The 54,469-nt window shown below is 63.1% G+C and carries 57 protein-coding genes, 1 tRNA gene and 2 pseudogenes (2 of these 60 cut by a window edge); 22 read left to right on the top strand and 38 right to left on the bottom strand.

What is annotated here, in order from left to right; all coding sequences use genetic code 11:
* Positions 1 to 820, top strand: the 3' portion of a protein-coding gene (kynU, locus tag FJ946_RS22630; RefSeq protein ID WP_140564529.1) for a kynureninase. Its footprint begins 428 nt before the window's first position; 820 of the gene's 1,248 nt are visible here — the last part of the coding sequence; its start codon lies off the left edge, out of view; it ends in the stop codon at positions 818 to 820.
* 63 nt (positions 821 to 883) lie between these two features.
* Here the strand turns inward: kynU and kynA are convergent, their stop codons facing one another.
* Positions 884 to 1,720, bottom strand: coding sequence for a tryptophan 2,3-dioxygenase (gene kynA, locus FJ946_RS22635; RefSeq protein WP_140498668.1), 837 nt, complete (start codon positions 1,718 to 1,720; stop codon positions 884 to 886).
* Positions 1,717 to 3,342, bottom strand: a complete 1,626-nt coding sequence (locus FJ946_RS22640) for an AMP-binding protein (RefSeq protein ID WP_140564530.1) — start codon at positions 3,340 to 3,342, stop codon at positions 1,717 to 1,719. The genes kynA and FJ946_RS22640 overlap by 4 nt, the downstream gene beginning before the upstream one ends.
* Before the next feature lie 167 nt (positions 3,343 to 3,509).
* Here FJ946_RS22640 and FJ946_RS22645 point away from each other — a divergent pair, with 167 nt between their 5' ends.
* Complete coding sequence (locus FJ946_RS22645) at positions 3,510 to 4,340, top strand: alpha/beta hydrolase (protein WP_140557166.1); 831 nt, start codon at positions 3,510 to 3,512, stop codon at positions 4,338 to 4,340.
* A 15-nt stretch (positions 4,341 to 4,355) separates the two neighbouring features.
* Here the strand turns inward: FJ946_RS22645 and glp are convergent, their stop codons facing one another.
* Genes glp through FJ946_RS22670 form a run of 5 tightly spaced genes read right to left on the bottom strand, consistent with a single transcriptional unit; the run spans position 4,356 to position 9,780 of the window.
* On the bottom strand, positions 4,356 to 5,561 hold the full coding sequence (gene glp, locus FJ946_RS22650) for a gephyrin-like molybdotransferase Glp (protein WP_140515365.1): 1,206 nt from the start codon (positions 5,559 to 5,561) through the stop codon (positions 4,356 to 4,358).
* A complete protein-coding gene (gene moaC / locus FJ946_RS22655) occupies positions 5,561 to 6,061 on the bottom strand; it encodes a cyclic pyranopterin monophosphate synthase MoaC (protein ID WP_140498660.1) in 501 nt (166 codons plus the stop codon). The genes glp and moaC overlap by 1 nt, the downstream gene beginning before the upstream one ends.
* A 2-nt stretch (positions 6,062 to 6,063) precedes the next feature.
* Entirely contained in the window at positions 6,064 to 6,876 is an 813-nt protein-coding gene (gene trpC / locus FJ946_RS22660) for an indole-3-glycerol phosphate synthase TrpC (RefSeq protein ID WP_140515366.1), read from the bottom strand.
* Positions 6,877 to 6,880: 4 nt separating this feature from the next.
* Positions 6,881 to 7,891, bottom strand: a complete 1,011-nt coding sequence (gene trpD / locus FJ946_RS22665) for an anthranilate phosphoribosyltransferase (RefSeq protein ID WP_140515367.1) — start codon at positions 7,889 to 7,891, stop codon at positions 6,881 to 6,883.
* Positions 7,888 to 9,780, bottom strand: coding sequence for a SurA N-terminal domain-containing protein (locus tag FJ946_RS22670; protein ID WP_140498654.1), 1,893 nt, complete (start codon positions 9,778 to 9,780; stop codon positions 7,888 to 7,890). Before FJ946_RS22670 ends, trpD begins: the two co-directional genes overlap by 4 nt.
* Before the next feature lie 143 nt (positions 9,781 to 9,923).
* On the opposite strand from FJ946_RS22670, the gene tpiA reads away from it, so the two are divergent.
* From tpiA to FJ946_RS22695, 5 genes are all read left to right on the top strand, one after another.
* Positions 9,924 to 10,691 (top strand): triose-phosphate isomerase, encoded by a 768-nt coding sequence (tpiA, locus tag FJ946_RS22675; protein WP_140560956.1) that lies wholly within the window; start codon positions 9,924 to 9,926, stop codon positions 10,689 to 10,691.
* Between the two features lie 171 nt (positions 10,692 to 10,862).
* Positions 10,863 to 11,339 carry a preprotein translocase subunit SecG gene (gene secG / locus FJ946_RS22680; RefSeq protein WP_140564531.1) on the top strand — a complete coding sequence of 159 codons (477 nt, stop codon included), beginning with the start codon at positions 10,863 to 10,865 and terminating at the stop codon, positions 11,337 to 11,339.
* 330 nt (positions 11,340 to 11,669) lie between these two features.
* Positions 11,670 to 12,794, top strand: a complete 1,125-nt coding sequence (locus FJ946_RS22685) for a L,D-transpeptidase (RefSeq protein WP_140564532.1) — start codon at positions 11,670 to 11,672, stop codon at positions 12,792 to 12,794.
* Positions 12,795 to 13,006: 212 nt separating this feature from the next.
* Positions 13,007 to 14,644 (top strand): CTP synthase, encoded by a 1,638-nt coding sequence (locus FJ946_RS22690; RefSeq protein ID WP_140564533.1) that lies wholly within the window; start codon positions 13,007 to 13,009, stop codon positions 14,642 to 14,644.
* A gap of 26 nt (positions 14,645 to 14,670) precedes the next feature.
* The gene (locus tag FJ946_RS22695; RefSeq protein WP_140564534.1) at positions 14,671 to 15,222 is read left to right on the top strand and encodes a DUF1697 domain-containing protein; all 552 of its coding nucleotides are present in this window, start codon (positions 14,671 to 14,673) and stop codon (positions 15,220 to 15,222) included.
* Positions 15,223 to 15,288: 66 nt separating this feature from the next.
* Here the strand turns inward: FJ946_RS22695 and FJ946_RS22700 are convergent, their stop codons facing one another.
* Positions 15,289 to 16,746, bottom strand: coding sequence for an NCS1 family nucleobase:cation symporter-1 (locus tag FJ946_RS22700; RefSeq protein ID WP_140498646.1), 1,458 nt, complete (start codon positions 16,744 to 16,746; stop codon positions 15,289 to 15,291).
* 330 nt (positions 16,747 to 17,076) lie between these two features.
* Between FJ946_RS22700 and FJ946_RS22705 the strand changes: the two genes are divergently transcribed.
* Positions 17,077 to 17,379 carry a DUF982 domain-containing protein gene (locus FJ946_RS22705; protein ID WP_140564535.1) on the top strand — a complete coding sequence of 101 codons (303 nt, stop codon included), beginning with the start codon at positions 17,077 to 17,079 and terminating at the stop codon, positions 17,377 to 17,379.
* A 454-nt stretch (positions 17,380 to 17,833) separates the two neighbouring features.
* On the top strand, positions 17,834 to 18,832 hold the full coding sequence (gene dusA, locus FJ946_RS22710; RefSeq protein ID WP_140564722.1) for a tRNA dihydrouridine(20/20a) synthase DusA: 999 nt from the start codon (positions 17,834 to 17,836) through the stop codon (positions 18,830 to 18,832).
* A gap of 17 nt (positions 18,833 to 18,849) precedes the next feature.
* Here dusA and FJ946_RS22715 read toward each other — a convergent pair whose 3' ends face one another.
* A complete protein-coding gene (locus FJ946_RS22715) occupies positions 18,850 to 19,554 on the bottom strand; it encodes a TIGR02281 family clan AA aspartic protease (protein WP_140557180.1) in 705 nt (234 codons plus the stop codon).
* 13 nt (positions 19,555 to 19,567) lie between these two features.
* Positions 19,568 to 19,801, bottom strand: coding sequence for a DUF1289 domain-containing protein (locus FJ946_RS22720; protein WP_140515375.1), 234 nt, complete (start codon positions 19,799 to 19,801; stop codon positions 19,568 to 19,570).
* A 160-nt stretch (positions 19,802 to 19,961) separates the two neighbouring features.
* Here FJ946_RS22720 and FJ946_RS22725 point away from each other — a divergent pair, with 160 nt between their 5' ends.
* A complete protein-coding gene (locus FJ946_RS22725; protein ID WP_140564723.1) occupies positions 19,962 to 20,960 on the top strand; it encodes a nicotinate-nucleotide--dimethylbenzimidazole phosphoribosyltransferase in 999 nt (332 codons plus the stop codon).
* 37 nt (positions 20,961 to 20,997) lie between these two features.
* Here FJ946_RS22725 and FJ946_RS22730 read toward each other — a convergent pair whose 3' ends face one another.
* Entirely contained in the window at positions 20,998 to 22,518 is a 1,521-nt protein-coding gene (locus FJ946_RS22730) for a HAMP domain-containing sensor histidine kinase (RefSeq protein WP_140564536.1), read from the bottom strand.
* Positions 22,519 to 22,591: 73 nt separating this feature from the next.
* On the opposite strand from FJ946_RS22730, the gene FJ946_RS22735 reads away from it, so the two are divergent.
* The 4 genes from FJ946_RS22735 (at position 22,592) to FJ946_RS22750 (ending at position 25,096) form a co-directional block, all read left to right on the top strand.
* Positions 22,592 to 23,215: a thermonuclease family protein gene (locus FJ946_RS22735; RefSeq protein ID WP_140564537.1), complete on the top strand. Its 624-nt coding sequence runs from the start codon at positions 22,592 to 22,594 to the stop codon at positions 23,213 to 23,215.
* A gap of 49 nt (positions 23,216 to 23,264) precedes the next feature.
* Positions 23,265 to 23,876, top strand: a complete 612-nt coding sequence (locus FJ946_RS22740; RefSeq protein ID WP_140564538.1) for a glutathione S-transferase — start codon at positions 23,265 to 23,267, stop codon at positions 23,874 to 23,876.
* Positions 23,816 to 24,496 (top strand): uracil-DNA glycosylase family protein, encoded by a 681-nt coding sequence (locus tag FJ946_RS22745; protein WP_140561231.1) that lies wholly within the window; start codon positions 23,816 to 23,818, stop codon positions 24,494 to 24,496. The genes FJ946_RS22740 and FJ946_RS22745 overlap by 61 nt, the downstream gene beginning before the upstream one ends.
* A gap of 108 nt (positions 24,497 to 24,604) precedes the next feature.
* Positions 24,605 to 25,096 carry an Lrp/AsnC family transcriptional regulator gene (locus FJ946_RS22750; RefSeq protein ID WP_006205209.1) on the top strand — a complete coding sequence of 164 codons (492 nt, stop codon included), beginning with the start codon at positions 24,605 to 24,607 and terminating at the stop codon, positions 25,094 to 25,096.
* Positions 25,097 to 25,142: 46 nt separating this feature from the next.
* Here the strand turns inward: FJ946_RS22750 and FJ946_RS22755 are convergent, their stop codons facing one another.
* The 13 genes and pseudogenes from FJ946_RS22755 to moaA form a co-directional block, all read right to left on the bottom strand.
* Positions 25,143 to 25,712: a DUF3299 domain-containing protein gene (locus FJ946_RS22755; protein ID WP_140564539.1), complete on the bottom strand. Its 570-nt coding sequence runs from the start codon at positions 25,710 to 25,712 to the stop codon at positions 25,143 to 25,145.
* 85 nt (positions 25,713 to 25,797) lie between these two features.
* The gene (locus FJ946_RS22760; RefSeq protein WP_246673009.1) at positions 25,798 to 26,337 is read right to left on the bottom strand and encodes a GNAT family N-acetyltransferase; all 540 of its coding nucleotides are present in this window, start codon (positions 26,335 to 26,337) and stop codon (positions 25,798 to 25,800) included.
* Positions 26,297 to 27,001 carry a DNA alkylation repair protein gene (locus FJ946_RS22765; protein ID WP_140564540.1) on the bottom strand — a complete coding sequence of 235 codons (705 nt, stop codon included), beginning with the start codon at positions 26,999 to 27,001 and terminating at the stop codon, positions 26,297 to 26,299. Before FJ946_RS22765 ends, FJ946_RS22760 begins: the two co-directional genes overlap by 41 nt.
* Before the next feature lie 7 nt (positions 27,002 to 27,008).
* The gene (locus FJ946_RS22770; RefSeq protein WP_140564541.1) at positions 27,009 to 27,878 is read right to left on the bottom strand and encodes an NAD(P)-dependent oxidoreductase; all 870 of its coding nucleotides are present in this window, start codon (positions 27,876 to 27,878) and stop codon (positions 27,009 to 27,011) included.
* A gap of 110 nt (positions 27,879 to 27,988) precedes the next feature.
* Entirely contained in the window at positions 27,989 to 28,813 is an 825-nt protein-coding gene (locus FJ946_RS22775; RefSeq protein WP_140498633.1) for an ABC transporter permease, read from the bottom strand.
* Positions 28,810 to 29,526, bottom strand: coding sequence for an ABC transporter permease (locus tag FJ946_RS22780; RefSeq protein ID WP_140525212.1), 717 nt, complete (start codon positions 29,524 to 29,526; stop codon positions 28,810 to 28,812). The genes FJ946_RS22775 and FJ946_RS22780 overlap by 4 nt, the downstream gene beginning before the upstream one ends.
* A gap of 74 nt (positions 29,527 to 29,600) precedes the next feature.
* On the bottom strand, positions 29,601 to 30,386 hold the full coding sequence (locus FJ946_RS22785; protein WP_140498631.1) for an ABC transporter substrate-binding protein: 786 nt from the start codon (positions 30,384 to 30,386) through the stop codon (positions 29,601 to 29,603).
* Positions 30,387 to 30,545: 159 nt separating this feature from the next.
* The gene (gene mobB / locus FJ946_RS22790) at positions 30,546 to 31,055 is read right to left on the bottom strand and encodes a molybdopterin-guanine dinucleotide biosynthesis protein B (RefSeq protein ID WP_140525211.1); all 510 of its coding nucleotides are present in this window, start codon (positions 31,053 to 31,055) and stop codon (positions 30,546 to 30,548) included.
* A 76-nt stretch (positions 31,056 to 31,131) separates the two neighbouring features.
* Positions 31,132 to 31,224: pseudogene (locus FJ946_RS31580) on the bottom strand (molybdenum cofactor guanylyltransferase MobA); the annotation flags it as partial.
* Between the two features lie 42 nt (positions 31,225 to 31,266).
* On the bottom strand, positions 31,267 to 32,187 hold the full coding sequence (locus FJ946_RS22800; protein ID WP_140515383.1) for a DMT family transporter: 921 nt from the start codon (positions 32,185 to 32,187) through the stop codon (positions 31,267 to 31,269).
* Positions 32,188 to 32,306: 119 nt separating this feature from the next.
* Entirely contained in the window at positions 32,307 to 32,666 is a 360-nt protein-coding gene (locus tag FJ946_RS22805; RefSeq protein ID WP_140498628.1) for a hypothetical protein, read from the bottom strand.
* Between the two features lie 117 nt (positions 32,667 to 32,783).
* The gene (locus tag FJ946_RS22810) at positions 32,784 to 33,257 is read right to left on the bottom strand and encodes a hypothetical protein (protein WP_140561226.1); all 474 of its coding nucleotides are present in this window, start codon (positions 33,255 to 33,257) and stop codon (positions 32,784 to 32,786) included.
* Positions 33,258 to 33,311: 54 nt separating this feature from the next.
* The gene (gene moaA / locus FJ946_RS22815) at positions 33,312 to 34,307 is read right to left on the bottom strand and encodes a GTP 3',8-cyclase MoaA (protein ID WP_140561224.1); all 996 of its coding nucleotides are present in this window, start codon (positions 34,305 to 34,307) and stop codon (positions 33,312 to 33,314) included.
* Positions 34,308 to 34,504: 197 nt separating this feature from the next.
* On the opposite strand from moaA, the gene FJ946_RS22820 reads away from it, so the two are divergent.
* Together FJ946_RS22820 and FJ946_RS22825 are read left to right on the top strand one after the other, a co-directional pair.
* Complete coding sequence (locus FJ946_RS22820; RefSeq protein WP_140561222.1) at positions 34,505 to 34,858, top strand: DUF971 domain-containing protein; 354 nt, start codon at positions 34,505 to 34,507, stop codon at positions 34,856 to 34,858.
* A 63-nt stretch (positions 34,859 to 34,921) separates the two neighbouring features.
* Complete coding sequence (locus tag FJ946_RS22825; protein ID WP_140564542.1) at positions 34,922 to 35,533, top strand: pyridoxamine 5'-phosphate oxidase family protein; 612 nt, start codon at positions 34,922 to 34,924, stop codon at positions 35,531 to 35,533.
* A 21-nt stretch (positions 35,534 to 35,554) separates the two neighbouring features.
* Here the strand turns inward: FJ946_RS22825 and FJ946_RS22830 are convergent, their stop codons facing one another.
* Complete coding sequence (locus FJ946_RS22830; RefSeq protein ID WP_140548466.1) at positions 35,555 to 36,007, bottom strand: MarR family transcriptional regulator; 453 nt, start codon at positions 36,005 to 36,007, stop codon at positions 35,555 to 35,557.
* A 47-nt stretch (positions 36,008 to 36,054) separates the two neighbouring features.
* On the opposite strand from FJ946_RS22830, the gene FJ946_RS22835 reads away from it, so the two are divergent.
* The gene (locus tag FJ946_RS22835) at positions 36,055 to 36,966 is read left to right on the top strand and encodes an alpha/beta fold hydrolase (protein ID WP_140564543.1); all 912 of its coding nucleotides are present in this window, start codon (positions 36,055 to 36,057) and stop codon (positions 36,964 to 36,966) included.
* A 7-nt stretch (positions 36,967 to 36,973) separates the two neighbouring features.
* Here FJ946_RS22835 and FJ946_RS22840 read toward each other — a convergent pair whose 3' ends face one another.
* A complete protein-coding gene (locus tag FJ946_RS22840) occupies positions 36,974 to 37,375 on the bottom strand; it encodes a rhodanese-like domain-containing protein (RefSeq protein WP_140498621.1) in 402 nt (133 codons plus the stop codon).
* A 72-nt stretch (positions 37,376 to 37,447) separates the two neighbouring features.
* Positions 37,448 to 37,627, bottom strand: a pseudogene (locus tag FJ946_RS31295) (TetR/AcrR family transcriptional regulator); the annotation flags it as partial.
* A gap of 224 nt (positions 37,628 to 37,851) precedes the next feature.
* Between FJ946_RS31295 and FJ946_RS22850 the strand changes: the two are divergent.
* Positions 37,852 to 39,747 (top strand): murein L,D-transpeptidase, encoded by a 1,896-nt coding sequence (locus tag FJ946_RS22850; RefSeq protein ID WP_140564544.1) that lies wholly within the window; start codon positions 37,852 to 37,854, stop codon positions 39,745 to 39,747.
* 4 nt (positions 39,748 to 39,751) lie between these two features.
* Here the strand turns inward: FJ946_RS22850 and FJ946_RS22855 are convergent, their stop codons facing one another.
* From FJ946_RS22855 to FJ946_RS22875, 5 genes are all read right to left on the bottom strand, one after another.
* A complete protein-coding gene (locus FJ946_RS22855) occupies positions 39,752 to 40,228 on the bottom strand; it encodes a hypothetical protein (protein WP_140557197.1) in 477 nt (158 codons plus the stop codon).
* A 166-nt stretch (positions 40,229 to 40,394) separates the two neighbouring features.
* Complete coding sequence (locus FJ946_RS22860) at positions 40,395 to 40,652, bottom strand: PepSY domain-containing protein (RefSeq protein WP_140525200.1); 258 nt, start codon at positions 40,650 to 40,652, stop codon at positions 40,395 to 40,397.
* 304 nt (positions 40,653 to 40,956) lie between these two features.
* Entirely contained in the window at positions 40,957 to 41,130 is a 174-nt protein-coding gene (locus FJ946_RS30830; protein ID WP_181165341.1) for a hypothetical protein, read from the bottom strand.
* 196 nt (positions 41,131 to 41,326) lie between these two features.
* Positions 41,327 to 41,401, bottom strand: a tRNA-Val gene (locus FJ946_RS22870).
* Between the two features lie 373 nt (positions 41,402 to 41,774).
* Positions 41,775 to 42,458, bottom strand: a complete 684-nt coding sequence (locus FJ946_RS22875) for a phosphoglycolate phosphatase (RefSeq protein ID WP_140498617.1) — start codon at positions 42,456 to 42,458, stop codon at positions 41,775 to 41,777.
* Positions 42,459 to 42,845: 387 nt separating this feature from the next.
* Here FJ946_RS22875 and rpiA point away from each other — a divergent pair, with 387 nt between their 5' ends.
* The 3 genes from rpiA to gor all read left to right on the top strand — a co-directional run bounded on the left by rpiA (position 42,846) and on the right by gor (position 45,670).
* On the top strand, positions 42,846 to 43,541 hold the full coding sequence (rpiA, locus tag FJ946_RS22880; RefSeq protein ID WP_140564545.1) for a ribose-5-phosphate isomerase RpiA: 696 nt from the start codon (positions 42,846 to 42,848) through the stop codon (positions 43,539 to 43,541).
* 22 nt (positions 43,542 to 43,563) lie between these two features.
* The gene (locus tag FJ946_RS22885) at positions 43,564 to 44,160 is read left to right on the top strand and encodes a DUF2059 domain-containing protein (protein WP_140515392.1); all 597 of its coding nucleotides are present in this window, start codon (positions 43,564 to 43,566) and stop codon (positions 44,158 to 44,160) included.
* Positions 44,161 to 44,278: 118 nt separating this feature from the next.
* Positions 44,279 to 45,670: a glutathione-disulfide reductase gene (gor, locus tag FJ946_RS22890; protein WP_140564546.1), complete on the top strand. Its 1,392-nt coding sequence runs from the start codon at positions 44,279 to 44,281 to the stop codon at positions 45,668 to 45,670.
* Between the two features lie 52 nt (positions 45,671 to 45,722).
* Here gor and mgtE read toward each other — a convergent pair whose 3' ends face one another.
* From mgtE to FJ946_RS22910, 4 genes are all read right to left on the bottom strand, one after another.
* Positions 45,723 to 47,087 (bottom strand): magnesium transporter, encoded by a 1,365-nt coding sequence (gene mgtE / locus FJ946_RS22895; protein ID WP_140564547.1) that lies wholly within the window; start codon positions 47,085 to 47,087, stop codon positions 45,723 to 45,725.
* Positions 47,088 to 47,377: 290 nt separating this feature from the next.
* Positions 47,378 to 49,282: an ABC transporter ATP-binding protein/permease gene (locus FJ946_RS22900; protein WP_181165342.1), complete on the bottom strand. Its 1,905-nt coding sequence runs from the start codon at positions 49,280 to 49,282 to the stop codon at positions 47,378 to 47,380.
* A gap of 615 nt (positions 49,283 to 49,897) precedes the next feature.
* The gene (locus tag FJ946_RS22905; protein ID WP_140564548.1) at positions 49,898 to 50,578 is read right to left on the bottom strand and encodes a DsbA family protein; all 681 of its coding nucleotides are present in this window, start codon (positions 50,576 to 50,578) and stop codon (positions 49,898 to 49,900) included.
* 70 nt (positions 50,579 to 50,648) lie between these two features.
* A complete protein-coding gene (locus FJ946_RS22910) occupies positions 50,649 to 52,469 on the bottom strand; it encodes an extracellular solute-binding protein (RefSeq protein ID WP_140498609.1) in 1,821 nt (606 codons plus the stop codon).
* Positions 52,470 to 52,694: 225 nt separating this feature from the next.
* Between FJ946_RS22910 and FJ946_RS22915 the strand changes: the two genes are divergently transcribed.
* Positions 52,695 to 53,324, top strand: coding sequence for an invasion associated locus B family protein (locus tag FJ946_RS22915; RefSeq protein ID WP_140498608.1), 630 nt, complete (start codon positions 52,695 to 52,697; stop codon positions 53,322 to 53,324).
* 92 nt (positions 53,325 to 53,416) lie between these two features.
* On the opposite strand, the gene hspQ is transcribed toward FJ946_RS22915, so the two are convergent.
* Both hspQ and FJ946_RS22925 read right to left on the bottom strand, forming a co-directional pair.
* On the bottom strand, positions 53,417 to 53,740 hold the full coding sequence (gene hspQ / locus FJ946_RS22920; RefSeq protein WP_181165343.1) for a heat shock protein HspQ: 324 nt from the start codon (positions 53,738 to 53,740) through the stop codon (positions 53,417 to 53,419).
* Positions 53,741 to 53,899: 159 nt separating this feature from the next.
* Positions 53,900 to 54,469: the 3' end of a UbiH/UbiF family hydroxylase gene (locus tag FJ946_RS22925; RefSeq protein ID WP_140564549.1), read on the bottom strand. The gene runs 645 nt beyond the window's last position; the window shows 570 of its 1,215 coding nt (coding positions 646–1,215); its start codon lies beyond the right edge, outside the window; the stop codon is at positions 53,900 to 53,902.

Below are 54,469 nucleotides of genomic sequence, written 5' to 3' on the forward strand. Positions count from 1 at the left end.
GGGCACGGTGCTGCGGCTCGAGGGTGTCGATGCGCCGACCATAGAAGAACTGATCGACGAGCGGGTCGCGGTCATCCTGGTCAACCACGTCAACTACAAATCCGGGCAGTTACGCGACATGGCCGCGCTGACGCGGACGGCACATGATGCCGGCGCGCTGATTGTCTGGGATCTCTGCCATACCGCCGGCGCCTTGCCCGTCGAGCTCGACCGTTCGAATGCCGATTTCGCCGTTGGCTGCACCTACAAATATCTCAATGGCGGCCCGGGTGCCCCGGCCTTCATCTACGCGGCCGAGCGCCACCATGGCGATGTCCGCCAGCCGCTCAGCGGCTGGTGGGGCCATGCGCGGCCATTCGCCTTCGAACAGGGTTTTGCTGCCGGCACTGGCATCCGCCGGTTTCTCTGCGGCACGCAGCCTGTGCTGTCGATGCGCGCGCTCAAAGGGGCGCTCGATGTCTGGAACGACGTCGACATGGCAGAGGTGCGCAGGAAGAGCATGGCGTTGACCGATCTGTTCATCCAACTGGTCGAGGCAAAATGCGGCGCCTACGGCCTCGAACTCGAAAGCCCGCGCGATGGCAATGAGCGCGGCAGCCAGGTTTCGTTCCTCCACCCGCATGGCTATCAGGTGATGCGGGCCTTGATCGAGCGCGGCGTGATCGGCGATTTCCGCGCGCCATCCACGATTCGCTTCGGCTTTACGCCGCTTTATGTCGGCTATGTCGATGTCTGGCAGGCTGTCGAGGTGCTGGAAGACATTTTGCGCACGGACGCGTGGCAGGAGGCGCGTTTCGCCGTCAAGGCGGCGGTGACTTAAGAGCCTGTCGCTCAGAAAAGCGCAGTGGGTTCGGGATAACGATATGCAGTCGGCAAAGCTACGTCAGAGCCGGGTACGGACCTTCCACAGCTCCGGGAACAACTCCACCTCCAGCATCTTCTTCAGGTAGGACGCGCCCGATGTGCCGCCGGTGCCGCGCTTCATACCGATGATGCGCTCGACCGTGGTGACGTGGTTGAAGCGCCAACGGCGGAAATAATCCTCGAAATCGACCAGCTTCTCGGCGAGTTCGTAGAACATCCAGTAGCGCTGCGGGTCGCGGTAGATGATCTGCCAGGCGACAAGGACCTCTTCGTTCTCGGTCCGCGTTTCGCGCCAGTCCGTACGCCTTGCGTCGGCACCGATGTCGAAGCCGTTACGGGCGAGCAGCAGCAGCGCCTCGTCGTAGAGCGACGGTTGCGCCAGGATCGCCTCCAGTTTCTCGCTGAGGTCCGGCCGGTGCTTGTGCGGTCCGAGCATTGCGAGATTGCGGTTGCCGGCCATGAACTCGATGGCACGGTACTGCCACGACTGGAAGCCCGAGGACTGGCCAAGCGCGTCGCGGAACTCGGTGTATTCGCTGGGCGTCATCGTGCGCAGCACGTCCCAGGCATTGTTGAGCTGCTCGAAGATGCGGGCGACGCGCGAAAGCATCTTGAAGCTCGGTTCGAGACGGTCGGCGCGGATGGAGCGGATTGCGGCGCCGATTTCGTGCAGCGCGAGCTTCATCCAGAGTTCCGATGTCTGGTGCTGGATGATGAACAGCATCTCGTCATGGGCTGACGAAAGCGGCTCCTGCGCCTCGAGCACCTTTTCCAGATGCAGATAGTCGCTGTAGGACATGCGCTCCTTGAACGACATTTCCGCGCCCTCGGCGGACGGGTCGTAGGGCTTGCTCAATTGATCTTCTCCGCGCGCAGCCGGAAGCGCTGGATCTTGCCGGTCTGCGTCTTGGGCAAAGCGGCGATGAATTTTACCGAGCGCGGATATTTGTAGGGCGCGATCGTGGCCTTGACGTGATCCTGCAGACGCTTGACGGTCATTGCGTCTGGCGCCACGCCTTGCACGAGCACCACATGAGCCTCGACGATCTGGCCGCGCTCGGCATCCTCGGCGCCGACCACCGCGCATTCGGCGACATCGGCATGCGCCAGCAGCGCCGCTTCGACCTCAGGGCCGGCGATGTTGTAGCCGGCACTGACAATCATGTCGTCGGAGCGCGCTGCGAAGTGGAAGAAACCGTCCTCGTCCTGCCAGAACGTGTCGCCGGTGAGGTTCCACCCGTCGCGGACATAGTCGCTCTGCCTGGCATCGGCCATGTAGCGGCAGCCGGTCGGTCCCCGCACCGCGAGCCTGCCCGCGGTGCCGCGCGGCACTTCGCGCATTTCGTCGTCGACGATGCGCGCCTGATAGCCGCCAACGGCCTTGCCGGTGGAAGCGGGCTTCATGTCATCGAAGCGGTTGGAGATGAAAATATGCAGCATTTCCGTGGCGCCGATACCGTCAAGGATCGGCTTGCCGGTTTTCTCAGTCCATTCCTCGAAGACCGGCGCCGGCAAGGTCTCGCCGGCCGAAACGGCGACGCGCAGCGACGATAAATCGGCCCCTTCGTCCATGGCCTTGAGCATTGCGCGATAGGCGGTGGGCGCGGTGAAGGAGATCGTCGCTTTGTAGGTTTCGATGATGTGGACCATGTTGGGCGGCGTTGCCTGTTCCAGCAGCGTTGCCGCGGCGCCGAAACGCAGCGGGAAGATGGCGAGCCCGCCAAGGCCAAAGGTGAAGGCCAGGGGCGGCGAGCCGACGAAGATGTCGTCAGGCGTCACCTGCAGGATCTCGCGGGCGTAGGCGTCGGCGATGATCAGGAGGTCGCGGTGAAAATGCATCGTCGCCTTCGGCACGCCTGTCGTGCCTGAGGTGAAGCCGAGCAGGGCGACGTCGTCACGCCCGGTCTGCACCGCGGTAAACGTCACGGGCTTGTCGAGGGCGGCGCGATCGAGTTCGGCGTCGTGGTTGGCGGTGCCGTCGAAGCCGATGACCTGCTTGAGGAACGCGCTGTCCTTGGCGCAGGCGGTCATCTCGTCCATCAGCCTGGTGTCGCACAGCGCTGTGGTGATTTCGGCCTTGTCGACGATCTTGGCGAGTTCGCCGGCGCGCAGCATCGGCATCGTGTTGACCACGACGGCGCCGACCTTGGTGGCGGCCAGCCAGCAGGCCACCATTGCGGGGTTGTTGGCCGAGCGGATCAGCACCCGGTTGCCTGGCTTGACGCCGTAATTCTCGACCAGCGCATGCGCCAGCCTGTTCGTCCAGTCGGATAATTCCTTGTAGGTGCGGCGGCGGCCGTTGCCGATCAGCGCGGTGTGGTCGCCCAACCCTTTCTCGACCAGCCTGTCGGTCAGTTCGACGCCGGCATTGAGCCGTTCGGGATAGTCGAAGCCGTCGAGCAGGAAGTCCGGCCATTGATCCGACGGCGGCAGGTTATCGCGCGTGAACGTGTCGATATGCGCTGATGGCCCAAGCATTTTCGGCTGCCCCTGTCTGCCTCACGCCCATCGCTGAACAAGGCACAGGATTGCACCAGTCGAAATTTGTTTCAAGCCTAAAATGTTTTGCCCCCGGAGCATTGACGTTGCCGCTGTCGATCGCCATTGCTATCGGCTGAAACGATGCCGTCCGGGGGAGGGTGCCGATGCTCGAACATCGCATTGCCGATTGGGACAATGCCTACGCCAACGGCGCCAACATCGCCGGCAGCGATCGCTGGCCAGCTGCATGGGTCGAACCGGCGCAGGCATTTCGCGATGCGCTTGCGGCAAAGGGCAGGACTCAGCTCGACATCGCCTATGGCGACAGGCCGCGCAACCGGCTCGATCTCTTCCTTCCCGCCGGGGCACCCAAGGGGCTCGTCGTGTTCATCCATGGCGGCTACTGGCTGGAGTCCGACAAGGATAGCTGGTCGCATCTCGCCAAGGGCTCGGTTGACAGCGGCTTTGCCGTGGCGATGCCGTCCTATACGCTCTGCCCCGCCATACGCATCGCCGGCATCTCCCACGAGATCGGCGCGGCGATCGGCAAGGCGGCGGCGATGGTCGGGGGACCGCTTATGCTGACCGGGCATTCGGCCGGCGGCCATCTCGCCAGCCGCATGGCGACGACATCAACGCCCCTGGCGGCCGGCGTGGCAAGGCGCGTACGCCACGTCGTTTCGATTTCGGGCCTGCATGACCTGCGTCCGCTTATGCGCACCGGCATGAACGCGGCGCTGAAAATCGATGAAGCCGAGGCGCTGACGGAAAGCCCGGCGCTGCTGCGGCCCATGGATGGCGCTCGCGTCACGTGCTGGGCCGGAGGCGGCGAGCGGTCCGAGTTCTTGCGCCAGAACGCCTTGCTGGCCAATATCTGGACAGGGCTTGGTGCCGTCACGAGCGCGGTGGTCGAGCCGGACCGACATCATTACGACATTGTCGAAGGCCTGGCTGATCCGGTCCATCCGCTGACACGAACTTTGCTTGCGGAGTAGAAAAACGGCGAAACTTCACCTCAGCATTATAACGCTGCAGGCATTTCCTACAGCCGCGGCGGACGCAGACGGTTCGCGCACGATCAGTCCGTTGGCGTCGGCCAGTATCCTCAGCATCGAGGAATCCTGGATGCTGAAAGGGGTTGCCACCAGCATGCCGGCCTCTTGCCTGACCACCGCCCGCACATAGTCCTGGCGCAGATCATTGGCCTGCATGGCGGCGCCCAGCCTTGCCTGACGAATATCTTGCCGGAAATCGCGGCCGCCGAGGCGTGCCAGGAGCGGTTTCAGGAACAGTTGCGAGCAGACGAGGCTCGCCACCGGATTGCCGGGCAGGCCGATGCACCTGATGTCGCCGAGGCGGCCGAACATCAGCGGCTTGCCGGGACGCATGGCGATCTTCCAGAAACCGAGCGTCATGCCTTCGCCGGTCAGCACGTCATGGATCAGATCGTGGTCGCCGACCGAGGCGCCGCCAAGCGTGACGATGACATCAGCGCCGGCCGCGACCGCTTTCCTGACCAGCGCCGCGATGGCTTCCTCGCGATCAGCGGCAATGCCGAGATCAAGCGCATGCGCGCCGACCGATTGCGCGGCGGCGGCGACGCCATAGGCGTTTGACGAAATGATCTGGTCGGGGCCGAGTTCGCTGCCGGGCGGCAGCAGCTCGTCGCCGGTGGCGATGATGGCAACCAGCGGCCGCTTTACGACGCCCACCCGGGGATGGTTGGCCGAGGCGACAAGCGACAGTGCTGCCGGATCGAGCACGCGGCCTTTTTCCAGCAGGATGTCGCCCTCGGAGAAATCGAGCCCGAAGCGGCGGATGTTGCGCCCCTCGGCCGTCGGTTCGACCACCTCGATGCTGCCGCCGCCGAGGTCACGAACGTTTTCCTGGATGACGATGGTGTCTGCGCCTTGCGGCAGCGGAGCACCGGTGAAGATGCGCACGGCCTGCGCCTTGCCGACGGCGCCGTCAAAGCCGCGCCCGGCCGCCGCCACGCCCATCACCGAAAGCCGGGACGGCACGGACGCGACATCGACAGCGCGGACCGCGTATCCGTCCATGGCAGAGGCGTTGAAGGGCGGTTGGGTGCGCAACGCCACCACCGGTTCCGCGAGAACGCGATCCACGGCCTCGAGGAGCGAAACGCTTTCGCTCGCAAGCGGCGCAGCACCCTCCAGCAGGCGTTCGAGCGCTGCTGCGACCGGAAGCAGCGCCATCAGGCGACCGCCCCATCTTCGCCAGCGGCTTTGTAGTCGCCCGACTTGCCGCCGGTCTTTTCGACCAACCGGATGCCGGTGATGACCATGGCACGGTCGACCGCCTTGGCCATGTCGTAAATGGTCAGGCAGGCAACCGAAGCCGCGGTGAGCGCTTCCATCTCGACGCCGGTCTTGCCGGTGACGCGCGCCAGCGCAACGATCTTCAGTCCGGGCAGGGCAGGATCGGGCTCAATGTCGACGGAGACCTTGGTCAAGAGCAGCGGATGGCAGAGCGGGATCAGCTCATGCGTCTTCTTCGCTGCCATGATGCCGGCTATGCGCGCGGTGCCCAGCACATCGCCTTTCTTGGCATTGCCGGCCAGGATCATCTTCAGCGTCTCGGGCCGCATCGAGACGAAACCCTCGGCGACAGCGGTGCGCGTCGTTTCGTCCTTGCCGCCGACATCGACCATGTTGGCCTGGCCCTGCGGGCCGAGATGGGTGAGGGCGGCCGTCATCGTCAGACGGCCTCGGCCGCTGCCTTGCCGGTGAGCAGCGCGCGCGTTGCCGCGGTCACATCCTGCTGGCGCATCAAACTTTCGCCGACCAGGAAGGTGCCGATGTCGCTCTTCTGCAATCTGAGGCAGTCGTCATGAGAGAAGATGCCGCTTTCGCTGACCAGCAAGTAACCGCCCGGAATCATCGCCCGCAGTCGTTCCGAGGTTTCGAGACGGGTCTCGAATGTCCGCAGATTACGGTTGTTGATGCCGATTAATTGCGACGACAGCTTCAGTGCGCGCTCCGTCTCGGCCTCGTCGTGGACCTCGATCAGCGCATCCATGCCGAGTTCGAATGCCGTCGCTTCAAGCTCGCTCGCCAAATCATCATCTACGCTGGCCATGATGATCAGGATGGCGTCCGCCCCCCAGGCGCGAGCTTCATGGACCTGATAAGGATCGAACAGAAAATCCTTGCGCAGCGCGGGCAGGGTGACGGCGGCTCTTGCCTTGGTGAGAAATTCCGGCGCGCCCTGGAAAGACGGTGCGTCGGTCAGCACCGAAAGACAGGCGGCGCCGCCCTTTGCATAGGCCCGCGCGAGCGCTGGCGGATCGAAGTCGGCGCGGATCAAGCCCTTGGACGGGCTTGCCTTCTTGATCTCGGCAATCAGAGCGAAGCCGCCGGATCTGCGCTTCGCCTCAAGCGCCGTGAGAAAGCCGCGCGGCGCGTCAGTGTCTTTCGCCCGCGCCTTGATCTCGGCCAGCGGCACGCGCGCCTTGGCCGTCGCGATCTCGTCGCGCTTGTAGGCCTCGATCTTGCGCAGGATGTCCGACATCTGTCTAACCGTTCGAAATCTCGACCAGCCGGTCGAGCACCTGCAGCGCCCGGCCGCTGTCGATGGCTTGCACTGCCGTCGCCATGCCGTCGGCGAGCGTCGTCGCCTTGCCCGCCACCACCAAGCCGCCGCCGGCGTTCATCAGCACGGTGTCGCGAAAAGCGCCCACGGCGCCACCCAGCATAGCGCGCAACGCCTCGGCGTTGTAGGCAGCGTCGCCGCCGCGCAGTTCTTCCTTGGTGTGACGGGTCAGGCCAACCGCTTCGGGCGTCAAGGTGAAGGTGCGGATCTCGCCGCCGATCAGTTCGGCGACATGCGTTTCACCCGTGGTGGTGATCTCGTCGTAGCCGTCACCATGAACGACCCAGGCATGCTCGGTGCCCAGCGCCTTCAGCGTCTGGGCCACCGGTATGATCCATTCCGGCATGAATACGCCGACCATTTGCCGGCGCACGTCGGCCGGGTTGGAGAGCGGACCGAGCAAGTTGAAGATGGTCCTGGTGCCGAGCTCCACGCGGGTCGGGCCGACATGCTTCATCGCCGGGTGATGTGCCGGCGCGAACATGAAGCCGACACCAGCCTCGTGGATGCAGCGGCCGATGGCCTGCGGCGTGAGGTCGATCTTGACGCCGAGCGCGGTCAGGACGTCGGCCGCACCGGTCAGCGAAGACAACCCGCGATTGCCATGCTTGGCGACCGGAACCCCGCTGGCGGCGATGACGAAAGCGGATGCCGTCGAGATGTTGACGGAGTGCGAATTGTCGCCGCCGGTGCCAACGATGTCGATGGCGCCGACAGGTGCGTCGACGCGAAGCATCTTGGCGCGCATGGTGGCGACGGCGCCCGAAATCTCGTCCACCGTCTCGCCGCGCACACGCAACGCCATCAGAAAGCCGCCGATCTGGCCGGGCGTAGCATCGCCCGACATGATGATGTCGAAGGCCTCGCGCGCCTCGTCGAAGGACAGGGCGGTGCCGGTCGCGACCTTGGCGATATGGGTTTTCAGCGCGCTCATCTTGTCGAGGCTTGGGCAACGGCAGCCTGGTCGACGCGGACGCCGTACTGCGTCTGCAACTGCGCCACCAACTGGTCGAGCAGATCGTCCGACATGCCGGAGGTGAAGGACTTGCGCGCGTCCTCGGGCACCGAACTGGCATCGGCCCCGGCGGGTTCGAACACCTCGGCGACCTTGAACAGGATTTGCGCGTCGCTGGTGGGAGAGGGGATCAAGCCGGTGCCGCCTTCGCCGACGCCGAACATCACCGCTGCACCTTCCTTGCCGAAATCGGCGTCGTCGGCTTCGCGCTTCAGGCCACGCTTGGTCTGCTTTTCCAGCTTGAGCTCGCCGGCAATGACGTCGAGCGTTGCGCCGGCCTTGAGCCGCTTTTCCAGCTCCTGCGCCTTGGCGGTCAGCCGCTTGGCCGTCTCGGCCGCGGTCCAGTCGGCAACGACCTTCTGGCGAACTTCGTCCAGCGTGCGGTCGCGGGCCGGCGTGATCGAAGCCACTTCATAGAAAATGAAGCCGTTATCGGCCGTGGTCAGCGCCTCGTTTTCAGTATTCGGTTCGGCATCGAAGGCAGCCTTGATCAGGGCCGGCGATTCCGGCAGATCCTTGACGATGGAGCCATCGGGCCGCAGGCCACTGCGATCGATCGCGTCGACAGTGACGACCTTCAGCTTCAGCTTGGCGGCGGCGTCGGCCAGCGAACTGCCGGCGGCGCGACTGTCCTCGTAATTATCATGCACGTCCAGAAGGATGCGGTTTGCCTCGCCCAGCGCCAGGTCCTTGCGGATCTGGTCCGACACTTCGGCCAGCGGCTTCACGACTTCGGGCTTGATCTCGGTGACGCGCAGCAGCACGGGACCAAAGGCACCCTGCACGACAGGGCTGACCTCATTGACGTTGAGCGCAAAAGCAGCGTCGGCGACCGCCTTGTCGGCGATCTTGTCCTTGGCGAGCGTTCCGAGCAGCGTGTCGGCCGGGGTCTTGCCTTCCGCAGTGACGAGCTTGTCGAAGGTTGCGCCGGACTTCAACGAATCGAGCGCGGCCTTGGCCTCGTCCGGCGTCTTGAACACAAGCTGCTCTATGGTGCGCATCTCGGGAGTGGTGTAGCGCGCCTTGTTCTTGTTGTAGTCGTCGCTGACCTGGGCGTCGGTCACCGAGCTCGTATCCATGATGTCCTGCGGCTCGAGCCTGACATAGGAAAACTTGCGGTATTCGGGCGCGGCATAGGTCTTCTTGTTGGCCTCGAAATAGGCCTGCAGCGCGCTGTCGCTCGGCGCCTCGATGGGTTCGACCAGCGCCTTCGGCAAGGTCAGATAGTCGACCGTACGATCCTCGCCACGGTACAGGGCCACCGCCTTGAAGAAGGTGTCAGGCGCCTTGAGGCCGTCCGAAACCGCCTCGACGATCTGCTGGCGCACCGCGACCTGGGCACGATTCTTCAAATAATCCTCCGGGCGCATGCCAACCTCACGCAGCCTGTATTCGAAGGCTCTCCGGTCGAACTGTCCGCCGGGGCCCTTGAACGCCGGATCCTCGCGGGTGAGTTCCGCCAGCCGGTCCTTGGACAGGCCAAGGCCGAGCTTGCGAGCCTGTTCGTCGAGGACCGCGCCCGAAACAAGCTGCGCCAACACCTGGTTGTCGACGCCGAGCGCCTTTGCCTGTTCGTGGGTGAGGCGCTGACCGAACTGCTGCGACATGACGGCGAGCTGGCGGTCATAGGCGAGGCGGTATTCGTTGATCGACACCTTGGTGCCGCCGGCCGTGATGACGGAGTCGTGGCCGGCAAGGCCACCCATCAGCCGTCCCGATACGCCCCAGACCGCAAAACTGACCACCAGCAGCGAAAGCAGTAACTTCGCGACCCAGGTGCCCGCCGCGCTTCTCAATATACCAAGCATCGTTACTTCCGATTTATGCGCATTTTCGGATGCGCCGAGTCTGAAACAAGCGCAATAGCGCCCTTCCGGTCCACTGTCGATTGCTTTGTGGCTTGATTTTGGTAGTGAGAACGCCAGCCGAATGTCACCCGGAGAAGCAAACGATGACGCCAGGAATTCGCCCGCTCGTCGCAGGCAACTGGAAAATGAACGGTACCAGCGCCTCGCTCAATGAACTCAGGATGATCGGCAACGGTTTCATGAGCGGGCTCGACGCAGACACCGAGGCGCTGGTCTGCGTTCCCGCGACCTTGCTCGCCCATGCCGCCGAGATTCTGTCGCGTACGCCGGTTCATGCCGGCGGTGAGGATTGCCACGCCAAGGAGAGCGGCGCCTATACCGGGTGCATCTCCGCGGAGATGCTGAAGGATGCGGGCGCGACCCACGTCATCGTCGGCCATTCCGAATGCCGCGAACAGCGCGGCGAGGATGATGCCACAGTTCAGGCCAAGGCCTCCGCAGCCTGGCGCGCCGGGCTTGTGGCCATTGTCTGCATCGGCGAGACGCGGCAGGAGCGCGAAGCGGGCGCGACGCTGGACGTGCTGTCACGCCAAGTTGCCGGTTCGGTGCCGGCAAGCGCTACCGCGTCCAACACGATCGTTGCCTATGAGCCGGTGTGGGCGATCGGCACCGGCCTGACCCCGACCGTCGCCGATGTAGCCGAGGCGCATGCGCATATTCGCGAAAAACTGTCGGAGAAACTCGGCACCGCCGCGGGCAAGATGCGCATTCTCTATGGCGGTTCGGTCAAGCCGTCCAATGCAGTGGAACTGCTTGGGGTCAGGAATGTCGACGGCGCGCTGGTTGGCGGGGCCAGCCTGAAAGCGGCCGACTTCCTGGGCATCGCGGAAGCCTATCGCAGCATCTCCTGATGACTTCGCGCGGCGCCGAAGCGGGCGCGGCGCACGGGAAATCGTTGTAAAGGACGCCTTGCTTCCCATATTCCGGCCACGGGCTTGGAAATGCCGTGAAAGCATTGTATTGAGCCGCCTCCAATTCCCCGGTCGTGTCCGCGGCCGGGCAGGGCATTGCCAGGATAAACTATGCAAACCGTACTGATCGTCATCCATCTCATGGTCGTTCTGGCCCTTGTCGGCGTTGTGCTGCTGCAGCGCTCCGAAGGCGGCGGCCTTGGCATTGGTGGCGGATCTGGCTTCATGACGGCGCGCGGCGCCGCCAATGCGCTGACTCGGGCGACGGCGATTCTGGCGGCCGCTTTCTTCGTGACGTCGCTGACCTTGTCGATCATTGCCCGCTACGGCGAGAAGCCGATCGACATTCTCGACCGCGTCCCCGCAACATCGGACGGCGCCGGCAAGGGCGTACTCAACCTATTGCCTGGCACGACCACCCCGACGCCGCCTTCAGGCAACGCGGCGCCGACGCCGCCTTCCGGCAACGGAGCCGCGACAACGCCCCCGGCCAACGCTCCGGCCGCGCCGCCCGCCGCCGGCTCGACGTCGCCGGCGACCAACGGCGCCAGCACCGCGCCCGCGGCCCCGCAGGTGCCGAACCAGTAATCCGGGTTCGTTCAAGGGCTATCTGACAGGGAGCGCCGGCGTGCGAACGCCGGCATTCTGCGTCGTTACAACCGAACTGCGCTCGGTTCCGGCTCTCGCTGCCGGGCCCTCGGCCCGCTCTGATCTCTTACACTCAGCCGATCTGTTGTCGTTTGACCACAGTCGCGGCAAATGCGGCGGCATCACGAAGATTCGACGGGAAGTGCAGCGGCCTCGCGCTTGAGGCGCCCGCGCTTATTCGACTATAGATTGCGCGCGGCATTTTCGGTGTCCTTGGGGGACGCCGGGCGACGCCGTGGGCAACAAATATTGAACGATCGGATCTTCGCCATGCAGCTTCGCAGCTTCATCTTCCTGGGACTTTGCGCCGCACTCGGCATGAGCTCCCCGGCTTTCGCCGGCGTGCCAGCCAATTTGGCCGCCAATCAGTCGGTCGGCAAGACCGACGCCATCAACGTCGCAGCCAAGAGCGATGCGGCGCAGTTGAGGCTTCTCAAGAAGAAGAAAAATCCGACACCGGACGATCTCGCCCAGATCAAAAAGATCGAGGCCAAGATCGTTGCCGACAAGGAAGCCGCCAAGGCCAAGGCGCTGGAAGCCAGGAAGATGGCGATGCGCGAAGCGGCGAAAGCGAAGGCCGAGGCGGAACGGCAGGCGTTCCTGGCCAAGAGAGGCAAGACTGCCCCGGCGACCGAAGTGGCCGCGGCCAAGCCGGCCAAGAATGTCACGAAGATCATCGAGCCGTTGACGCCGATCGAGCCGATTCCTTCGGCCGAAGCGGAATCGGCCGAGGTGATGAACGTTGCGCTGACCGGCAACAATGGCGAATTGCGCAGCGAGCTGCCTGGCCAGAAGCAGCGCACCGGCGGCGGCCTGTTCGCCGGACTGTTTGGCGGCCAGATGGCATCGTCCTCGATCAACTATCTGCCTGAGACCCGTGCGCTGGATTCGGCGCTCGCCAGGAAAAACGCCAATAAGCCGTTCAAGGTAAAGCCGGAGTTCGTGCCACAGGACGTGGAATTCACCGGTTACGAGGCCGGCACGATCGTCATCGATACCAGTGCCCGCCGGCTCTATCTGGTGGAATCATCGTCCACCGCCCGCCGCTACGCCATCGCGGTCGGCCGCGAAGGATTGCAGTTCAAGGGCACCGTGGCGGTCGGCGACAAGCAGGAGTGGCCACGCTGGATCCCGACGCTGGACATGCAGAAGCGCGAGCCCAAGCATTATGCCCAGTACAAGGACGGCATGCCCGGCGGCGGCCAGAATCCGCTCGGCGCCCGCGCCATCTACCTCTATGACGGCAAGAAGGACACGCATTTGCGCATCCACGGCACCATCGCGCCGCAGTCGATCGGAACCAGCGCTTCCAATGGCTGTTTCCGCATGATGAACGAGCACGTCATGGACCTCTACAGCCGCGTCAAGGTCGGCACCAAGGTCGTCATCATCTGACGTTTGCAGCAGCTTGCCAAAAGGGCCGGTTCAGCCGGCCCTTTTGTTTTGCCTCGCTCTTGGTCGCGTTCCAGTGGAACGGGCCAGCCCGTTCGACATGGGCCTATCCGAAAACCGGATCCCATTTTCGGATCACGGTTCGAGCGCCTTCTTGGGAAAAAGCCTTAGCGGCGGTTTTTTCTCTGGCGGAATCAATCCGGCCGCGTTAAGCGATGACTCCCATGGCGCGATATGTATTCATCACAGGCGGCGTGGTTTCCTCACTTGGAAAAGGCATTGCCGCAGCGGCCCTAGGGGCTCTCTTGCAGGCGCGGGGCTATCGCGCACGCATCAAAAAACTCGATCCCTACCTCAATGTCGATCCGGGCACGATGTCGCCGTATCAGCATGGCGAGGTGTTCGTCACCGATGACGGCGCCGAGACCGATCTCGATCTTGGCCATTACGAGCGGTTCACTGGCCGTTCCGCCAACCAGCAGGACAACATCACCACCGGCCGCATCTACAAGAACATCATCGAGCGCGAGCGGCGCGGCGACTACCTCGGCGCCACCGTGCAGGTCATCCCGCACGTCACCGACGAGATCAAGAATTTCGTCCTCGACGGCAATGACGACTATGATTTCGTGCTGTGCGAAATCGGCGGCACCGTGGGCGACATCGAGGCGATGCCTTTCCTGGAGGCGATCCGCCAGCTCGGCAACGACCTGCCGCGCAACAACGCCGTCTATGTGCATCTGACGCTGATGCCCTATATCCCGACCGCGGGCGAATTGAAGACCAAGCCGACCCAGCATTCGGTTAAGGAGCTGCGCGGTATCGGCATCGCGCCCGACATCCTGCTCGTCCGCGCCGACCGGGCCATTCCCAAGGAAGAGCGTAGAAAACTGTCGCTGTTCTGCAATGTCAGGGAGAGCGCGGTCATCCAGGCGCTCGACGTGCCGCACATCTACGACGTGCCGATGGCTTACCACAAGGAAGGGCTCGATTCGGAAGTGCTGGCCGCGTTCGGCATCGACCCCGCGCCGAAGCCGCGCATGGAGCCGTGGCAGGCCGTGTCCAACCGCATCCACAATCCGGAAGGCGAGGTGACCATCGCCATCGTCGGCAAATATACCGGCCTCAAGGACGCCTACAAATCGCTGATCGAGGCGCTGTCGCATGGCGGTCTGGCCAACCACGTCAAGGTCAAGCTCGACTGGATCGAATCGGAAATCTTCGAGAAGGAGGATCCGGCGCCCTGGCTGGAAAAGGTGCATGGCATCCTGGTGCCCGGCGGTTTCGGCGAGCGCGGCTCGGAAGGCAAGATCCTGGCTGCGAAATTCGCGCGTGAGCGCAAGGTGCCGTATTTCGGCATCTGCTTCGGCATGCAGATGGCCTGTATCGAGGCGGCGCGGTCGCTGGCCGGGGTCGATGAGGCCTCCTCGACCGAATTCGGCCCGACCCAGGAGCCGGTCGTCGGCCTGATGACGGAGTGGCTGAAGGGCAACATGCTGGAGAAGCGCCGGACAACCGGCGATCTCGGCGGCACGATGCGGCTCGGCGCCTATCAGGCCGAGCTCGCCAAGGGTTCCAAGATCGCCGACATCTATGGCGACACGCAGATTTCCGAGCGTCACCGCCACCGCTACGAGGTCAATATCGACTATAAGCAGCGGCTGGAGGATTGCGGCCTGGTGTTTGCCGGCATGTCGCCCGACGGCGTGCTGCCCGAAACGGTCGAATACCCCGACCATCCCTGGTTCATCGGCGTGCAATACCACCCCGAGCTGAAGAGCCGGCCGCTCGACCCGCATCCGCTGTTCGCCAGCTTCATCGAGGCGGCGGTCGAACAATCGCGCCTGGTATAGGCGCGCCAGGCGGGGTTCGGCATCCGATGCAGACCTACGTCGCCCTTCTCTACAGCATCGTCCTGGGAGAAGGGCGCCGGGTCGTGATGTCCGACCTGAAGGCGATGGCGGAAGGCCTCGGGCTGAAGAATGTCCGTACGCTCGTGGCGACGGGCAATCTTGTCTTCGAGGCGCCGGCGACGGACGTCGCCGGTCTCGAGCAGCGTCTGGAAGCCGCCTTCAAAAAAGCTTTCGGCCGCCATGTCGATATCATCGTGCACGGTGCCGAAGATTGGCTGAGGCTCGCGGCCGGCAATCCGTTTCCGGCTGAATCCGCCGAGACCGGTGACCAGGTGGCCGTCCGGATAATGCGCAAGCCCGTGCCCGACGATGCGGCGGCGGCGCTCGAGACCCATGCCGCCGCCGATGAGAAGGTGATGTCACGCGGCGGCGACATCTGGGTCGTCTTTTCGCGGGAACGACCGAGTTCACGGCTGCTCGCGGCCGCCAATCACAAACGCCTGGGCGTCGGCACGTCGCGCAACTGGAACACGGTGCGCCGGCTCGCCGAGATGGTAGAAGCAGGCAGTAGGCAGTAGGCAGTAGGCAGTAGGCAGTAGGGGGAAGCCGTCTGCTTTCCCTACCTTTCCTGCCTACTGCCCATTTCAGGCCTTCGCTGTCTTGGCGCCGGCACCCACGGCCGCGGTGCGCAGCACGTAGTAGATGATGCCGGCAATCCCGACGCCGAAGAACCAGCCATAGACGCCCCACCAGGATGGCAGCCAATTGGTGAAGTTCGGCAGGATCGAGGAGAAGACGGCGCCAATGCCGGCAGCGATAAAGGCATTGACATGCCAGCCGCCCTGGAAGCGGAACTCGCCATCCTCGCGATAAAGCGCTTCGACGTCGACCTCGCCCTTCCGGATCAGGTAGTAGTCGACCATCATGACGCCGAAGATCGGCCCCATTGTCGCGCCGATGATGTTGACGAAGGACGCAGCGCTGCCTTCCCAAGGCGCGAAGGGATAGAGCACGAGCGCGATCAGTGCCGCGATGTAGCCGCCCTTCTTGAAGTCGATCTGGCGCGGGAAGACGTTGGAGAAGTCGAAGGCCGGCGAGACGAAGTTGGCCACGACATTGATGCCGAGCGTCGCCACCGCGAAGGTCAAGGCGGCGAGCGCGGCCAAGAACCAGCTGCCGAATTTCGCCGATATCTGGTCGGGGTGCAGCAGCACCTCGTGATAGACGTCGTAAGCGGCAATGGTGGTGACGCCAGCGACCAGCGAGAACAGGATGAGATTGATCGGCAGGCCCCAGATATTGCCCTTGCGCAGCGATGCCTTGTCCGGTGCATAGCGGGCGAAATCGCAGAAGTTGAGATAGAGGGCCGAAAAATAGGTCACCCAGATCGCGGCGACGGCGAACAGCGACGTCCACGATCCCGGCGTACCTGGCACGCCCGCATCCTTGGTCTTTTCGAGCAGCACCTCCATCGGAATGTCACTGGTGAAGGCGAAGGTCCCGGCTTTGACACAGAGATAGACGGCCAGGATCAGCATCATCACCCACACGGCTGGCCCGGCCCAATCCTGGAAGCGGCGCACCGTCTCCATGCCGTTCTGGATAATCAGCAGCTGCAGCGCCCAGATGACCACGAAGCAGATCACTTCCAGCCCGGAGTGGCCGAGGAAATGGGTGTTGGCGTTGAAATCGGCGAACCATTGCGAGCGGATCAGCAGCGCGACAATGGCGCCGGAAGCGGCCGCCGTCTGTGCGCCGTACCAGAAGCAGGCGACGATGGCGCGCACCAGCGCCGGTATGTTGGCGCCCCAGATGCCGAACGAGGCGCGGGCGAGCACTGGGTAAGGCACGCCGGTCTTCACGCCGGCATAGCCCACCATGTTCATCAGCGCGTAGATGACGAGCGAGCCGATGCCGATGGCGATGATGAAGTTGACGAAACCGCCGCAGAACAGGAAAAGGCTGGCGGCGAGATAGTAACCCCAGAGGCTGTGCACGTCCGACGTCCAGACGTTGAAGATCGAGAATGGTCCCCAGTTTCGTATCTTGGCCGGTGCGAGATCTTCGTTATATAGATCCGGCGATGCGCCTTGTATCGTCATTGCAATTGTCCCCTTCTTGCAGCACGCGCCCTCACGCGTTGACCGTCAAGGTTACGCCTGACGCGAGGGAAGGGGCAATCGGCTGATTTGCCGACTTTGGCCTTAAAGATATTCAATGGGGATCGCTCTTATCGCGCGGCACGATACTTGCCGCTCTGATCGGCGAGTCCGATTCGCGGCGCTTTCAAGCGCCGGCAGCGACGACATCGCAGTCGCGGCGGGCAAACCTGCCCTTTTTTTGCCAAGCGCACGTTTTTTATGGAACCAAGTGGATGATGGCGCGTTTGATGGGGTTCGGTCGAACACGCCGCGACCGAGCGGGAGGATACGATGAATTATTTGCATTTTTTTTCGCCCGTGCGGATCTCACGCGGGCAGGGACACCCTATCGAGGAAATCGACAGTGTTGCCGAGGCCATGGTTTTTTTGCGTAAATGGCCGACCGGGCGACGTGGCCCTGTCTATCAATGCGCGCTGAACTGCTGCGCGGCCGCCCTGTCGGGGCAGATGTCGGCTGAAGAAGCCAGGAAGGCGTTCACGGGCTTCGCCCGGATCACGCGGCTTCTGGATGACGACATGGCCTTGTCGGTGGGCAGCGAGCCAGTTGGGCGCGTGTACGCGCTGCGGCGGTAACGTTCTGAACCGGCTGTAGTCGAAAATCGGCGCCGACCCCCGGCGCCGATCGACTGTTTGTCCGTTTGCCATGGCGTCGGCGAACGCCTGATGCGGCGCGGCCCAGGATGGCCACCATCTGCTCGTGGTCGGCAACTTCGGAAAGCAGCCAATCCTGGAAAGGCGGTCCCCCGTCTTGTTCGCCGCAGTTGAAAGGCCATCGACCAGGTCGCAAAACGGCGTGCCGCTTTCCTGCGGTGTAGCAAGGGGTGCAAGCTTCCGATTTCTTGGAGCGATTTCGCCCAGCACTCGAAAAAATGAGAAGGCAGCACTTCAGGCCCTAGGATTTGGCAGGCGCAGAAGGAGCGCCTTCAGACTTACTGCTCGAGCGAGGGGCTTGCCTACTTCGCATATGTCGCCGATATGAGGATCGGTGGCCATGCCGCCCGCATCAACCAACCAATTGACGCTAAAAATGTCGAGCTACCAAGAGCATAAGGTGGCAATCGCCCCGATGATGGATTGGACGGACCGCCATTGCCGGTTCTTCCATCGCCAGCTGACTCGCCGTGCGTTGCTCTACACCGAGATGGTGGTGGCCGACGCGGTCATCCAGGGCGCGCGCGAGCGCCTGCTCGGTTTTGATGAGGCGGAACATCCGGTCGCGCTGCAGCTCGGCGGCTCCGATCCGGGGAAGCTGGCCGAGGCGGCGCGCATCGGCCAGGCTTTCGGCTATGAGGAAATCAACCTCAATGTCGGCTGCCCGTCGGACCGCGTCCAGTCCGGTACGTTCGGCGCCTGCCTGATGAAGGTGCCTGACCTCGTCGCCGACTGTGTCGCGGCGATGAAGGCGGCCGTGACCATTCCCGTAACCGTCAAATGCCGCATCGGCGTCGACGAGCAGGATCCCGAGCCGGCGCTGGATGCGCTTGCAGACGGCGTTTTCGCGGCCGGCGCCGACGCCCTTTGGGTGCATGCGCGCAAGGCATGGCTGGAGGGGCTGAGCCCCAAGGAAAACCGCGACATCCCGCCGCTCGACTACGGTCGCGTCTATCGGCTGAAGACGAGAAAAACGAGCGAATTCATCGGCATCAATGGCGGTATTCAATCGCTTGAAGAGGCGCAGACGCATCTCCAGCACCTCGACGGCGCCATGCTCGGCCGCGCCGCCTACCATACTCCAGGCATTCTGACCGGCGTCGATTCCATGTTTTATGGAGAGCGGACCGTTCCCTTCGATTTCGCCGCGCTGATCGACGTCATGGCCGGCTACGCCGCACGCCATGTCGAACAGGGCGGGCGGCTCGGTCATGTCACCCGCCACATGGTCGGGCTATTCCATGGATTGCCCGGTGCGCGCCGCTACCGCCAGATCCTCTCCACGGATGCAACGCGCCCCGGCGCTGGGCCGCAGGTGCTGAAGACGGCGTTCGCTGCGGTCGACCTCAGCGGGGCGGTCGACAAGGCCGCCTGAACCGCTTTCGCCGAACGTCAATCCCGGAGGGTCATCCGGTCGCCGCGCACGTCGAAGCCGGACAGCGAACTGATGAAGTTCATGCCGAGCAGGCTCTGGCCAAGCATACCGGGTGCCGCGACCATCACCGGCATATTCTTTCGCACGATGCCGCCGATGGCCAGTTCGTTGGTTTTCACAGCCGCGGCGCGCGCCGTGCCGTTGGCGGTCGAGACCGGTATGGTGAAATCGAGAGCGGCGGGATTGATCCCGGCTGCCTGGGCGTCCTGCGACGTCAACACGGTGCTGGTCGCTCCTGTGTCGACCACCGTGCGCACTGGCGCGCCGTTGATCAGGATGCGCGCCTCGAAATGGCCATTGTCGGCCTTGTCGAGCGTCACGGTGGCATGGCCGTCCTCGATGCCCAGCGCCAGCGGGCTGCCGGGAACAAGGCCAGCGGTTACCCGGTTGGCGAAATCCTGCAATTCGTAGCGATATTGATAGCCGGCGATCAGCGCGAGCGCGATCGCCGCCCACGCGCCGAGATTGCGCGCCATGGCGCTGAGCGGGCGGCCCGACCTTAGAAGGCCGGCGCCGATGAGCGCGCCGAAGGCGCCCAGCCAGATCAACCGGCCGAAATCATCGTTTTCGACGCCGAGCGTATTGCCGGCGGAATCGTCGAACATCAGCAGCACCGCGCCGACGCCGATGACGAGCATCAGGATCCAGAACAGGCGGTTCATGTCGGCAATCCGTTCACGAGAGCGCGTCGCGTTCGCGCGCCATCCGGGTGCGGCGGGTTTCGCGGCGCGGCCGGCGCTCGACCGTCTCCAGCCTTGCAGGCAGTTGGGCCATGACGTCACGGCGCGCCTGCGCCGTCATGTCGATCCAGGCGCCGATCTCGTCCCGGGTGCGGCCGCACCCGAAACAGAAACCGGTCTTCATATCGATCGAACAGACCAGAATGCATGGGGATTCGATGGCCGTCATGAATGTTTCCTTGGCTGACTTCCACATGGTGCAACGGCATGGCCTTTGCAAGCCCTCGGGAATGCGTCGCCCACGGCCGCTTTTACATCAGGCGCGGGAGGTTGTGCCGGCGCACGAGGGCGGCTATGCCGCTGCCATCTGCAAGGACGATTTCCACGACATGACCAGAGCACAGCCCTTCGACGATTTCCGTAACCTGCTGGCCAACCTGCCGGCGGCCGACACGACAGCGGAGGCCCGTGTGCGAACGCTGTTCGCCAAGGCGGACAAGCCAAGGAACTCGCTTGGTCGCATCGAGGATATCGCTGCCTGGCTGGCAGCATGGAGTGGCCGTGCGCCGCCGGCAGTGACGCGGCCTCTGGTCGCGGTCTTTGCCGGCAACCATGGTGTTGTCAGGCACGGCGTCTCGCCGAGAGCCGTGGCGGCGACCGCCAACGCCGTCGAACTGTGTGCGGCCGGCGGTGCAGCGATCAACCAGGTCTGCGTCGCCAATGACCTCGGGCTGAAGGTTTTCGATCTCGCCTTGCATATTCCGACAGCCGACATCACGCAGGATGCCGCACTCGACGAGCGGGGTTGCGCCGCGACCATGGCCTTCGGCATGGAGGCGATCGCCGGCGGCGCCGACCTGCTTTGCCTCGGCGATCTGGGCGTCGGCAATTCCACCGTCGCCGCGGCCCTGTTCGCGGCCGTGTTGGGCGGCAAGGGCGCCGATTGGGTCGGCCCGGGTTCTGGCGCCGATGCGGCGATGCAGGCGCGCAAGGCGGAGATGGTCGATGCGGCGCTGGCTTTCCACGCCGGCCATCTCGATGAACCGTTGGAGGTGCTGCGCCGGCTCGGTGGCCGTGAGTTCGCGGCGATAGCCGGCGCCATCCTTGCGGCACGGATGCAAAAGATCCCCGTGCTGCTCGACGGAGTTGCGGCAACGGCAGCCGCAGCGGTCCTGCATGCCGCCAATCCTGCCGCGCTGGATCATTGCCTTCTCGCCGGCCTGTCGCCGGAGCCCGCGCATGCGCAGGCCGCCGAGCGCCTTGGCCTTCGCCCCTTGCTTGACCTCGGCGTCGGCCACGGCGAGGGAGTAGGCGCGGCACTTGCCGCCGGCCTAATCAAGGCAGCGGCACGGACCAGTTCGGGCATGGCCGCGGCCGTTCGCGGCTAGGCCGAGTATTCGTCGCTCATTCCACGCATGAGGCGCGTCAACGCCGACGCGCCGCGACCGCCGCGGTCGGCAGGGCCGGGAGTTCCTCCATTACCCGGCTCAGCGGGAAGATGGCAATCGCCTCTGTGCCTTCGCGCAGCTTGGAATGAAGTTGGAATTCGCCGCCATGCATGGCGAGCAGGCCCTGCACGATCGGCAGACCAAGTCCGGTGCCCTGTTCGGCGCTCTTGATGGCGATCGAACCCTGGCCGAAGGCCGAAAGCACTACCGGGATCTCGTCTTCCGGTATGCCGGGGCCGTTGTCCCTGACCGAGATGTATTGTCCGCCGCCGGCCGTCCAGCCGACGCGCACGCGGATTTCGCCGCCGGTAGCGGTGAACTTGATCGCGTTGGACAAGAGGTTGAGGGTGATCTGGCGCACCGCGCGCTCGTCGGCGAACAGGCGCGGCAAGGCATGTTCGAAATCCTGAATGACGCGGATATCCTTGTTGCGCGCCTTCAACTCCATCATGTGGCAGCAATCCTCGACAATGCCGAGCAGCATCACCGGCTCTTCATTGAGCTGGTAGCGGCCGGCCTCGATGCGGGACAGGTCGAGGATCTCGTTGATGAGGTCGAGAAGATGCTGGCCGGATTCGTGCACGTCGTGGGCATAGTCGCGATACGTGGGATTGCTCATCGGCCCCAGCACTTCGTTCGACATCACTTCGGAAAAACCGAGAATAGCGTTGAGCGGCGTGCGCAATTCATGGCTCATCGAGGCAAGAAAGCGCGATTTCGCCAGATTGGCATCCTCCGCGCGCCGCCGCGCCTCGTCCGACATCGATTTCGCGGTCTCGACTTCGGCGATCAGCGCGTCCTTTTCGGAGCGGAACGACAAAAGCATCAGGGAGGAGCGGTTGAGGTTCCGCGCGACATAGGCAAAGAAAGGCAGCGAAAGGACGAGCAGTACGGCCATGATCGCCCCGACCGGCATCCACAGCCTTATTTCGGCGTAGGCGTAAAGCGTCACCGGAACAGCGAAAGTCGCCAGCAACGCCCCGCGCAGGGATGAGGCCATGATAGCGGTTCCGGCCATGGCAAGCAGCAGCACCACGGCCTTGACCACCTGAAACTGGTCGACCGCGCAGGCACCGCAGCCGAGCCAGACGAACCAGCCCCAGCCGAGGCCGCACAAGAAATGTGCGAACAGGAATTCTCTCTGGGTTTGCAACGGGTTGAGATCGGACGCTTCCATGCGTTCGACGCGGCGCGCCATGAAAGCCAACGTCGTGTAGCAGGTCAGGGTGAACAGCGCCCAGAGAATGATCTCATTGCCGATGCCGGCCAGCCGGCCAAGCGCGGCGATCGCCAGGACAAGCAGCGGAATGGCAATGGCCCCGCTGGTCATCGCGCGCGCATGGAGTTTCAATAGTTCGCGATCGAAATCCGGATTGCCGGCCTGTTGCGAAAGACGGTCGCGCGTCTTGCGCACCGCGCGCGCGACATCGCTGTTGCGATGGCGTTTCCTGCGGTCCACAATGAATTTGTCCGCTGTGTTCGAGCGTTGCAAAGGCATGAAGACTTCAATTATGCGGGCGGCATTTCAAGGTGTTAAGCTACGTTCGAATGATTAACCAACCGTTTGCCATATGAGCCGTTCCTGGTCGCAAGGACCGCGCCGGCGGTACGCTGCGCCGCGTCCGCGGAGCCTGTGGCGCAAATTGCTGGACTACGGGCTGACCGTCATTATTCTGGGGTTGCTGATCGTGCTTGCTGCGCGCCTCGATCGCGTGGAGACGCGAAAGACACAGGGCGTCGCCATCATCAATGATGGCGACTCGATCACGCTCGGCGCCGAACGCATCCGCATGCGCGGCATCGACGCGCCGGAATACACCCAGACCTGCCGCAAGAACGGCGCCGACTATTCTTGTGGCGCGCTTGCGCGCCAGTCTCTGGTGCGCCTGATCGCCGGCAGCCCCGTCATCTGCAGCGGCTGGCAGCGCGATCGTTACGGCCGGCTGCTCGGCGATTGCAGGGCCGGGGACACCGATCTCAACCGCGCACAGGTCGAGGCAGGCTGGGCGGTCGCTTTCGGCGATTACGAGAGCGAGGAAGCGATCGCGCGCGCGGCAAAGGCCGGCATCTGGGCAGGTACGTTCGACCAGCCGCAGGATTGGCGCGACAGCCACCATGGCGAGTCCGTCGAGAGAAAACATGGCACGCTCGCCTCGATCGGCGATGCCGTGCGGGAGATTTTCCGCTTCTGGTAAGCCGGCGGAAGCTGAACCCTGCCATCACCGGCAAGAACTGGAGGATCGAATGAAGCTCTTCGACGGCGGCCGAGCGCCCAACCCAAGGCGGGTTCGCGTTTTTCTGGCCGAGAAGGGAATCGCGGTTCCGCTGGTGTCCGTCGACATGGGCGCGCTGGAACACAGGCAACAGGCGGTCAGCTCGCGCAATCCACTGCGGCGACTGCCGGTGCTGGAGCTTGACGACGGCACCGTCATCACCGAGTCCGTCGCCATCTGCCGCTATTTCGAGGAACTCAATCCCGAGCCCGCACTGTTCGGTCGCGGGGCGCTCGGCAAGGCGCAGGTCGAGATGTGGCAAAGGCGGATGGAATTCAACCTGCTGACCTGCGTCGCGCAAGCTTTCCGCCACACCCATCCGGCCATGAAGGAATGGGAGATCCCGCAGATTCCCGAGTGGGGCGAGGCCAACAAGCCGAAGGCAATCGAATTCCTGCGACTTCTCGACGGCGAGCTGGGAACCCGCGAATTCGCCGCCGGCGACGCCTATTCGATCGCCGATATCACCGGGATGATCGCCATCGATTTTATGAAACCGGCGCGCATCAAGGTGCCGGACGAGTGCAGCAATGTGTTGCGCTGGTATCGGACGGTTTCGAGCCGGCCGAGTGCCGCGGCCTGAGGATGACTGCGGAACTCGAAAGCTTCGCCGCGACGGTTCGCTCCTGCCGCATCTGCGTCGACAATCCGATCGGCCGGCCACTGCCGCACGAACCGCGCCCGGTGCTGCGACCCTCGTCGAATGCCCGCATCCTGATTGCCAGCCAGGCACCGGGAACCAAGGTGCATCTGTCGGGCATGCCGTTCACCGATGCTTCGGGCGACCGGCTCAGAGACTGGCTCGGCGTCACCAGTGAGGAGTTCTACGACACCGAGAAGTTTGCCATCGTGCCGATGGGCTTCTGTTTCCCCGGCCAGGACGCCAAGGGCAGCGACTTGCCGCCAAGGCGGGAATGCGCGCCGGCCTGGCGCGCGCCGTTGATGGGGCTCATGCCGCAGATCGACCTGGTGCTGACGATCGGCATCTACGCGCAGTCCTGGCACATGGGTGCCGCGCGGCGCCCGTCCCTGACGGAAACGGTGAGGGACTGGCGCTCCATCTGGGAGAAATCCGCTGGCCAGAAGGTGCTGCCGCTGCCGCATCCGTCCTGGCGCAACACCGGCTGGCTGAAGCGGAATCCCTGGTTTGAAATGGATTTGCTGCCTTTCCTCAGGTCGGAAATCCGCTATCGCCTCGGTTAGACATTCAGCAAGAAACCACCGGCTTTTCCGCCAATCAGCAGAATTTTTTTCTTGTGAAAGGCTATAATAACGCCGATTATGGCCAATCCATTCCTTCAGGAGCTTTCAATGGACCGCCTTGACCGAAAAATTCTCCGCCTCCTGCAGGAGGACGCGACGCTCGCGGTCGCAGATGTCGCCAAGAAAGTGGGACTGTCGACGACCCCTTGCTGGCGGCGCATCCAGAAGCTCGAGGAAGAGGGCGTCATCAAGCGGCGTGTCGCCATTCTCGATCATGAAAAGGTCAATGTGCGGGTCACCGTCTTCGTCTCGATCCGCACCAATTCGCACAGCCATGAATGGCTGCGGCGTTTTTCCGAAGTCATCCAGGAATTCCCCGAGGTGGTCGAGTTCTACCGCATGAGCGGCGATGTCGACTACCTCCTGCGTGTCGTGGTGCCCGACATTGCAGCCTATGATGCCTTCTATAAGCGGCTGATCGCCAAGATCGAGATTCGCGACGTCTCGTCCTCCTTCGCCATGGAGCAGATCAAATACACGACCGAAATCCCGCTCGATTACATGGTGCTGGACAAGGAATCGGGTGCGAACGCGGCCTGAGCGCGCGTGGCCTTGGTGCATGCAAGGTCACGCAAGCTCGCCTTGCTTAGTTCTTCTTTTTGTTGAGGAAAGTCCAAGGCGAGTTGACCGGTAGGGTTATTGTGTCCGGCACGGTGTCGACGCCGGTCACGCCTGCCTTGCGCACGGTATAGCCCGACTGGATGACCGAGACGCCGTCCAGGATGAAAAGCTGGCTCTTCTCCATGCCTGGTTTCAGCGCGCCGGTTACGGAAACCGGCTGGTAGGCCCGCGATATTTTGTAGGGCTGAGCCGGGGTGACCAGGACGATCTGGTTGGGTGGTGGTGTCGGCATGTGGCTGCAGGCGCCGGTCCACGGCACCAGTAGGAATTGATAGACAAGATCGCCTTCGCGATCGACCGGCAACGCATAGCCGGCTATTTGTATGGTCTTGTCCTGCAGGCCGAGGGATAACGTCTCGCCGCGATCGGGCAATTTTGCCGCGATCATCGGCAGGCCAGCTTCTTCGGCAACCGCCTGGGTCGCCGGGCGCAAATCCTTCCAGAATATGTGTGTGGTCTCGGCCGAAGCGAGGGCGGCTGTAAAAGCCGACATCGCGCCCGCGAACGCTGCCATGGCTATCAGACGTTTGGTCATCGGACGTTTTCCTTTGCGTTCGAGTAAAGACACCGCCACCGGCGACGTCAACGCTCGAGCCGCATTACATGCCGGCGAGAACCGGTCATGCCGGCGTCGTGAAAGCCGCGCGCCGCAAACATGTCGCGAAACCCCATGAAACGGTAGCTCGGCGATGCCTCGCCCACCGGATAGGCCTCAATGATATGCGCCCCTTGGCGAACGCGTGGTCAATGGCCGCATCGAGCAATGCGAAAGCAAAACCGCGGCCGCGCAAAGCCCTTGGCACATAAAAGCAGACGATGGACCATACCCCCGTCTCGCTGTCGTCCTGCCGCTTTGAAAGCCTTCGGTAGGTTTCGCGCGGCGCGACCGAACACCAGGCAACGGTCTTGCCGTCGATCTGGGCGAGGATGCCGACCGGCCTGCCGGCATCGATAAGTGCCATCATCTGGCGCTTTTTCTCATCATTCGGGATGTGCTCGCGGACGGACTGCCGCCACGCCATGCACCAGCAATATTTTGGCGCACCCGGCTGCTCGAACAATATCTCGAAGTCGCCGCGTGTTGCCGGCGTCACCTCCGTGAACCGGATATCGGCAAGATCAGCTTTTTCTGGAGGTGAGCCGTTCCAGCCTTTTGGCATCCGTTAACTCCTTCACGGCGTCCCGGCCGATCCAGCGCGCCGTCTTGTCGGATGATCCGGCCAACTTTTGCGCGAGCGCAAGGGCAGGGGCATGCAGCGCCGCCGAGCGTTTGCCAATCTGCCGCAGCGCCCAGCTGACCGCCTTCCTGACGAAATTGCGCGGATCGCCGGCATGCGCCCCGATCAACGGCAGATAGGCGAGAAACGTCGCGTCCGGCTCCTGCTTCAGATGTACTGCGCTCCACGCCACCATGGCAAAGCCGGCGCGGCGCACGAACTCGCGTTCGTCGGCAGCAAACTCCTCGATCAACTCACGCCGGAACGGCGTTTCAGCAAAGAGATCCGAAACGCTGTCTACGATCTCCCAGGAATCGAAATCGCCGGCCCAGCGGCGGCACTGCTCGGCCGTGATCTTTTTCGGCTCCCCGGTGAACGCCGCCACCAGCCGCGCCTCGCGAACACCGCTGTCCCACAGGGCAAGCGCCCGCTCGTGATTGCGCTTCAGCTTGCGCGCCAGCGGCCGCAAATCCGAATTGGCTACACCAAGAGCCGTCGCGGTGTTTATGCCGAACCGAGCCATGCCGGCGCGGTTTTCCTGCGTGCCGATCGAGCGCAGGTGAGCGACGATCTCGTCCGCGCTCCAGCTCGGGCCGGGCAGGGACATCTGCGTTCTACTTTTCCAGCCGCGCCAGCAGTGAGGATGTGTCCCAGCGCCTGCCGCCCATCGCCTGGACGTCCTTGTAGAACTGGTCGACGAGCGCCGTCACGGGCAGCCTGGCGCCGTTGCGGTCGGCTTCATCAAGGCAGATGCCGAGATCTTTGCGCATCCAGTCGACCGCGAAGCCGAAGTCGTATTTGCCTGCATTCATCGTCTTGTGCCGGTTCTCCATCTGCCACGAGCCCGCTGCGCCCTTGGAGATCACATCGATGACCTTCTCGATGTCGAGCCCGGCCTTCCTGCCGAAATGGATGCCTTCGGACAGTCCCTGCACCAGCCCGGCGATGCAGATTTGGTTGATCATCTTGGTGAGCTGGCCGGCGCCTGCCGGTCCCATAAGCCCGATCATCCGGGCATAGGCGTCGATGACGGGCCTGGCTTTGTCGAAGGCAGCCTGATCGCCGCCGACCATGACGGTCAGAATGCCGTTTTCGGCGCCGGCCTGGCCGCCGGAGACCGGCGCATCGAGGAACGAGAAGCCGCGCTCCTGTGCGGCCTCGGCCAACTCGCGCGCGACCTCGGCCGATGCCGTGGTGTTGTCGATGTAGACGGCGCCCTTTTTCATGGCCTGAAAGGCACCGTCCTTTGCCGTCGTCACCGAACGCAGATCGTCGTCATTGCCCACGCACGAGAAAACAAAGTCCTTGCCTTCGGCAGCCTGCGCCGGCGTCAGGGCGAGAGCGCCGCCATGCTGGGCGACCCATTGCTCGGCCTTTGCCCTGGTGCGGTTGTAGACGGTGACGTCGTGGCCGCCCTTGTTCTTCAGATGCGCGGCCATGGGATAGCCCATGACGCCAAGACCGAGAAATGCCACCGATGCCATGGCTTGTTCCTTCCGACGGGAGCAAAGATTGCAGTTGCGGAAGGTCTAGGCCATGCGGCGGATTCGTCAAGGCGCGCGCCGAGCCATCGACTGGCACAGATCAGGTAAGCTTACCGTTTCAGGTGAATGGTAATCCGGCGCTCGATCCATTCGACGCCGTGGCGCAGGATCTCGACCATCACCAGATAGACGATCGCCACCCAGACATAGGCCTGGAAGTCGAAGGACTTGGCGTAGGCGAGTTTCGCATTGCCCATCAGGTCGTAGACGGTGATGATGGCGACGATCGCGGAGGCCTTGATCATCAGAACGAGTTCATTGCCGTAGGGTCGCAAGGCCACGATGATCGCCTGGGGCAGAATGACCTTGCGCAGCGTCTGCAGCTTGTGCAGGCCGAGCGAAGCGGCGCCTTCCCACTGGCCCCTTGGAACGCTCTCAATGGCACCGCGCAAGATTTCGGCCTGATAGGCGGCCGTGTTGAGCGCAAAGGCGAACACGCCGCAGTTGAAGGCGTCGCGGAAGAACCACCATAGCCCAACCGATTCGAGCTGCACGCGGAAAGAACCGACCCCGTAATAGACCAGATAGACCTGGACCAGCAGCGGCGTGCCGCGGAAGAAATAGACGTAGCAATAAGCGGGCCACGACAGCAACCGGTTGTTCGACATGCGGCCATAGGTGACGGGCAGCGACAGGATGGCGCCGGCCACCATCGACACAGCCACCAGCGACAGGGTGGTTCCAAGTCCCTGCAGATAGGCTGGCGCATATCGTGCGAAGAACTCGCCGTTCCACGCGGAGACCAGATAGGCCAGTATACCGAAGCCGAAGAGGATCCAGAGGCCGACGAGTGCGTATCCCACGATACGGGCACGCGGCCAGCCGCGCGCCGGCGGCGGCGGCCGATCGACGGCAATGGTGTCGGTGACGCTCATCGCGCTTCCCTCTGTCCTAGCGACCGCAAGATGAAGCCGGTGGCGATCGAAGACAGGATTGCCAGGATGAGAAAGACCAGCGCCGCGACGCTGTAGAACAGGAACGAATGTTTGGTGACGCGCGCCGCGACGCCCGCATTGCGCAAGGTCTCGGCGAGGTTGACGACCGAGACCAGGGCTGTGTCCTTGAGCAGGCTGAGCCAGCAATTCTCGAGACCGGGGAAGGCGATGCGCAGCAATTGAGGCAGGATCACCTTGCGCATGGTCAGCCACTTCGACAGACCGATCGCATAGCCGCCCTCATACTGGCCCTTCGGAATGGCGCGAAAGGCCGAAAGGAATACCTCGCTGGCATAGGAAGAGAAGATCAGCGAGAGCACGATCATGCCGGCGATGAAGCTGTCGACATCGATCGTCGCCTCGGGCCTGAAGAAGCGGATGATGTATTGCAGCAGGATGGGCATGCCGAAGAAGAACAGGAAGAGCGTCACCAGCTCCGGAAGGCCGCGAAACATGGTGGTGTAAATGTTCGCGGCCAGCCGCAGCGAAGGCTCTTCGGATTGCTTTGCCCAGGCAATGAAAAAGCCGATCGTCAGGCCGATCGGAAGCGTGGCGAGCGCCAGCGCGATGGTGACCACCGCGCCATAGGCGATATCGTCAAGCCAGCCATTGGGTCCCCAACTGAGAAGTGTCCATATGCTTTGGGCTGGCATCGAGTGGTGTTATCTCCAGAGCTCCCAGATCGGGTAAGGCGGCAGGGAGACCCTGCCGCCCTTGGAGGTGATTATCAGGACTCGGCGCCGTAGACGTCGAACTTGAAGTACTTGTCGTTGATTTCCTTGTATTTTCCGTTGGCCCTGATGGCGTCGATGGCGGAATTCAGCTTGTTGACCAGATCGGTCTCGCCCTTGCGCACCGCAATGCCCGCGCCAGGTCCGAAAATCTCGACCGGCTGCGGCGAGGGCTGGCCGAGGATCTTGCAGCAGGCACCGTCAGGCGAATCCAGCCACTGCTGCAGCACCACGATATCATCCTCGATGGCGTCGAGGCGGCCGTTGGCCAGATCCGCCTGTTCCTCGGGGCTGCTCGGATAACCCTTGATCGTGCTGTCGGTGTAGGTCTTCGAGGCATAGTTGAAATGCGTCGTCGTGGTGGCCACGCCGATACTCTTGCCGGCGAGGTCCTCCTTGGTCACGCCCTTCAGCGTCGAATCCTTCGGGACGGCGAGCGCCGAGGGCGTGTTGTAGTATTTGTGAGTGAAGTCGACCTTCTCGGCACGCTCCGGTGTGATCGACATCGAGGCCACGATGGCGTCGAACTTGCCCGCCTGCAGCGCCGGGATGATGCCGTCCCAATCCTGGGCAACGAAGGTGCACTTGACCTTCATCTCATCGCAGAGCGCCTGGGCGATGTCGATGTCGAAACCGACGAGCTTGCCATCGGAGGTCAGGTTGTTGAAGGGCGGATAAGCGCCCTCGGTGCCGATCCTCAGGGTCTTTTCCTGGGCCTGGGCTACGCCGAGCGTCAGCAGCGCGGCCGAAGCGGCGAGCGCGATACGCAGTGCAATACGCATAATGATCCTCTCTTTATGGTCCCGGCCGTCGTTCCGAAACGGCTCTGTGGGGGCGGTGCTTTTGACCGCCCGCTGGCCCGATACTCCCACTCTTTCCAAGAAAAAAGCAACTGCAAAACCACGAAAATCGGCAATGTCCTTCTGCCGTTACGTTACTTCTCAAGCAACGAGGCCGGTCGCGCGCTCGACGAAGTCGGCTATCGATTTCACGTCGTCGAGATCGAACACCGGCAGGCTTTTGTCCTCGATGGCGAAGTCGGCCGCAATGGCAACGATCCCGGGGTCACCCGCCGAAAGCGGCGTCCGGTCCTTCGCCTCCAGGCGCCGGGTTTCGATCTTGCGGTGGGCTTCGCGCTTGTAGCCTTCGACCAGCACGATGTCGGACGGCGCAAGCCGCGACAGGATCGCTTCCAGCGCCGGCTCATCCTCGCCGCGCAATTCGTGCATCAGCGCCCAGCGATTGGCGGAGACGATGGCGACTTCCATGGCTCCTGCCTGCCGGTGGCGAAAGCTGTCCGCGCCCGGCTTGTCGATGTCGAAATCATGATGGGCGTGCTTTACGGTCGAAACCGTCCAGCCGCGCCCAACGAGTTCCGCGACCAGTTTCTCAGTCAGGGTCGTCTTGCCGGAGTTCTTCCAGCCGGTGATGCCGAAGAGGCGCTTGTTCATCTCAGATGCTCTGCAGCAACCGCGCCGCCTTGGCAAGATCGTCGGGCATGTTGATGTTGATCGGCCGCCGTGGCCAGCCGCTTTCGAGCCGCAGCAAGGTCTTGTCGCCGCCGCCCCTGCGTCTGGATTGAACGCCGGCCAGCATCAATCCCGCAATATCTCTCACCATCATCGAGCCCGTGCGCCTTCGCGAAAATTCCCCGCGAGCCTCTTATATGCCGTCCGGGGCCATGGCAGGACCAGTGCTTTCCGCGACGATCCTGCGCCGGCCGACGACCCGCTCACGATAAAGCGCGTAAAGGCCGGAGCCCACGATTGTGCTGGCGCCGATGATCATAGTCATGTCGGGGACATCGCCGAAGACCAGCAGGCCGAGCACAATGGACCAGAGCAGCGCCGTATAGCGGAACGGCGCTATGAAGGAAATCTCGCCCGAGCGCATCGCCATGATGATGAATTGATAGCCGATGAGCACCAGCACCGCTGCGAGCGCCAGCAGCGCAGTGGCTTTTCCCGTCATCGGTGTCCAGCCGCCCATCGGCGACAGCAGCAGCGCGCCGACCATGGTCATGGCCAATGCCGTTGCGGTGGAGACGAGCAGCGTGGGGATAGCCTGCGGAATCCGCTTGGTGGCGAGGTCGCGCACTGCGCAGCAGGCGACGCTGGCCAGCGCCACGAGCGAAAACATGCTGAACCCCTCGAAGCCCGGGCGCACCACGACCAACACGCCGGCAAATCCAACGGCGATCGCCAGCCAGCGGCGCCAGCCGACCGCCTCGCCGAAGACAAGGGCCGCGCCCATCGTCACGGCCAGCGGCAGTGCCTGCAGGACGGCCGAGACGCTGGCGATCGGCAAATGGGCAAGCGCGACCAGGAAGGTCACCGTCGCGCCGGCCTCGGCAAGGACGCGCAGCGCCACCAGTGGCTGCAGCATCGAGCGCGGCCGGACCAGCGCGCCGCGCTGCCAGGCAAGCAGGCCGACGAAGAGCGAGGCAAATGCGCCTCTGATCAGCATGACCTGCGCCATGTTCATCGACTGCGACGAATATTTGGTGATGGCGTCATTGAGGGTGAAGCCGGCCATCGCCACCACCATGAACAACGCACCGCGAAGATTGGGAGAAAGGGGCAAGATCTCTACCGGTTCTGCTTTGAAAAAAGCCTGTAGCAGCCGGGACCGAAACAGCAACGACAAAGGGCTGGGCCACGGCCTTGATCGCGGCCCAGAATTTCAACCGCGGATGACCGGCCTTACTTCTTCGGCGTTAGCACCTCGGTGCCGCTGCCGTCTTTGCCGGCGATCGTCCACAGGCCGTGCAGCGAGCCGTCGTCATCCATCTTGTAGACGACAAGGCCGATCTCCTTGCCCAGGACATAGCCGGCCGAGAAGGCGTTGTCGTTGCGCATGCAGATGCCGTCCGAGGACGAGCCGCCGGTTTCCCAATGGATCGTGCAGGTCGTGCCGCTTGTCAGCGTGATGGTTGCTTCGCCGCCATAGGCCGAACCATCGAAATTGGTGCCGGCGACATCGTAAGTGCCGCCGATGGATTGCGCCGCCGCCGGCATGGCGGCGAGGCCGAGCAAGGCAACAGAAAAGATGAATTTGCGCATAATGTTTTCCCCACGGAGCGAAAGCCGCTACCGGATGGAAGGCTAGGCGCGAAAACGGCTGGGGTAAATCAGGCGGGCATCCGCCGGCGGAGATTTATTGCGGCATGGCCGCAATAGTCACGGTCCCTCGAGGCTGGCGGCGATGGCGCTGACCAGCGGGTCGTATTTCGACTTCACGGCCGGCGGATATTCGATCCAGACGGTGCGGATGACGCCGTCCTTGCCGAACAGGCGGCGCTCATAAAAGATGTTCCCGGCCTTCAGCCCCGAAAGCACGGCCCAGTTCTTTCCCGTCCTGCTGTAGGTGACCTTGTAACCCGCCTGGGTGCTTGTCTTCTCGGCCGCAACGAAGCTCTTCGGCGTGTCGTTGTCGATATTGAGGATGCCGGAACAGATCAGGCTGGCGCCGTCGGGCGCGAGCCATTGCTGGCCGTCGCCATTGTCCGGTTCGGGCTGGCGGTCGGTGAAAACATCATCGGGAAAGGTGCAGACCGTGCCGAATCGCTCGTTGGTGTAGGTGAAAGGAGCGGCAGCCGACGGGATTGCCGCGATCGCCGCAACGAATGCCAGTACCGAGCGCGCGCACTTCATTCCATTCCTCCAGCAGTCAGCCGGAAGCGATCCTGCACCAGATCCGTGGGAAAATCAGCCGCCGGTGACGCTCATATGCCGCGACACGGAGGGGCGGCTGGTGCGGCGGTCGATGATGAAATCATGCCCCTTCGGCTTGCGCCCGATCGCCTCGTCGATCGCCGCGCCGACCAGCTCGTTGCCTTCGGACGCGCGCAACGGCTCCCTGAGATCGGCGGCATCCTCCTGGCCCAGGCACATAAAGAGCGTGCCGGTGCAGGTCAGCCGGACGCGGTTGCAGCTCTCGCAGAAATTATGGGTCATCGGCGTGATGAAGCCGAGCCGGCCACCGGTTTCCGCGACATGGACATAGCGGGCCGGACCGCCGGTTTTGAACGGGACGTCTGTCAACGTGAACTGGCGCTCCAGCGAGGCGCGCAGCAGCGACAGCGGCAGGTACTGGTCGGTGCGGTCGGCATCGATCTCGCCCATCGGCATGGTTTCGATGACGGTCAGGTCCATGCCGCGGCCATGCGCCCAGCGCATCATCTCAGGCAATTCGGCGTCGTTGAAATCCTTCAGCGCCACGGCGTTGAGCTTTATCTTCAATCCCGCCGCCTGGGCCGCATCGATGCCGGCCATGACCTTGCCGAGATGGCCCCAGCGGGTGATTGCGTGGAACTTGTCGGCATCGAGCGTGTCGAGCGAAACATTGATGCGCTTGACGCCGCAATCGGCGAGCTCGGCAGCAAAACGCGAAAGCTGCGAGCCGTTGGTGGTCAGCGTCAGTTCTTCCAGCGCGCCGCTTTCGAGATGACGCGACAGCTGGCGGACCAGGTGCATGATGTTCTTGCGCACCAGCGGCTCGCCGCCGGTGAGACGCAATTTGCGCACGCCTTTTGCGATGAAGACGCTGCACAGCCGGTCGAGTTCCTCGAGCGACAGCAGGTCCTTCTTGGGCAGGAAAGCCATGTCCTCGGCCATGCAATAGGTGCAGCGGAAATCGCAGCGGTCGGTGACCGACACGCGCAGGTAGCTGATCGTGCGGCCGAAAGGATCGATCATGTCCATGCGTGAAGCGTTTCCCGTGGCTGTGAACGACGGCGTTATATATCGCTATGTGATACGATCCGGCCTGTCGTTCAAGATAGCCGCTCTCGATCTTTGGTAACATTCCCCGACCGACACCGGATGTCGGCTGCCTGGTACGGGCTTTTCCAATCCGGCGAAGCGGCGTAGGGAAGGGCGGTTCGAAACGGAAAAACACCATGACGGCGCCGAAGGAACTGCGGGTCTCCAAAGACCGCAAACTGCTCTCCGTGACCTTTCCCGGCCACCAGCCATTCGAGCTGCCGGCCGAGCTGCTGCGCGTCGCCTCGCCGTCGGCCGAGGTGCAGGGCCATTCGCCGGACCAGCGGGTGACCGTTCCGGGCAAGCGCGATGTCACCATCCTCAAAATTGAACCGGTCGGCAACTACGCGGTCCGCATAACCTTCGATGATTTCCATGACACCGGCATCTTCACCTGGAATTACCTGCACACGCTGGGCCACGAGAAGGATGCGCGCTGGAATGCCTATCTTGCCGAGCTGGCACAAAAGGGTCTCAGCCGCGACCGTTAGCCGGCGGGCGTCGTCAAGATGTCATGGAGCGGGAGTAGGGGCGGCGGATCGGGAGACAAGACAATGTCCATCATAACCACCGTCGAACAGCTTGAAGCGTTCTATGGCCTGCCCGGCGAAGCCTCGGTGGTCAAGGAACTCGACCACGTCATTCCCGAATACGCCGCCTTCATCGACGCCTCGCCCTTCGTCGCGCTGGCGACGAGCGGGCCGGAAGGGCTGGATTGCTCGCCGCGCGGCGATCTCGCCGGCTTCGTGCGCATCGTCGATCCGAAAACCCTGATGATGCCGGACCGGCGCGGCAACAACCGCGCCGATTCGCTGAAGAACATCATTCGCGATCCCCGCGTCGGGCTGCTGTTCCTGGTGCCGGGCTCCGGCACGACGCTGCGTATCAACGGCCGCGCGCACATCACCACGGATGCCGCGCTTTGCGCGTCGTTCACGGTCGACGGCAGGCCGGCACGCTCGGTGAGCGTCATCGATGTCGATACGGTCTATTTCCAATGCGCCCGCGCCATCGTGCGGTCGGAACTGTGGAACCCGGAAAGGCATGTCGATCCGAAGTCCCTGCCGACGCCAGGAAAGATCCTGGAGATCACCAGCCGCAGGAACATCGACGGCGAAACCTATGACAAGGAATGGCCGGAGCGGGCAAAAAAGACGATGTGGTGATCCGCTGGACCGCAATGGCGGTCAGGCGTCCTTCAACACCTCGTAGATCTTGCGCATCTGCTCGCCGATCATGTCGCACTGCTCCGGCGTCGACTGGCTCATCGCTTTCTCGATCAGCGCCATGTGCACCTTCAGCGCCTGCATCAGCAGCGCCTCGCCGGCTTCGGTGAGGGCCAGCCGCAGGATGCGCTTGTCCTTCTCGTCGCCTTCGCGGCGCAGCAGGCCGCGAGCCTCGAGCTGCGGCAACAGCATGGTGATGTTGGAGCGGCCGACGAGCAGCTTGCGGGCGAGATCGTGCTGCGACATGCCGGGATGGCGGTAGAGATTCATCAAAACATCGAGCTGCGCGGGTTTCAGATCGAGCGGAGCGAGCTTCACGGCAAGCGTGCGCTCCAGCACATGGCAGGCGCGCGCAACCGCGACCCAGTTGCGAAACCGCGGGTTGTCCCAGGGCAGCTCTTGTTTATTGTTCATCTTTGAACTATTATGTTCATGCTTGAACGTATGGATGGATTCCCACTATGGCATCATTCGGACTGAAGGTCATCCGGGGTGTATTCGGGGCCGCCGAACATGTCGCCCCCCGCCTCACCGGGCGCGCCGCATTCGAGCTGTTCTGCCGTACGCCGAACGCCAGGGTGCTGAGCGAGGGCGAACGCCGTGCCGTCGACCGCGCGGCAGATTTCATGGCCGAAGCGCGGCATAACCGGCTGAAAGCCGGGTCCGGCTGCGTCATGGTGCATGAATTCCGTCCGGAGCCAGGCAGGGCGTCCGCCGGAACGGTTCTCGTCGTTCATGGGTGGCGCTCGCGCACCGAATATATGCGCATGCTGATCGAGGGCTACCGCGCCGCCGGCTACAGGGTCGTCTCGCTCGACCTTCCCGGCCACGGCCAATCGCATGGCCGGCGGTTGAACATGGTCAATGCCGTGGATGCGGTGCGAATCGCGGGCGAATGGTTCGGCCCGTTCGCGGCGGTGGTCGGTCATTCCTTCGGCGGCGCCGTCGCCGCCAATGCAATCGCCGGATCGATCAGGAACATTGCGCCGCTGGCGGCCGGGCGCCTGGTGCTGATCGCCGCGCCCAGTTCATTGCCGGCCATCTTCGCCGACTTCAGCCGCATGCTCAATGTCGGTCCGCGCTCGCAGGCCGCCATGGCGGACCGTGTCGAATATCTTTCCGGCCGGCCGCTGCACGAATTCACCGGCGATCGGCAGCTTGCCCAGGCGCCGGTGCCGACGTTGGTCATCCACGCACCCGACGATCGCGAAGTCTCGGCCGATCATGCCTGGCGTTATGCCGGCGCCGGTGACCATGTGTTGCTCCACTGGGCCGAAGGGCTCGGCCATCGCCGCATCCTGGCGGACAAGGGCGTGGTGGAACGCGCCGTCAGCTTCGTGGCCGCGCAACGGGAGCCGTCGCTGCTCCATTGAACCGCAATCAGGGCTGTTTCTTCTTCTCGCCGGGTTCCACCGGCAGTCCGGCCGCCTTCCAGGCGGTGTAGCCGCCAAGGATATGCTTGACCCGCGACAGCCCCATGTCCTGCGCGGTCTTGGTGGCGAGCGCCGAACGCCAGCCGCCGGCGCAGAAGAACACGAAGCTCTTTCCCGAAGCGAAGAACGGCTTGTGATAAGGGCTCTCGGGATCGATCCAGAATTCCAGCATGCCACGGGTGACATGTTTCGCGCCGGGAATCCTGCCGTCGCGTTCAATCTCGCGAGGATCTCGCAGGTCGACAAAGATGGTGCCTTCGTCCTCGATCAGGGCTGCCGCTTCCTCGGGCGAAAGCACTTCGATCTCGGCATTCGCCTCGTCCAGCAGTTCGCGATAACCCTTTTTCACCGTTCGATCCTCCCGGCCCGTTTAGACTGGCGCTCCGTCCGTTCGGATTTCGAGCACAACGCCCGGCGTTTGTCATCCCGCGTCGGGACCGGCTATCGTCTTCCAGGCCGCCAATGCCCCCTCCGCGGTCGCCAGCAGGGCCGCATGCGAAGCACCGTCGCGGCCCTGGATCGACATGCCGTGTTGAGCCGTCGCGCAAAAGGTCGCAGCGGCTTCGCAGTCGAAACTCCTCGGCAATTCGCCCACGGCCATGCGCCGAGGTCTGACGACGCCCCTGGGCTTCGACGGCCGGAGCGGATTGTGTCCGCTCCGGCCGTCACGATGTTGTGAAACCGTTCTGCCACAGCCGCCCCAAAATTTATGAAAGCTTAACGAAATCGGTATGAATCGGTATAGTCGCGTCTTACATCCGCCATGCGGTGGGCAAGACGCACGAGCGTGCGGAACGGAGCCGGTTGCGGCTGGAGCGGGTGACCATGAAATTGCCGGGAAACAAAGCTACCGCGTTGCCGCTTGCAGCGCTCGTGGCGACGCTGGCCCTGGGAACGCCGCAAGCAGGCGCGCAGGGGCTTTTCGACATGCTTTTCGGCGGCGGCGTAAGGCACGAGCCGCGAGGTGAGTTTCCTCCTCCGCCACCAAGGCGCAAGCCGAACCCCAACGTATCCGCCGGCGGTGGTGGCGGCGGCAGCGTGAAGATCAGCAGCCCTTCCTACTACACCTACAAAGCCGACAAGCTCGTGCGCGTCGACTTCTCGGCGCTTACGGCAGCGCCGCAGCCGGCGACGCCGCAGGACGCCGCCTTCGTGCCCTCAGCCACCGGCAACGCCTTTCGCGAGGCAATCGCCGGACTGAGCGACTACGAGCTCTATGCGGAGCCGGATATCGCCAAGGCGCTGATCGCCTATTATTCGGCCAATCCGGATTTCATCTGGGTGACCGGAGCCAACGCCAACAGCCGCGCACAGGACGCGGTGCGGGTGCTTGGCGAGGCGGCGAGCTACGGCCTGGCACCGTCCGACTACACGGTCGACGTGCCGACCGCCGCTGCGTCGACTGGTGACGCCGCTGCACGTTTGAAGGAGTTCGTGCGCTTCGAAATGGCGCTGTCGGCTCGCGTGCTTCGCTATGTCCATGATGCCCAAAGCGGCCGCGTCGAACCCAACCGCATGACCGGCTACTATGATTTCCCCGCCAAGCCGCTCGACATGGAAGGCGTTTTGAAGACGCTGGCGCACACCCAGGAAGTGCGCACCTATCTCGAATCGCGGCATCCGCAGAACCCGGAGTACCAGGCGCTGCGCGTCGAGCTGGAGTCGCTGCAAGCGAGCGCCGAAAACGAGATCGTCGTCGATCCCAACCTGTTGCTGAAGCCGGGCGAAACCAGTCCCGAGCTTCCCAAGCTGCTGAGCCTGATCGCGCGCGATCTCGACGACGAGATGGGCGGCGCCTACGGCGAAGTGCTGTCGCGGCTCGCCACCAGCGACGTCTACCTCCCTGAGCTGGTCCCGGTCATCAAGGCGGTGCAGCAAAAAGCAGGCATGAAGGGCGACGGCGTCATCGGACCGCGCACCGTCGCGTCGCTGGCCGGAACGTCCAAGGCCGACCGGTTGCTCAAGGTACAGGTGGCGCTGGAAGAACTGCGCTGGCTGCCATCCGACCTCGGCAGCCCGCGTGTGTTCATCAACCAGCCAGCCTTCACGGCGAGCTACATCGACAATGGCGAGGAAAAGCTGAAAACCCGTGCGGTCATCGGCAGGACCACCAACCAGACCGCCTTCTTCTACGACCAGATCAAGCAGGTCGACTTCCATCCCTATTGGGGGGTGCCGCAGTCGATCATCGTCAACGAAATGCTGCCGAGATTGCGCAGCGATCCGGGTTATCTCGACCGGGCCGGCTATGAGGTGACCGATTCGCGCGGCAAGCGCATTCCGTCCTCGGCGGTCAACTGGGGCGGCTATGGCGCGAACATCCCCTACAGCGTGCGCCAACTCCCGAGCGAGGCCAATGCGCTGGGCGAATTGAAGATCCTGTTCCCCAACAAGCACGCCATCTACATGCACGACACACCGCAGAAGTCGTTCTTCCAGCGCGATATGCGCGCGCTCAGCCATGGTTGCGTGCGGCTGCAGGATCCGCGGGGCATGGCGGCTGCGGTGCTGGGCACCTCGGTCGACGATATCGCCGAGAAGCTGAAGCACGGCCATTCGACCGAGAGCGTGACGCGCACAATCCCGGTCTACGTCGCCTATTTCACTGCATGGCCCGACATGTCCGGCAAGGTCGAATACTTCAACGACGTCTACGACCGGGACACGCGGTTGAAGCAGGCCCTGGACGCCACCGAAGCGGCACGCTCGCCGTCGAGCTGAGAATTCAGCGGGCCGAGAGCGGTCGCCGGAAACCGGCGTCGCGCCCTGCGATCAGCCAGTAGACAAGCCCGGCGACCAGGCCGGCAGCGGCGATGATGCCTATATCGGCCCAGCGCTCCGACGCCATGTCCTCGAGCGCGCTCGGCCAGATCAGGGCAAAGCCGCCGACCGCCGCCGCACCGCCGAAGAGCATGTGTAGCCAGAAGCCGCGCAACGAGAAGCATTCGGCGATCAATGCGAACACCAATGTCTGCACCCCGGTCAGCACGATCGTCAGGAAATAGATGAACATGCCGAGCGGCGGCACCACCAGCGCCGCGATCGGCGAGACGCCCATGAGGTCGAAATACCGGGGCGCATTGGGTAGGGAGCTCAGCACGGCATAGATCGCGACAACGGCGATCAGGCCGACCAGCACGGCGACGAGATAGCCGGCAAGCACCATCAAGATACGTTTCAACACATGCCTGGCCGTCGCCATGCATACCCCCCGTGAAGCTCCGCTGTAATCAGCCATCAAAGGTGCATTGGCGCAAGGGCGGGCACATCTCACGCCGCAGGCTCGGCATTTTCAGATGGGACCGGTGATCATTGCCGGGAGGGATCGTAGAACGGGTTGCCCGTCCCGCAGGTTTCCCCTGACGAAGCTATCTGGGTTCGGCTGTCACCGGATCATAGGTGATTTCGACCTTCGCCTTGTCGGCGGTGTAGTAGGTGACGGTATAGGCGCCATCATCCCAGTCGACCTCCTTGACATAGCGGAAGCCATCGCGCTGCTCGACCTTGGCGATGATGTCAGACAATTTCTTGGCATTGGGCGGCGGCAGCGGTTTTTCGTCGGCCGCCAGAACCGGGCCGGAGCCGAGAAGAACGGCGACGCTTGTCGCCACGAGAAATCTGGTCATGGTTTTCCCTCAAGTTTCGACAGGGGGAAACTCAGTGATGGGGAGGTTTGTTCCCCAGGCGGGATGGATGGCCAGGCTATGCATCGGCTTTGTGACTGCCCTCGAGCAATTCCCGATTTTCTTGCAATCAACCCCGCCGGCTTTGTCCCGGCGCTACAAGACGGCGAATGATCATGGTCGAATCGATCGCGATTCTCGAATACCTGCTCGCCCGCACGGGCCGAGCCTGCTCGCCGTCGCCCCACATGATCCGGCTTTCGTCGCCTACCTGCAATTTTTCGGAGGGCTTCTCAACCCCCACGCGTCAGGCTGACCGCTTAAGCTCTGCCACCTGCACACCCAGCCGGAACGCCTGACCGTCGGCGTATGAGCGCGCATAGCTTTCGGCTGAGAATGGGACGGTGGTGGTGACGCCATTGACGGTCACGCGAACCGACCACGACTTTTCCCTGACGATTTCAACGGCGTGTTCTGCCATGTTCTCCCCCGAGAATCTGACGTTGAGGGAGCTACCATAGCGTCGCCCAACTGATTTGCATACAAACAAACCGACAGATGGTGACGGAAACCCAAAATCAATAAGGGCGAGGCGCCAAGCTGTTTGGCCTACGCGCCAGTAGCTTTTTTGGACAAAGTGGAGGGGCCTAGTCATCCAACAAATCAGTTTAGTTGGATGGTGGGCGATGCAGGGATTGAACCTGCGACCCCACCCGTGTGAAGGGTGTGCTCTCCCGCTGAGCTAATCGCCCGCTCGTTGCCCGAAGGCCAAGCGAGCCGCGATATAAGGGAGGGCGGCCGGGTAAGTCAAGGCGGTGTCCGGCGTTCTCACAGGGGGCAATCGCTTCAGGTTTCGTCATACTCTTTCAAGCGCCGGCGCCGCCCCTCACCTGCCTGCCGGCATCCTCTCCCCGTATAGACGGGGAGGGGGCTGTGTCGCCGTTTTCGCCAATTTTTAACGTTGCAATGGAGGCGCCAGCGTTCCGGCCAGACCCTTCTCCCCGTCTCTGTGCGGGGAGAAATGCCCGGCAGGGCGATGAGGGGCGGCGCCGACTTCGATCATTAGAGGCATCCGCCGCAAACAGGAAACTGTCATTGAACCTGTCCCGGCCGCCCGCTATCCGTTCAATGTTGCGCCGCGGCGATCAGCCGCTCAGCTAGGTCCAGCGTCAGCGCGTCGAAATGCGAGATTACCGCCGAGGGCTCGAACTCGCGCACGTGGCGGTCGGTGTAGCCGAAGTCGACGGCCACCACTGGGATGCCGGCGGCTTTCGCGGTGTCGATGTCGGTCTGCGAATCGCCGACCATCAAAGCTCGGTGCGGGTCGCCGCCGGCGCGCTTGATGGTTTCGGTGAGGTGGCGCGGATCGGGTTTGCGGAAGGCGAAGGTATCCTGTCCGGCAATCGCCGCGAAGTGTTTGGTCAGGCCGAGCGCCTCGATCAGCGCCAGCGAGTTGGCCTCGTATTTGTTGGTGCAGACGGCCAGGAGGTAGCCGGCTTTCTCGAAGCGCGCGATCGCCTCGAGGACGCCGGGGTAGGGGCGGGACTTGCCGGGAATGTTGAGGGTGTAGTGGTCGAGGAACAGTTTCAGCAGCCGGTCGTGTTCGGCGACATCGAGCGACCGTTGCTGCGCGGCGTGCGCCCGTTCGATCATCACGCGGCCGCCATGGCCGACGAAGCGCCTGAAGCCGGCTTCGTCGACGGCCGCGAGCGCGCTGGCGGCAAGGCTGTGGTTCAGGCTGTCGAGCAAATCCGGTGCTGTGTCGATCAGCGTACCGTCGAGGTCGAACACGATGATCGGGCGGGTCATGATCCATCCTGGGCAGTTTATGCAATGGGCAGGCGATAAAGGCTGCGGCGCGTCAAGGCAAGCGCCGGGCAGGCTCGTTCAGGCAAGCAAGCTCCCCGGACCGGGCATTCGCGACGAACCGCCAGCCATGAAAAAACCCGCCAGTGCGGCGGGTCCCGGCGCAAATCTGCACCATAGGCAAATATGTAGCATAACTGCCTTCACCCAGTCAATGGCATATAAGAAAAAATTCCTATGAACGTTACCCGCTCATCGCTCGCTGGCCGCGCGGGCACACCATTGACGGGAGGCCGAACGTCATCAACCTACGCCGCTGCAAGGGCTTTGACCGGGCCGGCAAAAATGGTAGGAGCCGCAAACACCAGGTTCCGGGGCGGTAAAAGCGGCATGGATGCAAGACAGTTGAAGGTCGAAGCCGCGCGGGCGGCCCTTGCCCATGTCACCGACGGCATGCGGCTCGGCATCGGCACCGGCACCACCGCCGACGAGTTCGTGCGGCTGCTTGCCGACAAGGTGGCCACCGGCCTGACCATCATCGGCGTGCCGACGTCCGAGCGCACCGCCTCGCTGTGCCGCGAGCTTGGGGTGCCGCTGTCGACACTGGAGGACACGCCGGAACTCGATCTCACCGTGGACGGCGCCGACGAAGTCGACCCCACACTAACGCTGATCAAGGGCGGCGGCGGCGCATTGCTGCGCGAGAAGATCGTCGCGGCGGCTTCCGCTCGCATGATCGTCATCGCCGATCGCTCCAAGATGGTCGAGACGCTCGGCCGTTTTCCATTGCCCATCGAGGTCAACCCGTTCGGCCTGCGCGCAACCGAAATCGCGATCGGCAAGGCGGCTGCAAGGCTCGGCCTTTCCGGTCCGGTTACATTGAGGATGACGGGCGGCCAGGCTTTTGTTACAGACGGCGGCCACTTTATCCTCGATGCATCTTTTGGCCGCATTCCGGATACAAGAGCGCTATCGAATGCTCTCCACGCCATTCCCGGCGTGGTCGAGCACGGTCTTTTCATCGGGCTGGCGTCAGCGGCCATCATCGCCGGGGGCGATGGCATCCAAACCGTCCATGCCGCCTGAAAAACAGGGAGTTCTATCGACCATGATGTTGCATAACCGGGTTCGCCGCTTGTCCGTCCTTCTGGCGGCATCGGCCGTCTTCGCCTTCTCTTCGCCGGCGTTCTCGCAGGACGTCACCGAAGCGCACCTGAAGGCGGCGCGCGCCGCGGTCACCGCGATCCATGCGACCGACCCGTTCGACAACATCCTGCCGCAGGCCGCCGCCGCCCTCGAATCGCAGCTCATCCAAAAGAACCCCGACATGCAGGAGCTGATCGCCAAGACGATCAGCGAGAAGGCGCTGGCGCTTGCCTCGCGCCGGGCCGACCTGGAGAAGGAAGCGGCCCTTGCCTATGCGAAGGTGTTTTCCGAACAGGAACTCAACGACATCGCGACCTTCTACAATTCGGACTCCGGCAAGAAGCTCCTCGAGAGCGGCCCGGCCGTGACGCGCGACCTGGTGAAGGCCGCCGATATCTGGCAGAACGGGCTTGCTCGTGACCTCGCCCAGCAGGTCGGTGAAACGCTGGCCGCAGCGGCCAAGGCGAAAGCGCCGGCAGCACCTGCTAATGCGGCCGCGCCCGCCGATGGCGCCGCGCCTGCCGATGGGTCGGCTCCTGCCGACGACACGCAGAACTGATCCTGCCATTCCAAACGGCCCTGCGGCCATCTGTGAAGCCCGGCTTGTCCGGGCTTTTCTTTTTATGCTTTGCGGCCTACCTGTCACTCACATTTTCCGAAGCTCAAGGAGCCGCGCAATGGCCGCTTACGACTACGATCTTTTCGTCATCGGCGGCGGTTCGGGCGGGGTGAGGGCGGCGCGCGTCGCCGCAGCGCTCGGCAAGCGCGTCGGCATCGCCGAGGAATACCGCTTCGGCGGCACCTGCGTCATCAGAGGCTGCGTACCGAAGAAGCTCTATGTCTATGCTTCGCAATTTCCTGAGCATTTCGCCGATGCCGCCGGCTATGGCTGGACGGTGCCGGAAGCCAGTTTCGACTGGCCCACGCTGGTCGCCAACAAGGACCGCGAGATCAGCCGTCTGGAGGCGATCTACAAGAGGAACGTCGAGGGCGCCGGCGGCGAGGCCTTTCACACGCGCGCCATGATCGTCGACCCGCATGTGGTGCATCTTCTGGACGAGGACCGTACCGTCACCGCCGACCAGATCCTGATCGCCACCGGCGGCCGTCCGGCGCCGCACCCGGCACTGCCCGGCCACGAATACTGCATCTTCTCCAACGAGGCCTTCGACCTCGAGCAGTTGCCCAAGTCGATCATGATCGAAGGCGGCGGCTATATCGCGGTCGAATTCGCCAACATCTTCCATGGCCTGGGCGTCGACACCACGCTGGTCTATCGCGGCAAGGAGATCCTCAGTCGCTTCGATATGGACCTGCGGCGCATGCTGCACGAAACGATGGAGAAGAAGGGGATCAAGATTCTTTGCCATGCCGTCTCGGAATGGATCCGCAAACGGCCGGACGGCCGGCTCGACGCGTTGCTCACCGGCGGCCAGACGCTGACGGTCGACCAGGTGATGCTCGCCATCGGCCGCATCCCCAACACCGAGAATATGGGACTGGAAGGCATCGGCATCGAGATGACCGCGACCGGCGCGATCCAGGTCGACGCGTACTCCCGCACCAACATCGAAAACATCTGGGCGATCGGCGACGTCACCAATCGCGTGCAACTGACGCCGGTGGCGATCCACGAGGCGATGTGCTTCGTCGAGACCGCCTTCAAGGGCAACCCGACCGCGCCCGACCACGACACGATCGCCACCGCCGTGTTCTCGCAGCCGGAGATCGGCACGGTCGGCCTGTCGGAAGACGAGGCGGTCAAGCGCTTCCCCGACATCGAGATCTATCGCGCGGCATTCCGTCCGATGCGGCACACCTTGTCCGGCCGCGACGAAAAAATGCTGATGAAGCTGGTGGTCGATGGCGCGTCGAAGAAGGTGCTCGGCGCGCACATATTGGGGCCGGATGCCGGCGAGATGGCGCAGCTTCTCGCCATTCCGCTGAAGGCCGGGCTGGTCAAGGATGATTTCGACCGCACCATGGCCGTGCATCCGACGGCCGCGGAAGAGCTTGTGACCATGTACAAGCCGACTTACCGAGTGAAGGATGGCGAGCGCGTAGACTGACGGACAAACGCGCCGCGGCAAGGTGCTTGCCGCGACGCAGCTAGGAGAGCTGCTACAGCAACGTGCCGCGCAGGATCACCTGCGCCACCGAGAAATAGATGACAAGCCCGGTGACATCGACCAGCGTGGCGACAAACGGCGCCGACGCGCTGGCCGGGTCGAAGCCGATGCGTTTCAAGGCGAACGGCAACATCGAACCCGACAGCGAGCCGAAGGTGACGATGCCGACCAATGCCGCTCCGACCGTCGCGGCGATCAACGGCCAGTGCGGGCCGTAGTCGTAGAAGTCGAAATACTGCCAGAGCGCGATGCGGCAGATGCCGACGACGCCGAGTATCGCCCCGAGCAGGAGGCCGGTGGGCAATTCGCGCAACGCCACCCGCCACCAGTCGCGCAGGCCGATCTCGCGCAATGCCAGCGCGCGTATGACCAGCGAGGTCGCCTGCGAGCCGGAATTGCCGCCGGAACTCATGATCAGCGGAATGAAGAGCGTCAGCACGATCGCTTTTTCCAGCTCGCTCTCGTAGCTTTGCATCGCGTTGGCCGTCAGCATCTCGCTGATGAACAGCGCGCACAGCCAGCCGGCACGCTTCTGGATCATGGCGAGGAAGCTCATCTTCATGTAGGGCTCGTCCAGAGCCTCCATGCCGCCGAAGCGATGCACGTCCTCCGTCGTCTCCTCGATCATCGTGTCGATGATGTCGTCGATGGTGACGATGCCGAGGATCTTGCCGTGATCGACGACGGGAACGGCGAGCAGATCGTATTTGGAGATCGTCTGCGCCAGGGTTTCGCGATCGGTCAAAGGCGTGACGGTCACCGGCACGCGGTCCGGCGCCACCGACAGGATCGAATCGTCAGGCTCGCCGGTGATAAGCCGGCGCAGGCCGGTCGAGCGCATGAGCAGATACGTCTCGGGATCGACGATGTAGATGGCGTAGACGGTTTCGCGCGTCCGCTCGACCTTGCGGATGTAGTCGAGCGTGCGGCCGACGGTCCAGTCCGAGGGCACGCTGACGAACTCCGTCGTCATGATCGAAGCGGCACTGCCTTCGGGGTAACCGAGAATCGAGAGCAGGGTTGCGCGCAGCGGGGGCGCCAGCACGCCGAGCAGCTCGGAGCGGGCGGGTTCGTCAAGATCGCGCAGGATGTCGGCAGCGCGATCGACCGACATGGCGGTAAGCAGCTTGCCCGCCTTGGCGCGAGGCAAGGCCTCCGCCAGCTCGGGCGCGCCCTCGAGCTCCGGCTGGTCGAAGATATCGACCAGCCGTTCGAACGGCACTTCGCAAAGCAGCTCGGTCGCCGTTTCGCGCGACTCGCGGTTGAGCGCTTCGACCACGTCTGCGACATGGTCGTTTGCAAGGACGCGGGCGATGGCGACGGCCTCGTCGTCCGCTACGGGGGAAAAATCGTTCATGGTTCACTCCTTGCCGTCCGGCAAGACGTGAACCGTCGAGGTCACGTCAGGGCGGACGGCGGTTGCGTTCGACTGTGACTGTCGCCAGGCATGGCGCGGTGACCTTTCCGCTCGCGGGTTCGAGTTTGATGTCTGCGAGCGGGCGCAACATAGGAGCTCGCCTTGCCCTGTCAATCGAGGTGATCGAGGAAAATGCGGGCAACATGCCCCAGTCGCGAGACTGTGATCGCTGAAGCGTATCGCGCCGAAACGGTAAAATGGCTGGACGGCCTATGCCGCGGCGAGTCCGGCTACTTCTGCTTCAGCCGGCGCGGAAAACGCAGCCATTTGTCGTCGACCGGCCTTGGCACCGGCCCTGGCTGTGCGAGAATGGTGGTGAGCTCGGGAGGCAGGCTCGGCACCAGCGGCTTCTTGGTGGCGACGCCGTCCGCGATCGCGACGATCGAGTGGTAGAACTCGGCGCCGGTGACCGATCGCGGCGCCACCGCTTCATGCATGACGCTGATCACCGTTACATCGGGGCAGTTGTCCTTGATCGCCTGGTGGAAGGCAACCTTGCCCTCCGGATCGAGTGCGCCGGTCGCCTCGTCCAGGAATAGTAGCCCGGGTTGATGGAGCACGATGCGGGCCACCACCAGCTTCTGTTTCTGACCGCCGGACAGGACCTGATCCCAGCTTTTGCCTTCGCGGCTTTCGTCGCCCATATTCTCGATGAAGTCGCCCAGACCCGCCTTGTGCAGCGCGGACGCGACCTGCGCGTCGCCATGGTCGTGCTCGGAGCCCGGCAGGCAGACCAGCTGCTTCAGGGTCACCTGCTGCAGCTTGACCTCCTGGGCTGCATAGAAACTCTTCACCCCTTCGGGGAAGACGATGGTGCCGCGGCCGTAGGGCCACAGGCCGTTGATGGCCTTGATTAGCGAGGTCTTGCCGCAGCCGGATTCGCCTTTCAGGAAGGTCCATTCGCCGCGCCGGAAGCGCAGGTTCGCCGCTACGAGGAAAGGCGTTGCGTCCTCACCCTGATGCGCCAGTTCGAGCTTCTGGATGGTCAAGCCAAAAACCGGGTTCTGGCTGGCGTAGCGGAAGTCGGAACGGCCGCTCTGGCTGTAGAATTCCTGGGGGTGCTGAACGTTCTCGATCGCATTGGCCAACTCGGTGACACGCTGGCTGTTGGCGCGCAGGGTGGCGATGGCGGGCATGACATGGATGAACCACGAACATTGGCCGATCAGCGAATTGACCAGTTCGGAGCCGGTTATGTAGCCCTTCAGGTCGAAGCCGTTGTGGATGAACGGCACAAGGCCCGGTCCATAGGCGACAATGCGGGCGCCGATGAAATTGTAGATCAGCTCGAACGACATGTAGACGGTGTTGACGATGTTGAGCCGCGTCCATGTGCCGTCAATATCGCCATAGAGGCGGCCATGCATGGTCCTCTGAACGCTTTCGCCCCGCGAGGCCGCGACATGGAAGCTGCGGCGCAGGAATGTCGTCAGCTCGCCACGGTAACTGCCTTCGGCCTGCTGCATCCTGACATTGAGACGCTCGAGCATGCCACCGAGCTTTACCGCGATCCAAGTGTTGAGCGGCACATAGATGGCGACGGCAAGGAGGGCGAGGATGGCGCTGCCATAGCTGCCGAGGAATTCGAGCCCCTTTACCTCGACGGAGGTCTCGAGCAGCTTCTGGCCGACGAAATAGAGCGAGGTGGCGACACCCAGCACACCCATGGCCAGCCCGATGGCGCCGCCCGTCATGTCCTTGATCGATTCCTGGACGCGCTGATCGATGTTGTCGGGGGCCGGCGCGCCATTGCCGGTCGAGGCATGCTGGGCGTGGAAATGGGTGTGGTTGCCGTCCAGCAGCGCCTCGTTGAAACGGCTGTCGAGCCAACCGCGCCATTTGCGGTGCAAGGTTGCTGAGACGAGATTGCGGATGCCCGTGAAGCCGGCGTCCTTGAGCACGACCAGCAGCACCAAAATACCGGCATTGGCCAAAAGCGTCTGGAGAGGGGTGGTGTTGGCGGCGTCGTGGAAGAAGGCGATCGAGTTGACCAGTTCTCCGGACGCTTCTGCGAACCAGACGCCGGCCTTGCTGGACAGAGCGGTGAGCAGCGCGATCACCAGCGTCAGCGTCCAGGCCTCCTTCCACCGGTCCGAGACCCAGTAGGCCCGCATCAGGCCCCAGAAGCTGCGCATCGAGGAAACCGGGGTCAGAAGCGACCGCCTTGCGGCATCGCTGTGTAGTCCATCTGTTCCTGACAGTTGCGGTGGTCTGTCGACCCGAATCACAATCCCGCCCAAACCTTTTTAGTATTGTTACGGATGGTAACACCAATTGATCATTTTCCATTAATTTTTATAGGGGGGCAGCGGGATTGAAGTGGATGCCGTGGCTGCGGGGCAACAGGTCCGGCCTTCCGAGCGTCGCGCTAAAGCCGACGAACAACGGATTTACCCTAACGATGTCAGCTAGTTACGCGGCATCAGGGCGCGACGTCTCTACCTTCCCCTAGGGAAAGCGTTCGCACGATTTTGTGACCCGCTTGGCCTGCCCGGCAACCCGGCTTTTCATTGCAGGCTAATCAAATTCCGGAAAACACGTCGCCCTGGACGCCTGATTCCTCGCCGGCATGTCCACGCCGGAGGTCCGGAAATGACCTGAGACGCTGGGCAAACCATCGATCGACCGGACCGGCGGCGTCAGGGCAGGCCGCGACGCCGGCAAAGCCAACGATCGCGGAACCCACCGGGGCCAGGCGTTGCCTCACGCCCGGGGAGGGCTGCTTGAAAATCCTGCGTTGAAGGTCGGGTTCAGTCGACTTTTTCCAGTTCGCCACGCGCCTTGGCGGCGGCTACCTGGCGGATGGCGTCGGCGAGCGTGTCGACGTCCTGCGCGCCCATCACCGCATATTTGCCCTCCAGCAGGAAACATGGCACGCCTGATATGCCCATGCGCGACGCGGTGGCGATCTCGGTGCGAACCGCCTCGACATCGGCATCGGTCGGCAACAGCGTCTCGACAACGGATGCGTCCATTCCGGTCTCGCGCGCCGCCTCGACCAGCACGGCGTGATCGCCGATGTTGGCGCCCTCCTCGAAATTCAGCTGGAACAGGCGGCGCACCAGCCGGTTCTGCACGTCCTCGCCGGCCGCACCGGCCCAGCGGATGACGCGATGGGCATCAAGCGTGTTGGGCGCGACCTCGATGGCGCCGAAAGCGAAGGAAATGCCTTCGGCTTCGCCGAGCGGCTCGATACGGGCGTGGATCTGGCGAATGTGTTCGTCGCTGCCGAATTTGGCCAGCATATACTCGCGGCGATCCTTGCCTTCCGGCGGAATGGTCGGGTCAAGCTGGAACGGCCGCCAGCGTATATGCACATCCACCTCGCCGGCGGCGGCGACCGCCTTGTCCAGCCGCTTCTGGCCGATGAAGCACCATGGGCACACGACATCGGACACCACGTCTATGGTGATCGCATTCGCTTGGCTCATCTCGATCTCCTGAACGTCTTGGGTGCCGTGCACTTCCCCGAGAACCGGCTTTCACTCCTCGGGCCCATGCTCAGTTGGGCTTGCGCCACCAGGTCGGCAACTGGTAACCGAATATGGGGGTCTTTCGCGGATGGTCCAGATAATTCCAGTAAGCGATCCATTGCTGCGTGTTGTGCTGCATCGGCACCATGTAGTTGCCGGAGATCAGCAACCGGTCGAGAACGCGCACGGCGGCGACGTAATCCTCCTTGGTGCGGGCGCGCAACATGGCCTCGATCGCAGCGTCCACCGCGGGATCGGCGACGCCGGCGAGGTTGAACGAACCTTCAGCCTTGGCGGCGGAGGATGACCAACGCCCGATCTGCTCGATGCCGGGCGAGAGCGAATTGTTGAAGCCGCTCGAGCCGATCAGCACCTCGAAATCGAAACGCTGCTTGCGCGACTGTATCTGGTCGCCGTCGAGGCTGCGGATGGAGACATCGATGCCGATCTTTTCCAGCGTGCGCTGGTAGATGCCGGCGAGACGCTCCTCGTCCTGCGAGGCGGTCAGGATCTCGAAGCCGAAGGGCTTGCCCTCGGGGTCGAGCATCGTGCCGCCCTGCAGGTGGTAGCCGATGCTTTTCAGGAGATCGAAAGCCGCTTTCAGCACCTTTCGGTCCTGGCCCGAGCCATCGGTCACCGGCGGCCGCCAGGTTCCGTCCATGACGTCGGCCGGCACGCGGCCGGGGTAGGGCGCCAGCAACGCTTTTTCCCTGTCGTCGGCCGGATGGCCGAGCGCCGAAAGCTCGGAATTCTGCCAGTAGCTCATCGTTCGCGCGTATTTGCCGCCAAACAGGTTCTTGTTGGCCCATTCGAAGTCGTAGAGCATGCCGAGCGCCTGACGCACCACGGGGTTCGAGAATTTCGGCAGCCTCGTGTTGAACAGGAAACCGGTCACGACGGGTGGAATACCGGTGTCGAAAGTTTCGGCAACCACCTCTCCCCTATGGAAAGCGGGAAAATCCAGATCGCGTTCGCGCTTCACCGGATCGCTGTCGTCGTCGATGGCGCAAAGGCCTTTCTTGAACGCCTCGAGCTTGGCATTGGCGTTGAGGAAATATTCGATAGTGATCTGGTCGTAATTGTCGAAGCCGCGCTTGGCCGGAATATCCTTGCCCCAATAGTCCGGGTTGCGCTTGAAAACGATGCGCTGGCCGGGCGTCACCTGTGCGATCCTGTAGGGGCCGCTGCCGATCAACGGCTTCAGCGTCGTCCTGTCGAAAGTCTCGATGTCGAAGGCGTGCTTGGGGATGATCGGCGTCAGCGCGATGATCAGCGGAAATTCGCGATCGGCCTTGTCGTTGAAGGTGAACCGCACGCTGTGGTCGCCGGTCTTCTCAAGCTTGGCAATCCTGGCCATGCGGTCGCTGTAGGGCGGACGGCCTTTCTGCGTATAGGCATCGTAGGTGAACAGCACGTCCTCCGGCGTCACCGGCTGGCCGTCCGACCATTTGGCATTCGGGTTGAGATGGAATTCGATGCTCTTGCGCTCGGAATCCATGTCAGCCGACTCGGCAAGCAAGCCATAGAGCGTGAAGGCCTCGTCGGCATTGCGCTGCATCAGCGGCTCGAAGACCAGATTGCCGAAGATCGTGTCCATCATGCCGCGCGCCGTGGTGCGCAGGCTCTTCAGGATGAAGGGGTTGAGATTGTCGAAACTGCCGACGACGCAATAGGTAATGCTGCCGCCCTTCGGCGCGTCGGGATTGACGTAGTCGAAATGCGCATAGTCGGGCGGCAGGGCCGGCTCACCCTGCATGGCAATTGCATATCTGGGTTCCGACGCCGCCGGCAGGGGCGAAAGGGCGAAAAATGATGTCGCGGTGATCAGCCAAACGAGAACGCGGCCCATGACCGTCTCCTTACCGGGTCGGCTTGATGATTCGGTGCGCACACTAGCATGGGGCACCGCCAATGTTCGTTGCCAAGAATCGCAGATTGCGGGCTGGATTCGGCACCGCTTGCAGTGTAACACGCCGTCCGAAGTCATTCTGTTGCCTCATTTCGGCAACAGGTAGCTGGACCACACGGCGCGAAGAAGCGGGTCCCCGGGATCATTTGAGAGGAAGTGCACGACATGACGAGCCTGAACAGCAATGCGTACCGCCTGTCGGTCATGGCCGCTGGCGTGATCGGCTTTCTGGGCGCGGCAATTCCCGTTGCTTCCGCACAGCAGCAACAACAGATCCCGCAGGGCTGGTTCAAGGCTTGCACAAAGCAGGAAGACGTCGACATCTGCAACGTGCAGAACATCACCACCGCCGGCAACGGCCAGTTGGTCACCGGCGTGAGCCTGATCGAGCTGAAAGGCAAGGTGAACCGCAAGGTCTTCCAGGTGACGGTTCCGACCGGTCGTCTGGTTGGTGCCGGCATTGGCCTCCAGATCGATACCGGCAAAACGCAGAAGCTTGAATATGTGGTCTGCTTCCCCGACCGCTGCGTGGCGGAAGTGCCGCTGACCGACCAGCTCGTCGCCTCCTTCAAGAAGGGCCAGGCGCTCACCTTGACCTCGATCAATTTCCAGAACCAGCCCAATCCGATCAAGGTCGCGCTGCAGGGCTTCAGCGGCGCCTATGACGGCCCGCCGCTGCAGCAGTCGGACATCGAGGACCGGCAGAAGAAGCTCCAGGATTTCGTCGCCAAGAACAACCAGGACTTCGCCAAGAAGCTCAAGGAAGAGCAGGACAAGGCGAAGACCGCGAACTGATCGGTTCGGGCATTCTCAAAGCCACAAAAAAGCGGGGTCATGCCCCGCTTTTTTGCTTCTGCACCTGACTCACTGATCAGTGCCTGAGGTGATCAATGCCTGGACTGCCGTTTCGGTTCGTAGCGTCCGTCCGGCTTTTTGTCGAACATTTCCTTGATCTGCGGGTGGCGGACCGGTTCTCCCGATTGGTCCTCGAGCAGATTCTGCTCGGACACATAGGCGATGTACTCGGTTTCCGAATTCTCGGCGAGCAGATGGTAGAACGGCTGGTCCTTGCGCGGGCGCACGTCGACGGGGATCGCCTCGTACCATTCCTCCGTATTGGCGAATTGCGGATCGACATCGAAAATGATGCCCCGGAACGGAAACAGCCGATGGCGAACCACCTGTCCGATCGCGAATTTGGCTGTTCTCATCGTACTCACCACTGAATTCCTTAGCTTTATTTGGCGCAGACTCCGAATCAATTCAATCCCGAAGCTTTGAGCGTCCTCAAGCTGCGTGTGATACGGAGCAAAGATTGTGGGCGAGTTGCCGGCCATCGATGCCTGCCGGCAGCAAATGTGTTCGCAAGCTCACTGCTGGCGCGCTTGCTTTCCCAAGCCACCGCCAAGCGCCGCAAACCCGCTGCCGGGACGGAGCCCTTCGCGCATGAAGAAAGCGCGAAGCGGTGCAAAACCACCAAGCACGCCGAGCCCGGCACCGCGCGCCATCTGCGCCGGCAGCAGGTCGGAAAGCAGCGACATGTTCAGTAGATTGACCGCGCTGCTGCGCGCCAGAATATCGGGCCGGCGCTTGAAGTCATAGATGGCGAGGGCTTTCGCGGCCCCTGGGTCTTCATAATTTTCATTCGCGATTCCAATAAGATCGTCGATATCCCTGATGCCAAGATTGAGCCCTTGCGCGCCGATCGGCGGAAATACGTGGGCGGCTTCGCCGACAAGCGCCACCCGGTCGCGCGCAAAACGCAGCGGCGTCGCCGTTGCAAGCGGATAGACCTGCCGGCCTGGCTCGACCGTCACCCGGCCCAGCATGGACTGCATCCGCTGTTCGACCCGCAGCGACAACGTCGCATCGTCCAGCGCGGCAAGTTCCGTGGCGGTTTCCGGCTTGACCACCCAGACCAGGCTCGAGCGGTTGCCGGG

The organism is Mesorhizobium sp. B2-4-7, from assembly GCF_006442685.1.
GTDB lineage: Bacteria > Pseudomonadota > Alphaproteobacteria > Rhizobiales > Rhizobiaceae > Mesorhizobium.

What these genes read in the sequence shown, in the direction of transcription:
- FJ946_RS22640 (WP_140564530.1), bottom strand. Translation starts at nt 3,342, where the DNA reads ATGCTTGGGCCATCAGCGCATATCGACACGTTCACGCGCGATAACCTG.
- FJ946_RS22645 (WP_140557166.1), top strand. Translation starts at nt 3,510, where the DNA reads ATGCTCGAACATCGCATTGCCGATTGGGACAATGCCTACGCCAACGGC.
- glp (WP_140515365.1), bottom strand. Translation starts at nt 5,561, where the DNA reads ATGGCGCTGCTTCCGGTCGCAGCAGCGCTCGAACGCCTGCTGGAGGGT.
- moaC (WP_140498660.1), bottom strand. Translation starts at nt 6,061, where the DNA reads ATGACGGCCGCCCTCACCCATCTCGGCCCGCAGGGCCAGGCCAACATG.
- trpC (WP_140515366.1), bottom strand. Translation starts at nt 6,876, where the DNA reads ATGTCGGACATCCTGCGCAAGATCGAGGCCTACAAGCGCGACGAGATC.
- trpD (WP_140515367.1), bottom strand. Translation starts at nt 7,891, where the DNA reads ATGAGCGCGCTGAAAACCCATATCGCCAAGGTCGCGACCGGCACCGCC.
- FJ946_RS22670 (WP_140498654.1), bottom strand. Translation starts at nt 9,780, where the DNA reads ATGCTTGGTATATTGAGAAGCGCGGCGGGCACCTGGGTCGCGAAGTTA.
- tpiA (WP_140560956.1), top strand. Translation starts at nt 9,924, where the DNA reads ATGACGCCAGGAATTCGCCCGCTCGTCGCAGGCAACTGGAAAATGAAC.
- secG (WP_140564531.1), top strand. Translation starts at nt 10,863, where the DNA reads ATGCAAACCGTACTGATCGTCATCCATCTCATGGTCGTTCTGGCCCTT.
- FJ946_RS22685 (WP_140564532.1), top strand. Translation starts at nt 11,670, where the DNA reads ATGCAGCTTCGCAGCTTCATCTTCCTGGGACTTTGCGCCGCACTCGGC.
- FJ946_RS22690 (WP_140564533.1), top strand. Translation starts at nt 13,007, where the DNA reads ATGACTCCCATGGCGCGATATGTATTCATCACAGGCGGCGTGGTTTCC.
- FJ946_RS22695 (WP_140564534.1), top strand. Translation starts at nt 14,671, where the DNA reads ATGCAGACCTACGTCGCCCTTCTCTACAGCATCGTCCTGGGAGAAGGG.
- FJ946_RS22700 (WP_140498646.1), bottom strand. Translation starts at nt 16,746, where the DNA reads ATGACGATACAAGGCGCATCGCCGGATCTATATAACGAAGATCTCGCA.
- FJ946_RS22705 (WP_140564535.1), top strand. Translation starts at nt 17,077, where the DNA reads ATGAATTATTTGCATTTTTTTTCGCCCGTGCGGATCTCACGCGGGCAG.
- dusA (WP_140564722.1), top strand. Translation starts at nt 17,834, where the DNA reads ATGTCGAGCTACCAAGAGCATAAGGTGGCAATCGCCCCGATGATGGAT.
- FJ946_RS22715 (WP_140557180.1), bottom strand. Translation starts at nt 19,554, where the DNA reads ATGAACCGCCTGTTCTGGATCCTGATGCTCGTCATCGGCGTCGGCGCG.
- FJ946_RS22720 (WP_140515375.1), bottom strand. Translation starts at nt 19,801, where the DNA reads ATGACGGCCATCGAATCCCCATGCATTCTGGTCTGTTCGATCGATATG.
- FJ946_RS22725 (WP_140564723.1), top strand. Translation starts at nt 19,962, where the DNA reads ATGACCAGAGCACAGCCCTTCGACGATTTCCGTAACCTGCTGGCCAAC.
- FJ946_RS22730 (WP_140564536.1), bottom strand. Translation starts at nt 22,518, where the DNA reads ATGCCTTTGCAACGCTCGAACACAGCGGACAAATTCATTGTGGACCGC.
- FJ946_RS22735 (WP_140564537.1), top strand. Translation starts at nt 22,592, where the DNA reads ATGAGCCGTTCCTGGTCGCAAGGACCGCGCCGGCGGTACGCTGCGCCG.
- FJ946_RS22740 (WP_140564538.1), top strand. Translation starts at nt 23,265, where the DNA reads ATGAAGCTCTTCGACGGCGGCCGAGCGCCCAACCCAAGGCGGGTTCGC.
- FJ946_RS22750 (WP_006205209.1), top strand. Translation starts at nt 24,605, where the DNA reads ATGGACCGCCTTGACCGAAAAATTCTCCGCCTCCTGCAGGAGGACGCG.
- FJ946_RS22755 (WP_140564539.1), bottom strand. Translation starts at nt 25,712, where the DNA reads ATGACCAAACGTCTGATAGCCATGGCAGCGTTCGCGGGCGCGATGTCG.
- FJ946_RS22760 (WP_246673009.1), bottom strand. Translation starts at nt 26,337, where the DNA reads ATGCCAAAAGGCTGGAACGGCTCACCTCCAGAAAAAGCTGATCTTGCC.
- FJ946_RS22765 (WP_140564540.1), bottom strand. Translation starts at nt 27,001, where the DNA reads ATGTCCCTGCCCGGCCCGAGCTGGAGCGCGGACGAGATCGTCGCTCAC.
- FJ946_RS22770 (WP_140564541.1), bottom strand. Translation starts at nt 27,878, where the DNA reads ATGGCATCGGTGGCATTTCTCGGTCTTGGCGTCATGGGCTATCCCATG.
- FJ946_RS22775 (WP_140498633.1), bottom strand. Translation starts at nt 28,813, where the DNA reads ATGAGCGTCACCGACACCATTGCCGTCGATCGGCCGCCGCCGCCGGCG.
- FJ946_RS22780 (WP_140525212.1), bottom strand. Translation starts at nt 29,526, where the DNA reads ATGCCAGCCCAAAGCATATGGACACTTCTCAGTTGGGGACCCAATGGC.
- FJ946_RS22785 (WP_140498631.1), bottom strand. Translation starts at nt 30,386, where the DNA reads ATGCGTATTGCACTGCGTATCGCGCTCGCCGCTTCGGCCGCGCTGCTG.
- mobB (WP_140525211.1), bottom strand. Translation starts at nt 31,055, where the DNA reads ATGAACAAGCGCCTCTTCGGCATCACCGGCTGGAAGAACTCCGGCAAG.
- FJ946_RS22805 (WP_140498628.1), bottom strand. Translation starts at nt 32,666, where the DNA reads ATGCGCAAATTCATCTTTTCTGTTGCCTTGCTCGGCCTCGCCGCCATG.
- FJ946_RS22810 (WP_140561226.1), bottom strand. Translation starts at nt 33,257, where the DNA reads ATGAAGTGCGCGCGCTCGGTACTGGCATTCGTTGCGGCGATCGCGGCA.
- moaA (WP_140561224.1), bottom strand. Translation starts at nt 34,307, where the DNA reads ATGGACATGATCGATCCTTTCGGCCGCACGATCAGCTACCTGCGCGTG.
- FJ946_RS22820 (WP_140561222.1), top strand. Translation starts at nt 34,505, where the DNA reads ATGACGGCGCCGAAGGAACTGCGGGTCTCCAAAGACCGCAAACTGCTC.
- FJ946_RS22825 (WP_140564542.1), top strand. Translation starts at nt 34,922, where the DNA reads ATGTCCATCATAACCACCGTCGAACAGCTTGAAGCGTTCTATGGCCTG.
- FJ946_RS22830 (WP_140548466.1), bottom strand. Translation starts at nt 36,007, where the DNA reads ATGAACAATAAACAAGAGCTGCCCTGGGACAACCCGCGGTTTCGCAAC.
- FJ946_RS22835 (WP_140564543.1), top strand. Translation starts at nt 36,055, where the DNA reads ATGGCATCATTCGGACTGAAGGTCATCCGGGGTGTATTCGGGGCCGCC.
- FJ946_RS22850 (WP_140564544.1), top strand. Translation starts at nt 37,852, where the DNA reads ATGAAATTGCCGGGAAACAAAGCTACCGCGTTGCCGCTTGCAGCGCTC.
- FJ946_RS22855 (WP_140557197.1), bottom strand. Translation starts at nt 40,228, where the DNA reads ATGGCGACGGCCAGGCATGTGTTGAAACGTATCTTGATGGTGCTTGCC.
- FJ946_RS22860 (WP_140525200.1), bottom strand. Translation starts at nt 40,652, where the DNA reads ATGACCAGATTTCTCGTGGCGACAAGCGTCGCCGTTCTTCTCGGCTCC.
- FJ946_RS30830 (WP_181165341.1), bottom strand. Translation starts at nt 41,130, where the DNA reads ATGGCAGAACACGCCGTTGAAATCGTCAGGGAAAAGTCGTGGTCGGTT.
- FJ946_RS22875 (WP_140498617.1), bottom strand. Translation starts at nt 42,458, where the DNA reads ATGACCCGCCCGATCATCGTGTTCGACCTCGACGGTACGCTGATCGAC.
- rpiA (WP_140564545.1), top strand. Translation starts at nt 42,846, where the DNA reads ATGGATGCAAGACAGTTGAAGGTCGAAGCCGCGCGGGCGGCCCTTGCC.
- FJ946_RS22885 (WP_140515392.1), top strand. Translation starts at nt 43,564, where the DNA reads ATGATGTTGCATAACCGGGTTCGCCGCTTGTCCGTCCTTCTGGCGGCA.
- gor (WP_140564546.1), top strand. Translation starts at nt 44,279, where the DNA reads ATGGCCGCTTACGACTACGATCTTTTCGTCATCGGCGGCGGTTCGGGC.
- mgtE (WP_140564547.1), bottom strand. Translation starts at nt 47,087, where the DNA reads ATGAACGATTTTTCCCCCGTAGCGGACGACGAGGCCGTCGCCATCGCC.
- FJ946_RS22900 (WP_181165342.1), bottom strand. Translation starts at nt 49,282, where the DNA reads ATGCGCAGCTTCTGGGGCCTGATGCGGGCCTACTGGGTCTCGGACCGG.
- FJ946_RS22905 (WP_140564548.1), bottom strand. Translation starts at nt 50,578, where the DNA reads ATGAGCCAAGCGAATGCGATCACCATAGACGTGGTGTCCGATGTCGTG.
- FJ946_RS22910 (WP_140498609.1), bottom strand. Translation starts at nt 52,469, where the DNA reads ATGGGCCGCGTTCTCGTTTGGCTGATCACCGCGACATCATTTTTCGCC.
- FJ946_RS22915 (WP_140498608.1), top strand. Translation starts at nt 52,695, where the DNA reads ATGACGAGCCTGAACAGCAATGCGTACCGCCTGTCGGTCATGGCCGCT.
- hspQ (WP_181165343.1), bottom strand. Translation starts at nt 53,740, where the DNA reads ATGAGAACAGCCAAATTCGCGATCGGACAGGTGGTTCGCCATCGGCTG.